Here is a 57671-nt window from a genome sequence, read left to right as displayed (position 1 = left end):
AGAAGCCTTCACTCCCATGTCAGGACCTACTGTTTTTCTCATCAAGGCAACATCCGCTACTGTAGCACCACCTGTAGAAAATCCTGTAGATGTTTTAACATAGTCCGCACCAGCTTCTTGAGATAATTGACAAGCCTTCACTTTCTCATCGTCAGTAAGGAGACATGCTTCAATGATAACTTTGACTAGTTTATCACCACTTGCTTCTACAACAGCTTTAATATCCTCCAAAACCAAATCGTAATTTCCAGTTTTCAGAGCACCGATATTGATAACCATGTCAATCTCATCTGCTCCATTTGAAATTGCGTCTTTTGTTTCGAATGCTTTTACAGCAGGTGTGTTTGCTCCGAGAGGGAAACCAATAACCGTACAAACTTTTACATCACTATCTTTCAAGCTTTCAGCTGCTAAAGCAACCCAAGTTGGGTTAACACAGACACTTGCAAAATCATATTCTTTTGCTTCTGCTAAAATTTTTTCAACCTGCTCTTGTGTTGTCTCAGGTTTCAAGATTGTGTGGTCAATATATTTATTCAATTTCATAGCTTTCTCCGTACATTAAGAAATAATCTCGATGATTTCTTTCGTTTTTACACTTTCTTTATCTATTTTAACATTTTTTTGGAAATTTGTAAGCATGTTTTCCGAAATATTTTCATTGGCATAAATCGTTGCGATTTGTTCGCCTTTAGAAACAGCTTCCCCCACTTTCTTATGGAAAACAATACCTGTTTCATAATCTAAATTGTCAGTCTTGACTGCACGACCTGCACCAAGTTTCATTGCAAAGAGACCAAATTCCAAAGCAGGAAGCCCCACAATATAGCCATCCTCTTCCGCAAGAACTGGAACTTGCTGTGTAACCTGAACTGGGCGATATAAATCTTCTAAGTCACCACCTTGAGCACGGACCATCTCTTCAAATTTCTTCAATGCTGCACCATTGTCAATATGTTGGCGTACTTCTTCAATGCTTTTCTCAACATTAGCAAGCCCCAACATAATTTGGGCTAGTTCACAGATAAATTCGGTAACATCTTCTCGACCTTTACCCTGTAAAATTTCAATAGCCTCTAAAATTTCCAAACGATTTCCAATCGAAGTTCCAACTGGTTGAGACATGTTAGTTAAAACAGCAACTGTCTTACGACCAACCGCCTTCCCAAGATCCACCATGGTTTGAGCTAGAACCCGTGCCTCTTCAACAGTCTTCATGAAGGCACCTTCTCCCACCGTGACATCTAGAAGAATCGCATCCGCACCTGCGGCAATTTTCTTAGACATTACCGAGCTGGCAATCAGCGGAATAATGTCAACGGTTGCTGTCACGTCACGAAGGGCATAGAGTAGTTTATCAGCTTTGACAAGATTATCTGACTGACCAATAACCGCAACACCAGTATCTTGAACTTGCTTGATGAAATCTGCTTGGCTAACTTCAATCTGGTATCCTTTGATTGACTCTAACTTATCCAAGGTTCCACCAGTATGACCAAGCCCACGACCGCTCATCTTTGCAACTGGAATATCAAAACTTGCTACCAATGGCGCTAAGATGAGTGTAACCTTATCTCCGACACCACCTGTAGAATGCTTATCTACCTTGATGCCTGGAATTGCAGACAAATCAATCTGTTCACCCGTTGCAACCATGGACATTGTCAAATCAGAAATCTCACGTGTTGACATCCCTTTAAAATAAATCGCCATCGCCAAGGCTGACATTTGATAATCCGGTACTGTCCCAGCTACATATCCATCAATCAACCATTTGATTTCTTCAGACGATAGTTCTAAGCCATCACGCTTTTTTTGAATTAAATCAACTGCTCTCATTCTTTCACACTTTCAAGGATGTAGTAACCCTTATCTTTCTTTATAATCTGGCAGTTGCCGAACACCTCTTCCATCTTAGCTTTAGCACTCGGAGCACCTTGTTTCTTTTGAATGACAATGGACAAGGTTCCGTGTGCCTCTAAGCGTTGAAAGGCCCCAGCAATTACTTCATGTACAACCGATTTTCCGGCTCGAATAGGTGGATTTGAAACAATATGATTGAATGTTTCGTCCACGTTTTCGTAGATATTGGATTGATAAATTTTAGCGATAACACCATTCCTCTCTGCATTTTTTGTAGCTAAATCCAAAGCTCTGCTATTAATATCAATCAGTGTTGTCTTGGTGCTAAACACCTTAGCAAGTGTCAAACCAATTGGTCCATAACCACAGCCAACATCCAACACTGATGCCCCTTTTTCAAAATAAAGGGTTTTTAAAAGCACTTGACTACCATAATCAACCATCTTCTTGCTAAAAACACCTGCATCTGTCATGAAAGACATTGGGGTGTCTAGTAAGTTTACGTGGATTTCATGAATATCATGTGCTATTGTAGGATTTTTTTCGTAATACATATTGGACATGTACTTATTATAACATTTCCTAAAAACGTTTTCAAGAGTTTTTCTTACATGAAAAATATGATAAAATGAAATCGATATTGAAACGCTTACCTATAGGAAGAATTATGTATGAAAAATGAATTTTTAAATTTTGAACAAATTGACCGAGCCACTTGGCAACAACTACATCGTAAAACTACCATTCCACTTAGTCAAAGCGAACTAAATTCTATTAAAAGTTTTAACGACCGCATCCAATTACATGAGGTTTCTGACATCTATCTTCCTTTGGTTAATCTTATCCATATCTATCGGAAAGCACGCAAAGACCTAAATTTTACGAAGAGTTTATTTCTACAGAAAACTATCAAGCCTCAACCATTTATCATTGGCGTTTCTGGAAGTGTTGCTGTCGGCAAATCAACAACTAGTAGATTGCTGCAAATTCTTATCGCTCGGACATTTAAACACGCCAAGGTTGAATTAGTGACAACGGATGGATTTCTCCATCCAAATGCGGTTTTAGAAGAACGGCAACTGTTAAATAAAAAGGGGTTTCCTGAGTCCTATGACATGGAGAAATTGATTGATTTCCTTGATAAGATAAAAAACGGCTACGACTGCCAAATTCCTGTCTATTCACATGAAATCTATGATATTGTCCCCAACAAAACTCAGGAGATTAAGTCTCCAGATTTCTTGATTGTTGAAGGAATCAATGTATTTCAAAATCCACAAAACCAGCGCCTCTATGTCAGTGACTATTTTGACCTATCTATATACGTTGACGCTGATGTGGAACATATTGAAACCTGGTACTTGGAGCGATTCCAAAAATTATTGACATTGGCAAAAAATGACCCTAACAACTATTACCATCGTTTTACCCAAATGACATACCCTGAGATTCTATCTATTGCCCAGAATACTTGGAAAAACATTAATCTAGCTAACTTAGAAAAATTCATTGAACCAACCAGAAACCGTGCTGATATTATTCTTCATAAGGCCGAAAACCATGAGATTGATAAAATTTATCTAAAAAAATAAATTTCACTTGTCAAAAATACTCTTTTCAGATATAATGGTATAGTTAGTACAAGAAAGGGTGGAGGTGAAACCATTGGCAAACATTAAGTCAGCTATCAAACGCGCTGAATTGAACGTTAAACAAAACGAGAAAAACTCAGCACAAAAATCAGCTATGCGTACTGCAATCAAAGCATTTGAAGCTAACCCATCTGAAGAGCTTTTCCGTGCTGCTAGTTCAGCAATCGATAAAGCAGAAACTAAAGGTTTGATTCACAAAAACAAAGCAAGCCGCGATAAAGCACGTCTTGCATCAAAACTTGCTTAATTAAAAAAGAAACCTTTGGGTTTCCTTTTTTTTTATTTTTTCCATCATAAGGAGGCGGGACAAAGTGGATTAGTTTTTCCCTCGATGAATAACATCATTAACTCGTCAACCACAAAGCCCTCACTAAGATTATACACCTAGTGAGGGCTTTGTGTTCGTTTTCATTATTCTGTGGGTGAAGGCGGAGCCATCATGGATGTCTTTCTCGCTCCCTATTTTTTTTATTATTAGGGAAGAACACGTTCCTTAAGATTCAAACTAATTCGTTAGAACCAATCTGCCAGTTCAAATGTATAGGTTTGATCATTATAATAGTACTGATACTCTCCTACATCGCCCAAAGCCTGAAAAATAGCATTATTTTCAGTAGAGACCAATGTAATCATTTGTTGCATTGCTTCTGCTGTTCCGAATTGCAAGACCACTTTATCCGTACCTTGTAGTCGCTGATCAGTGATAGACTGTAAAATTGCTGCTTCATCAAAGCTTGTGAAATAGACTCCCTTTTGAACATAGTAATTCAATGAATTATCTGTGCACTTTGGATAGGTCAATGCTCTAGGTTCGTAATATTGTTCTTCTCCCCAGTAGTCGAGGAGGTCGGTATCAGCAATTCTACTTCTCTCTAAGATTTCATCAGGCACACATAGATAATCGTATGAAATATCTGTATGCGCTTCTCCACTTATAGCTTGATCAAAAACTGGGTCTCCCCAAGTCGTATCAACACCATAGTATTGTCCATTTATCTTGACCAGATTCCAAGCATGCCCAAACTCACCGTTTTGCCCATTTTTTGCAATCCCTGTAACATAAATACAATCAATACCTGCTTTTTTACATAGATATTGGAAGGTGCGACTATAGCCGGCACAAACCGATTTCTTATCTAATAGCACGCTGGTAATTCCTTGACTTCTCCAGGTGACAGATTTGGTCTGCAGGGCTTCAAGGTCGTAATCCGTTTGCTTTATAATCACCTCGTAAAAATATTTAACCTTCTCATAGTCCGACCCTTTTGGTGTCTGAGCAAGTATCTTATTCACTTCATCTTCTATTTTATTTTGTGTCGGAGATAAATCACTCGGATACACCGGCTCTTCTAAATCCAATATATCAATTCCACCAGCCATTGCTGCTTCATCTGTTAGCCAGTAAAATTCTGGATAATCATGGGCGACAGAAAAATAGACGCGCGAATATATTTCATCATTAACAGAATCAATATCGATCACTTGCATCCGCTTGCTGAGTCCATTAACAAATTGGAGATAGACACGACGTTCCTTATCAGTATCCAATTGTTGGTAGTAAAAATTTCCTTGAACCTCTTCTTTTAATGCTGTTAATTCTGCTTCTAGTTGCTTTTTTTCTTTAGAAAATTCAATTTTAGCTGCTTCCAAACGTTCACTTAAATTTTTCCCTCCTCCTGAACAAGCAGAAAGGACTGTCGCCGATAATAATATTGTTAAAATGCCACGAGAAACTTTCCTCATATTTACCTCCATTCTTGTTTAAGTATAACATAATTAGGAGGCATCTGACAAACTACACAAAACAAAAAGGGAGTGGAAAGAATTCAATAGATCGAAAAAGAGTTCCCCGAACTGTTTCACTCCACTGAACTATTTTGACATAAACTTCGTTTGTTTTATTTCCTCACTCAAACAGTCACTACTCTGACTGTTTGACCTCCCACCCCCGTATAGCTCCAAAGGTTCCCCGAACCTTTGGAGGCTGGAGATAGAGCGAACAGAATTCGCTACAAAACTATCTGGGAGACAGTTGGAAGTTGGAAATAGAGCGAACTTTGAGAAGAAAGGCTGGACTTTTTACCCAGCCTCTAATCTTGATGAATGGTTAGTTATTTGGGTAAACGTACCTCAAAAATAGTTCCTTTCGGTTGGTTATCTCTCACAGAAATCTCACCATCTAAATTCTTAATAATTTGTTGAGCTAAAGATAAACCTAAACCAAATCCACCTTTTTGACGTGTTCTAGCCTTGTCAACTCGGTAAAATCGATCAAAGATTTTCTTTTTATCGGCATCGCTGATTCCCAAACCATTGTCAATAACTGTAAAACAAACTAATTTGTCCTTGATATTAGCTGCTATTTGAATTGTCCCATCATCATCGGTATACTTCATAGCGTTGTCAAACAAAATGGTGAGCAACTGTTTAATCAAAACCTTGTCTGTTCGAATTGGCTGATGAATCAAATTATTAACTGTTAGAGTTTTTCCATTTTCTTCGGCAATCATAAGGTAATTAGCAAAGATTTCATCAAAATAGTTGGGTTGGACATCGATCATATCGACTTTTAAGCCATCATCACGACGAGCCAAATTAAGTAAATTTGTTGTCAATAGTCGCATATTTCGCACTTCTTCTAAACTAGATCCGATGCTTTCACTACTTTCCAAAATAGTTGTCTCGGGATGACGAAATAGACTTTCCAGGCGATTTTGAAGAACTGCCAACGGTGTGCGTAACTCATGACTAGCATTTTCAACGAAGTCTTTTTGTTTTTGATAACTGATTAGGATTGGACGCATGCTAATATTCGATAGGTAAATACTTGCTAGTATAGAAATCAACCAAGCTGATACCATAACAATAGCAACTGTCGATTCATAGCTCTCAATAGAAGATTTAATTTGGCTGACATTCACCAAAATTGTCGCATATTTTATATCATAGGACGAATAATAACCTAGTTCATCTGTAGCCAGCCCAATCGTTATATAGCGATAATCTTCAGACATACCAAAACTTGATTCAACCGTAGTTTCCTTAATTTCACCCAATTTTTCCTTGTCTAATGATAGGTCGGCCAAACCAGTAAAAGTATCTGGATTAATCATCTCTCCGCTTTTACTATAGAGTAAAACATGAGTATTGGCACCTAATCTCAGCTGAGCTCCAGCTCTAGTATTTTTTTGATTTTTAGGAACAGACATGCTATCTGAACTAGAGCTCGTAGTTTCTTCACCAGTTGGACTATCTTGAAGGATAAATACAGAATTGGGCTCATAGGTTCTTGCGATTGCAAAACCAACAGCCAGCGCTGGTTCTTTCTTAATGCGTTTCAAGGTGTTATCTGAATTTTGGTACATAGTTGAACGCATTAATTGAAAAATGATGGCTGTCATTAAACCAAAAATCAGAGTAAATACTGCAAAATAACGGATAAAGAAAGAAAATTTATCCGTGTACATTAATTTTTTAAATCGCTTAGGCATTTTTTAGAATGTATCCGACACTACGCAGGGTTTGAAGATTTTCCCCAAAAGTCGTTCCTTTCAACTTTTTCCTAATTTTAGAAACATATACTTCTACTACTGAAATTGTAGTATCACTGTCAAAGCCCCAAATACGGTCAAAAATTTGTGTTTTTGGCAAAATAACATTTTGGTTTTGCAAGAAATAAACTAGTAGGTCAAATTCTTTTCCTAGCAGTTCAACTTCTTCGCCATTTACCATCGTCATATTTGTAGATAGGTCAACTGTCACATCTCCAAAGGTTAGTGTGTTTTCATTAAACTTACCCGCTCGTTTTAATAGAGCTTGAATTCGCATCTTCAATTCTTCTAAATAAAACGGTTTTGTCAAGTAGTCATCAGCTCCCAATTCAAAACCATGGCCTTTATCCTCTAGACTTTCCTTGGCTGTTGTAATCAGAACTGGTGTCGTAACCCCCTTTTCACGTAACTCTTTCAAGACTTGAAAGCCATCTTTGTCAGGCAACATCAAATCCAAAAGAATCAAATCATAAACGCCTGTTTCCGCCTCATAAACGCCCTCCTCACCATCAAAAACCTGCATAACATCTGCAAAATCATCTAAGAAATCGAAAACAGAATTTGATAGACTTAAATCATCTTCCACTAACAATATTTTAATCATCATACACTTCCTTACATTTCGGTTTAATAAATAAACCAAAGACCTGGGACAGGTCACGGTCTTTAAGAGAAATGGTTAGATAAAGTACTACTATGACCATCTGAAAAATGAATGATAAGGTAGTCTTTATCTAACTATTTATTGATACGAGTTCATTATATCATGGAATAAGTAAAAATCGAAATCTCAATATTTATTGATTAGAAGAACTACTATCTCCTGAAATTTGAGATTTAATTTCTTGATTCCTCTTTTTTAAAGCATTCACTTCATCAGAAGAAGTACTCGAGTTTGACTGGGTTGCTCCACTTGTTGCATCAGGAGGGGTTGTACCTTGGCTAGGGCCTCCTTGACCTGGTGGCATACCTTGAGGTGCTCCACCCTGTCCTGGTGGCATACCTTGGGTATTCGCAGATGCGGCTACCTGTCCATTCGTTGCTGCAGAATTATTTTGCGCCAAACTTGCCTGACTTTGTGTTGAAACTCCTGTTGAGCTTTTCGAAATACTCATTCCCCCTGCAAAGCCCAAGGTAGCAGCTGAAATAGCAACAGCAGCTAGTACTGTTTTTGACTGTGACTTAAATTGATTAATAAATGACATGAAATTCCCATTTTCAATAGAATATTATCAGAATGAGACCCGTTAAATAACTCCTCTTTACCTGATGATAATAGTATAGTATTGAAAACTTAAAACAAGCTAAAGAAATTCAGCATTTTTTATAAAAGTCCATTACACAAAAAGAAGCCCTCTCGGACTTCTGAATTACAACTCTGTAATATCACCTGTGCGTAGATAAACAACCCACTCACAAATATTTTTAGCATAATCACCGACACGTTCCAAGTAGGTTAAAACTTGGTAATAGTCGCGACCAGCAACCAAGGATTCTGGATTCTTCTTGATTTCTTCCGTTGTCAATTCTTGAATAGTTGAATAGAATTCATTGACAACCTCATCACGTGCTGCTACTTCATAAGCGCGCTCCATATCAGCATCACCTAAGTAGAGTTCCAAAGTTTCTTCTACTAATTGACGAACTTCACGTCCCATTTTCTTGATTTCTTCTTCAACTACTGGGATGCGAACTTCTCCCTTCATACGGATAGCTGCTTTAGCAACTGAGACTGCATGGTCTCCCATACGCTCCAAATCACTAGTTGCTTTCAAGACTGTAATAACGCGACGAAGATCTGTTGAGACGGGTTGTTGGAGAGCAATGATTTCAAGTGATTTTTTCTCTAATTTCACTTCGAAAGCATTGATTTTCTTATCTGCTTCAATGACTTCTTTTGCTAATTCACGGTCATGAGTTGTAAAGGCACGAACAGCATTATTAATCTGAGCCAATACTTCATTTCCCATGGCGTAAAATTGGTTATGAAGTTTTCCTAATTCCTCTTCAAATTGAGCTCTTAACATGTGAACCTCTTTCTTTTTCTTATAGGCCTTAGCCGAACTTACCTGTAATGTAGTCTTCTGTTTCTTTATTGGCAGGATTCAAGAACATTTCTTTTGTCAAATTGTATTCTATCAAATCGCCATCAAGGAAGAAACCTGTTCGATCTGAAATACGTGATGCCTGTTGCATAGAACGTGTTACTAGCACCATTGTATACTTATCTTTCAGACCATAAAGGGTGTCCTCAATTTTACCAGCCGAGATTGGGTCAAGGGCTGAAGTTGGCTCATCCAACAAAATAATTTTTGGGCTTGTCGCCAATACGCGGGCTACACATACACGTTGCTGCTGACCACCTGAAAGTCCAACTGCTGAGTCATGTAGACGATCTTTCACTTCATTCCAAATAGAAGCACCAATCAAGGAACGCTCAACTGCTTCGTCCAAGACCTGCTTGTCCTTGATACCATTGATACGTAGGCCATAAACGACATTCTCGTAGATAGACATCGGGAATGGGTTTGGTTGTTGGAAGACCATACCGATTTCCTTACGAAGATCAACAGTATCCGTACGAGGACTGTATATATTCTTTCCGTTGTAATCAATCGCACCTGTCAATGTTACCTCTGGGTTTAAATCTCCCATACGGTTAATAGAACGTAAGAGGGTTGACTTACCAGAACCAGATGGTCCAATCAAAGCAGTAATTTCATTTGGATAGAAATCGATTGACACATTATTCAAGGCTTTTTTCTTGTTATAGTAAACAGACAAATCTTTTACTTGTAAAATAGGTGATGTCATTTGTTTCCTTTCTATCCAAAATGTCCTGAAACGTAGTCACTAGTTGACTTGAGTTTTGCATTCTGGAAGACGTTTGCTGTCTTATCATATTCAATCAAGTCACCCAGATAGAAGAAAGCTGTGTAATCACTTGCACGAGCTGCTTGTTGCATATTGTGCGTAACAATGATAATGGTGTAGTCCTTCTTCAATTCAAACATAGTTTCTTCTAACTGCATAGTCGCAATCGGGTCCAAGGCTGATGCGGGCTCATCCATAAGCAAGATTTGTGGTTTTACAGAGATAGCTCGTGCAATACACAAACGCTGTTGCTGTCCACCTGATAAGGTAAAGGCTGACTTGTGCAAGTCATCTTTTACCTGATCCCAAAGTGCCGCTTGTTTCAGAGAAGTTTCAACAATCTCATCCAAAACCTGCTTATCTTTCACGCCTGCACGTTCATGTGCGAATGTGATGTTACGATAAATAGATTTTGCAAATGGGTTGGGACGTTGGAATACCATTCCGATATGCTTTCGAATTTCGTAAACGTTCATATCTGGTCTGTTAATATCGATTCCTTCATAAAGAATTTGACCGGTTACCTTAGCAATATCAATAGTATCATTCATACGATTAAGACTGCGAAGATAGGTTGATTTCCCACACCCCGATGGTCCAATCAAGGCTGTAATTTTATTTTTTTCGAACTGCATATCAATGCCCTTGATTGCTTCATTTTTACCATAGTAAACATGAACATCTTTTGTCGAAAGGGCGATATTCTCCTCTGGAAAAGTAATGATATGGCGTTCATTCCAGTTGTAATCTGCCATTTTTTCTCCTTATAAGTCAGACTTCTAGGCTGCTGAAGTCAGTTTCGCATGAAGTTTCTTACCGATATATCGTGCAGAAAGGTTGAAAATCAAGATGAAAACCAAGAGAATTGCTGCTGAACCAGCAGAAACTTGGGTTGCATCTGGGATTGTACCTTCGCTGTTTACCTTCCAGATATGAACCGCAAGGGTTTCTGATTGACGGAAGATAGAAATTGGACTAGTAACACTCAATGGATTCCAGTTTGACCAGTCAAGAGCTGGAGCTGACTGACCAGCCGTGTAGATAAGAGCTGCTGCCTCACCGAAGATACGACCAGATGCCAAGACGATACCTGTTACAATCCCTGGAAGTGCTTCTGGAATAACAACATGGAGAACAGTTTCCCAACGTGATAGACCAAGAGCCAATCCTGCTTCACGTTGTGTATGGTGAACGTGACGAAGGCTGTCCTCTACGTTACGCGTCATCTGTGGTAAGTTGAAGACTGTAAGAGCCAAGGCACCTGATAAGATAGAAAAACCGTACTCAAACTGAACAACGAAAATCAAGTAACCAAACAAACCAACGACAACGGACGGTAGGGATGACAAAATCTCAATACAGGTACGGATAAAGTTAGTCAATGGACCTTTTTTAGCATATTCAGCCAAATAAATACCTGCACCGGTTGACAAGGGAACAGAAATTAAGAGCGTTACCACCAATAGGAAGAATGAGTTGTAGAGCTGAATTCCAATACCACCGCCAGCTTTGTAAGATGAAGATTTACTTGTCAAAAAATCCCAGCTTACATGTGGCAGACCACGTAGCAAGATATAAAGAATCAGTGACGTCAAGATAACGACAATCACACCAGCGATTGAGTAAAGAATACCAGTCGCCAATTTATCAAATTTTTTAGCGTGCATAGTTTTTCTTACCCTCTCTTGTAATAAATTTCATAACCATGTTAAAGATAAGGCTCATCAAGAGCAAGACTAGGGCCAAGGACCATAGGACGTTGTTCTGAACAGTTCCCATAACCGTATTACCGATACCCATTGTCAAAACAGAAGTCAAAGTCGCTGCTGGCGTTGTCAAGGAAGTCGGGATAACCGCTGAGTTACCAACTACCATCTGAATAGCCAAGGCTTCACCAAAGGCACGCGCCATACCAAAGATAACGGCCGTAAAAATACCTGGCTTAGCCGCGTTCAAAATAACACGCCAAATCGTCTGCCAGCGGGTAGCTCCCATAGCCAAACTTGCTTCGCGGTAGTGACGAGGTACTGCACGCAAACTGTCAACCGTCATAAAGGTTACTGTTGGCAAAATCATAACGAAAAGTACAAATACACCCGACAAGATACCGAAACCTGTTCCACCGAAGATTGAACGTACAAATGGCACAACTACTTGCAAACCAATGAAACCATATACAACCGATGGAATACCAACCAAAAGTTCGATAACAGGTTGTAAGATTTTTGCACCACGTTTTGGTGATATTTCTGTCATGAAGACCGCTGCACCGATTGCGATAGGGGTCGCAACAACAGCTGACAGAATCGTAACAATGAAAGAACCTGAAATCATTGGCAGGGCACCAAATATTTTCGAGCTTGGTTCCCACTTGCTTCCAAATAAGAAATCAGTGATGCTCACACCGTCAACAAAGAAAGTCGATAATCCACGCTGCGCAACGAAAATCAAAATCATTGCAACAATAAAGACAATCAATGATAGACAAAGGAATGTAATTACCTTACCAAACTTCTCTAATCGAGAATTTTTAGATGGAGACGATAACTCTTTTGCTAGTTGTTCGTTTTTCATGCTTACTCCTTCTCAGACACCGTGCCATCAGCACTTTTCACAACTTTCATATCGTTGATAGAAATGTATCCCATACTTTCAACGATACCATTTTGAACTTCATCTGACATCATGTAATCTAAAAATTCTTCTGTCAAATCAGTCGCTTTTCCCATCGTATACATATGCTCATAGGACCAAATTGGCCAATCATTTGTTGCTACATTTTCAGCGGTTGGTTCAAAACCGTTTAGCTTAATTGTTTTAACGGAATCATCTAGATAAGCAAATGATAGGTAGGAAATTGCACCTGGTGTCTGAGCAACAATAGATTTTACCATACCGTTAGAATCTTGTTCTTGACTCTGAGCTGCGGTTTTTCCATCCATGATAACACTATCAAAGGTCGCACGTGAACCTGAACTAGCTGCACGGTTAATGATTGAAATTTCCAAATCCTTACCACCCAGTTCTTTCCAGTTGGTAATCTCACCAGTAAAAATTTTACGCAGATCTTCTGTAGTAATATCTTTAACCGATACTTGCTCATTTACAATAACGGCCAAACCAGCTACTGCTACTTGATGGTCAACAAGTTTACTTGCATCAATACCATCTTTTTCCTCAGCAAATACGTCAGAGTTACCAATCTGAACAGCTCCAGACTGAACTTGTGACAAGCCAGTACCTGACCCTCCACCCTGAACGTTGATGGATTTACCGATATTGACACTACCAAATTCATCTGCTGCTGCCTCAACAAGTGGTTGAAGCGCTGTCGAACCTACGGCTGTAATAGACTCTCCTCGATCGATCCAAGAAGAACAACCTGAAAGAGCCATACTACTCAAAAGAAACAAAGCTGCAATTCCAAGCTTCTGCTTTTTTTTCATTTCGTTTTTTCCTTTACATTTTTCAGTGGAATCTCCTAAAATTAACTCTGTATTTTACATAGAATTTACAAGATATTTCCACTCATCCACTATATCATATAAAAAGACAAGTTGCAAAAAAAATTTGCTGATTTATTTTAAAATCTCAGCCCTTTTGGAAAGCCATTTTTAAGCGTTCCAGATACAATTTTTGCGAAACCAAGACCGTTCCCCTGGACTGCTACCTGATACCAGCCATTAGCTAAATCCTTGGACACAGCTATTGTATGTCCAGCAGTATAGGACGAGAATTCTTCTGAGCTGATTTCCACTCGATTTTTAACCTCCGAACTATGGAGTGCTAGACCTAAAGCAAAACTTGGTTCAAATCTTTTTTTCTTAAACGTCCCCAAGTGAAGGCCATTTCGAGCAATCTTTACTTTTGACAAATCAGGAAGGCCGTGTGGCAGTAGATAGAGATTGTCGCCAAAAACCTGCAGTAAACCATCCAATTGAACCCTTAAATGCTTCTGTTCAAATTCTTTCCAGAGAGATTGCTGTTCTCTATTCAAATTGGATTTCCCTGGTTTTAATTTTTTCTGACTAACTTCCCCTAGAAATCTAAATTTGGCAACGAACTGACCTTCTCCTGCAAAATGGTGGGGATACATACGAGCAACTTCTGTATAACCGATTCCTTCTACCATTCCATTGATTTTAGGAATGTCTATTAGTTCCAAATCATACTGTTCTAAGAGCCACGTCACTACTTCTTCATTTTCCTCTGGTGACCAAGTGCAAGTAGAATAAATCAATTGACCACCTGGAGCCAACATGTTCAAGGCCGATTCTAAAATCTCTCTTTGTAAGCTTGCACATTGTGCTGGATAATGTTTGGACCAATATTGAATCGCATCAGGGTCTTTTCGAAACATCCCTTCACCTGAACAGGGAGCATCTAGGACAATCATATCGAAATATCCTGGAAAGATCTTTTCCAAGCGGTCTGCTGATTCATTTGTTACAACAACATTTCTCGCTCCGAAACGCTCAATATTTTCAGCCAAGATTTTTGCTCGTTTGTTGGAAATTTCATTACTAACCAAGAGCCCCGTATTTTCTAAGTATGAAAGCAAGTGAGTAGACTTTCCTCCTGGTGCTGCTGCCAAGTCCAACACTTTCATCCCTTTTTCCGGAGCTGCAATCTGACCGACAACCTGTGCAGCCGGCTCTTGTGAGTAGACTAAGCCAGTTACATGTTCTGGAGACTTTCCTGAGACCTTACCATAGTATGACCAAGTCATATTAGGGATTGGTTGCTCAAAGTCCAATTGGCTTTCTTTAAGAGGATTTGTGCGAAATCCTGAGATTGGGTCTTGTTCGAAACTCTCAAAAAATGCTTGGGCTTCACTACCAAGCAAATGATTATATTTATCTATAAAATCCTGTGGCAATTGCATTAGAATATATACCCCTTCACTTCCTCAAGATGGGATTCTGATACTAGCATGACAAACTCTCGTTTATCATAGGCCAGACTCGGACCATCAAAACTTAACATGACTAAACCTAAAGAGGAACCAATAATACTGGCTGCTGCGTAGTCCCATGGACACAGATAAGAAGCATAGGCAAATAATCTTCCTTCCAGAACGTGGGCGAAACCAATTCCCGCACTTCCTACAGATCTTGTACCTAAACTTTGATTTGCTAATTCTGCCACTCCATGTGCATTGGCTGCATACAACTGTGCATTGACTCCTATCAAACTCTGGCGAAGAGGGCGCAGCTCTGGTTTCTTTAAGCGTTCTTGATTGCAATAAACAGGGAATGAGTCTCCTCCATGGAAAAGTTTGTCTCGCATAACATCATAAATGATCCCGAACTTTCCTACTCCATTTTCAAAATAGGCAATCATAATGGCAAAATCAGTTTTCTGAGCAATAAAATTTGTGGTGCCATCAATTGGATCAATAACCCAAACATTTCCCTCATGAATAGAAGAAACGTCTCCACCTTCCTCACCTAAAATCCCATCACCTTGATAGCGAGATTGAATCTGTTGAGTCAGCATTTCTTGCACTTGTTTATCAAGGTGCGTTACCAAGTCTGTAAAGTCACCTTTTTCTTCAATCTGAAGATCATCATGTAGATGCTGTCGGAGAAAATTTCCAGCCTCCAGGACAATCGTTTGGGCAAAGTGATACTTAGTTTCCAAAACGAATAACTCCTTTCCCCTTATCTCGAGCAGCCTTAACAACTCGATAGGTTGAATAACCAGAAACTGCTTCAAAGTCACGATCAATTTGACGTTCCTGTCCCTTACTTTTAACAACATCTTTAAAGCTTTTATAACTAGCTAATATAGCTACCGCATCTGCTCCTTTTTCATAAGCCGCCTCCACCTGATTCAAAAAAGAAAGCACGGAGGAAATCTCCTCTGTGCTCCACGAAAAATCAAGTGGATATGAATAATTTTTGTTCATATCTTTTATCTTTCTTATCCTATTTCTGCTCTCAATGTAGCATTTTTTAGTTCTTGTTTGCGGTACTTCCGCGGAAGAAATGCACGAATTTCATCTTCGTTAAAACCAATCTGCATCCGCTTCTCATCCAAAATAATCGGACGCCGTAAGAGACTCGGATAGGTTTCGATTAACCCAATAAGCTGCTTCACAGAAAGCTCATCAACATCAATATCTAGTTTCTGAAAAACTTTTGAACGGGTAGAAATCAAGTCATCTGTCCCATTTTCTGTCAATGCTAAAATGTTCTTTAATTCCTCAGCAGTTAGAGGGCTAGTCATAATATTGTGCTCAATAAAAGGGACTTCGTGACTTGTCAGCCAAGCACGAGCTTTACGACAACTGGTACAACTCGGTGACAAAAATAAAGTAATCATGTCTTCCATCCCCTCTAAAAACATTTTTCTTCTTACTTATTATACTCTAACTTAAAAGAGTTTTCAATAGTAAATCTAATCTCTTCCCTGTAATTCACCTAATTTTTCTAAAGATTCTATTTTTTTCTCTAAGCGTAATAATGTTTCGTTTTGTTCATCAATTTTCGCCATCAAGATATCCAACTTCGTTTCTCGCTCTGTTTCAGAGAAAAAACGAGTTATTGTGGAGGTAACCATACCAAAAGTACAAATACCAACCAACATCAAGAGGATGGCTATAATTTTAGAAATCGTATCTTGGGGGACAATATCTCCATACCCTACAGTTGTCATCGTTACAATGGACCACCAAAGTGCATCGAAGAATGATTTTCCTTCAATCACTGATAATAAGACACTTGAAACTAGCACTGCTGAGCTATTTAGCATCAATACCTTGGATAAACTGTTGGTATGCAAAAGCTTGTTGATTGTATCCCAGAATCGATTAGACAGGGCAAATATTCTCGTTACTTTGACCAATCTGAAGAGTCGTGCAAGTCTTCCCAAGCGAAGAAAACTGAAGAATGAATCAAATGGAATAATGGCAATTAATTCCAAGATATGCCCCTGTACATATTCAAGTATGTCATCCGCATAATAAAGCTGAGCAAAATAATCGCAGACAAAAATAAACCACAGGAGCCAATCCAGTACCCGATAGCCACTAGAATTGGCAATACTAGCATCCATTAATTCAAGTACGATAAGAAATACATAGACTACAGCTATGTAGGTCATAGCCTTCTCATAAAAAGGATGACGAATTAATCGTTTAAGCATGTTTTCCCCATTGCAAGGCAAATTCCTCATCAGATTTCATCTGCTCCATCAAACCTTCAATCCCATCAAATTTGACCATATCTCGAATTTTTTCAAGCCAAAAAATAGTTATTTTTTCTCCGTAGATAAAGCGGTCAAACCCAAAAATATGGGCTTCTATCCGCATCTCAGTTCCATCAAAGGTCACATTTTTCCCAACGCTTGTCATAGCTCGATAGCGTTTCCCATCTACTTCGACATCAGCGACGTAGACTCCCTCAAATGGTAAATGGACACGGTCAAAAGGAGCCAGATTTGCAGTCGGATAACCAATAGTGCGCCCTCTGGCATCTCCATGAACAACAATTCCCTCCGTCATAAATGGATAACCTAAAAGTTGATTAGCTAGAGAGACATCCCCTGACTGGATAGCCTGACGAATGCGAGTTGAAGAAACTTTCTCTCCGCCCAGGCTCACTTCACTTACAATTTCTACCTGTCCATCAAATAGCTCTGTCAAATCTTTGACATCTGCTCTGCAATTCCCAAAATGATAATCAAATCCAGCAACTAAGACTTGTGCATTCAACCCCTTAACATACCGCTCAATAAATTCTTCTGGAGTATTACTGGCAAATTCGCTAGTAAAATCAGTCAAAATAAGATTATCAACACCATATTTTTTCAATAAGAGGTAACGTTGCTCTTGACTAGTCAAATGCAGTAAAAGTTCTGGGCTAAAGCGAGAAAAAGCCAACCGAGGTGACTCTGGAAAGGTCAGAACAGTTACTATCAAACCTTGCTCATCTGCTACTTTCCTTGCTCGATCAAGTAAAGCTTTGTGCCCAAGATGAATCCCATCAAAGTAGCCTAGTACTAAAACCGTCGGCTCCTCTTGATTCAATTCACTATAATGTTTAAGTGTTCTAATGTTCATGTTTTCTATTTTATCACAGTTATTGAGAAATTTCTTAGACCAAAACCTTGCTCGGTTTATACAGCTGGTCGCGTTTTTCAAAAATAGCAATCAACTGACCATCATGAAAGCCTGCTAAGCGCTCTGCTTCTGCATCCAATTCTACAAATCGACCAAATGTAGCATCTTGCACCTGCTCTTCTTTCAATTCTACAACAGGTAAATCCCCGATACCACGTTCAATAGGTTGGAGAAATGAAAAATCATTTTCAGCTACCAGCGAAGAAATTTCTTCCAAAGTTAAGGCATCCGCTAGGTCCATTCCTGCTGAACCAGTTCGTTCCAACTTAGACATGTGACTGGCGTAGCCTAACTTAGCCCCTAAGTCAACAGAAAGAGTACGGACATAGGTGCCCTTTCCACAACGAACTCGGAAGGTAAATCGTGCACAATCATCTGCCAACTCAATTGGACTGGTACGTTCAAAACTATATATGTCAATTTGGCGTTGGGGACGTTCGACTTCTTCACCCGCTCGTGCGTACTCATAGAGCTTGCGGCCATTTACTTTGACGGCGGAATACATAGGCGGAATCTGGGTAATAGTACCGACAAAACTAGCCATAGCCTCATCAACTACCTGCTCTGCTATGTCCAAAACCGGTGTCCGCTCAACAAGGTCGCCCGATGCATCTTCTGTCGTGGTCGAGTAGCCAATGGTAATCTCCCCCTCGTAGATTTTCCCCTCATCCTGCATGAACTCAATCATACGAGTAGCCTTGCCGACTGCAATTGGCAGAACCCCTGTCACATCTGGATCTAGCGTCCCACCGTGTCCAATCTTCTTCTCCTGCAGAATCTTTCGGAGTTTAAAAACTGTATCATGCGAGGTCATGCCCGCTTCTTTTTTGACGTTAATAATTCCTGAAATCATGTTCTCATTATAACACAAAGGACCGCACTTGTGGGCGGTCTGGTGTTAATTACTCATCATAAAAACGGTAGCTTCCAAAGGTCGTACCTATCAAATTCTCAAGTTCCTTATGAACACGTCGCATGGTTTCAGAAGGCACCGCACCAAAGGGAACAGCTTCGTCAATTCCGACTTCTTCCTCTTCGTCATAGCCGTAAGAAAATGTCAACGGGGCATCATAATATCCTTTATCTCCTAATTTTAGGGTAGGCCACTCCAATAATTTGATTTCTTTCAAAAATTCTCTGAATTTTTTTGCCTTGCTGATACGAATAGAAGTATAATCTAGTTCATTTTCAACTAAGCCTTTTTTATCAACATGCTGTATCAAATAATAGTAATCATTCAAACTAACCACAACTTCTACACTTTTTCCTTCGATATAGTCAGCCTTGAAAATAATTAAGTCCAAATTCTCATAAATGCGTTCAAATTGTTTCATCTTTTTTCCTCTCACAATTACATACAAGATTTTCTAAATTTCCCGATGAAAATCGCTGTCAATTTCAAAAAATGGTTGGATATTTTGGACGTATTCCAAGACGCCTTGAAACTCTCCCTGGTCATCACGCACGGCCTTATAGACCACATAGACAAACTTGCCCATGCTCTCGGACTTGAACCACATGGTCACCTGGTCTTTTTGCCCAGTGCGGAGCAATTCAAAAATCTTCTTGACCTTGTCTAAGATTTTGGGTGGATGGCAGAGCTCCACATGACGTCCAATCTGACTCGGAGTACGTTTGAAAATCATGTCTTCAACAGGGTGGCTGTCATTATAATATTGGAAAATGCCATCATGTTCATTGCTATCTTCCTAGTAATCCATCCAATATTTCAATCAATTTTTCTTTTTCCTGACTCTCATTTGTTTTAAACCTGATTAGGGGGATGTCGCATTTTTTCAAAATGTTATCCTTCATAATATCACGTTCAAACTGCTTAGAATTACCTTTGTGGAATGCATATCCATCTACTTCTACAGCTAGTACAGGTGCTTTGGTAAGTCTATTGATTATCAAAAAATCAAGGTGCGTATTTCCATGCCTTGCATACTTCGCTTCCACTTCTGTTAGTCGAGTAAAATCCTTCACAAGATTATGCAGTTTATAGTCATGTATAACATCTAGACTATTATATTTTTCATCGCTCATAAATACTTCCTTAATCCGATGATACATTAAATTCTCAGAATCATATCGCGATATCCGTTTTCGTTTTCTAAAATATTCCTCCTTTTCTTGCTCATACTGTTTGTATAAGTAATCGAAGATGGAATATACAGGGCTCTCTCTTACTTCAAAATTATTATATTGTATATATCCCAATAAATCACTAATATTTTTATCTAATGATTGCTCATTCCCAGTCATGACAAGAAATAATTTATTTTTAGCTCTTGATATCGCCACATTTAGTAAGTACGGATCATCCGTAAAACGTGTTATGCTGTTATCAACCGTGGAGATGATTATCGTATCTTTTTCTTTTCCCTGAAACTTATGGACTGTATCGCTTTCCAAATCATCAATTTGCTCTTGCAACTTCTCTTTCTGCTTTCGATAAGGCGTGACAACTCCTGTCCGCTCCCGATAGATTTCATAATTTGGAATAACATCTTTCAGAATTATATCAATCTCTCTCTGACTATAGTGATCACGAGCGTGATTTCCCTTAGGTGTTCTAATAGCCTGAAGAACATCTTTTTCCCCTTTATCACCTGTCATAATCACTAAGTCACCATCATAAAACTTTTGATTGCAGAAATTGATAATTTTGGGATGACATCTATAATGCTCTCGTAATAGCGTTTCTGGAATATTCGGAATCACTTTTAGTACCGATTGAAGAAAACTGTTTGTGTATTCATAACCACTATGAACACCATATTTATGGAAAAGCTGAGCACTACTTTCTTTGAAATCTTTTGTGACAATATGCGGTAGCTGTTTACTATCTCCAACAACTACAACATTTTTAGCACAGGATAATGCTAGTGCCCCAGTTGTAATATCCACTTGTGAGGCTTCATCTATGATTAAATAATCATAGGTAATATTCTTTCCTAAACTTGTTGTTGATGAAAATGTTGTACTAAGAACAATAGGATATTCTAGAAGAACTCGTTTCGATTGTTCCCTTAAATCTTCCTTTGTAAACTGTACTCTATTTCTTCCATTCCCATACTTACTAACTAGAAAATTTTTGAAAATCTTTAATGAATCACTGGTCAAATTGTTTAAAACTTCCGTACCATTTAAGTGAACCAATTCTTCTTGAAGAGTTTCTAATTTATTCCTTATTTCTGTTTGTTTATGCTGGTAAAATAGGTTCTGAAATTGTATTGTCAAATCAGATAATTCTTGTTTATAAAGTTCCCAGTTTTTAACACCATATAATAAAAAGTTTTTTATCTTAAAAATTAAACCTAACCTTTTATTCTTTTTATAGAATTCCTCAAATTCATTCCAAAGCTTAAATAACTTCTTAGCAGAATATAGGTTTAATTCTATAGGCGATATATCTATGTGCTCAAAAAAATCCTTGAAATGATGATATTCCGTTTCTAGTTCTGAGAGTTCTTGTCTCAGATTAGCCACTTCTTCCTGAATTTCAAAAATACGAGGAAGCCTACGAATCTTTTCATTTAATTCCTTATCAAGACTTTCCATACCATTATCTTTTAATCTCCACGAAGAAAAATCAGGGTACATACTATACTGATTGAGAATAAAATTATTTTTATTTTTTTCACTTCCAAGGTAAGCCACGGGAAAGTCAAGACCATAGTTCTTCAGTTTTTCGTAAATATTATCAATGGCTGCATTATTATTAGAAACAATTAGAACCGTCTTATTCCGTATCACTATATTAGCTATAATATTCAGAATCGTTTGTGTCTTACCAGTTCCAGGAGGTCCTTGAATGACACTAAATTGATTTATTAAGGCATTTTTTGTTGCTTTATATTGACTATTATTGCAACCAAAAGGGAAAATCAGTTCCCCATGAAGCGGCAAGTTATTCTTCTTACTGGGACTTAGATAGCTCGCTAAAGCAACTGTTTTGTCTACGTAATCCAATTCCTCATACCTTTTTAACAAGAGCAATTGATCAGTCCCAGAGTTTCTCAGAGGATTCAGCTTAGATAGTTCTGTCAAATAACTAAAAACATGACGACTATTTGAATGTGTCAACTCATTTTGCCGTATTTCTAGGTCTCTCCCCATATATAATTTTCCAGTGCCATTTTTGTAGCGGATGATATAAGCTCGTGAGTGCGTTCCATTGAATTCAACAATTGACTCAATATTATTTAATAAAACCCCATCTTGCCTTCTATAAACTCCTATCTCTGAAGGATTCAACTGTTTGGAAAACTTCAGCACCTCAACTCTCTGCATATTGTAGCGATAAGGTTGGACATTATTTTTAAAATAAATTTCAAAGTAGAGCTTCCCTTTGTAACGAATCGATTGAAGCGATTCGATATTTTCTGACTTGTCCTCTCCATCAATCAAAATTATTTTTCTATCTTTCACCATATCTCCACTCTCACTTTCAATCTTAATCTTCCTCCTCCCTCAACGCCTCAAACTTGGCTTTCATAGTTGGGTTATTGCGGGTTAGTTTTTTGACGGAGACATCATCTAGTTTATTATTGGCTAGGCGAAGCTGGTTTTCGCTGGTGGTCAGGGCTGCCTTGACAGCTTCCATTCGCTTGATTGCCTTGTCGATTTCATCAATAGCCTTTTGGAAATTGTTGCTGGCCGATTGATAGTTTTTGGCAAAAGCATTCTTGAAAATTTCCAAATCTTCTTCAAAATGAGTAATATCGATATTCTGCTCCTTAACCAAGGCTAACTCCTGCTTGTATTGCAGACTATTAAGCGCAGCATTTCGTAAAATTCCGATTAATTGGATAAAGAACTGTGGTCGGATAACATACATCTTCTCATACTCATGACCAACATCCACAATCCCTGTATTGTAATAGTCATTGTCCGCCTCTAGCATGCTAACTAATACAGCATATTCGCATTTTTTCTCCCGACGGTCCTTGTCCAACTCCCTAAAGAAATCAGCGTTTTTATGCTTGGTCTTGGTCGTATCTGCCTCGTTTTTCATTTCGAACATGATGGAAATAAATTCCAAGCCCGACTCGTCAAAATCACGGAAGATGAAATCTCCTTTTGAACCGGACGCTGATACTTCGTTGTCCTTCGCAAATTTGGCACGTGGAAAAGCATAGGAGCGAACCTTGTTAAACTCCGCCTCAGCAAACTGCTCCAAGCTCTCACCAATTGCCTTAGTAGACTGCTGGGCCTTGAAATTTTTGTAAAATTCCACCTGCTCATCCGCCGCCTTGAGCCGCACCTCGTACTCCTGACGAGTGGTCGCCAACGCTAACTCTTGCTTTTGTTCCTGCAAAACCAAAGCATTTTGTGCCGCATCCCGCTCTTTTTCCACCTGAGCTACCGCCTGCTGCAACTCCAAGTCCTTGGCAAGACCGATTTGCCCCAACTGAGCCTTAAGCTCTTGGATTTCTTGGTCTTTTTGGGAAATAGCAGAGCTGATCTCCAGTTCCGTCTGACTAGCAAATTTATCAAGTTTTGCGGTCAGTTCCAGAATCTCCTTATCCTTATCACTCAATCTAGCCTGCAAATCATTTTCAGCCTTCTGGCTTAATAATTCTCGTTCCCGCTCCAATCGTTCATGGATTTCCTTGTCAAACTCCGCACCACGCACCTGGGCTAAAAGCTGACTATATTCTGTTTCATTGACCTGAAAGGCCGTCCCACAATGTGGGCAAGTAATTTGATGCATATGCTCTCACTTTCTTCTTTTCAAATAAGATATTAATTTATGTAAAACCGTAGCTACTCCCAGCGCCAATAAAAAATAAAAGAAACGAACCGCATTTCTAGCATCTGGAAGTGATAGAGCCCAAAGGACAAAAATCGTTATGGCAGTCGGCCATCTCCATCCCCAGGTCATCTTCCGCTTGATAAACCATTCCATCCAATCTTCATTAGAATCAAACCGTGTTTCATAATATTCTTCTTTCAGTTGTTCCCACCACTTTTTCATAGTAGCCTCCTTTCAAATCACAGACCTTCTAATTCAAGCTCCAGAAAAGTCCTCCACTTTTCCTGCAAGGGTTGACGTACAGGCGACTCCTGACCTTCTAAGACTTTTTTGATACATTCATTTTGCACCAACCAGCCTGTCATGTCTTTTTGAGCATTCGCAAATTCATTACCAAAATCTTCTGGAATTCGTTCTTCAAAAGTAATCAAGGTCTGATTTTCTAGCTGAGACAGTGTAAATGAAACTATTGCTGAATCCCATGTGTAGGCAATTTTCTCATTTTTTCGGTATTCCAGTAAATCCATAACTTCACGGAATCCTTCCATTTCAAAAACCAGCGTATTTCCTACAATGTTTAACTGTGGAAACCAGCGGGCAAAACCACTATCTGTCGCCAACAAGTCCCAAGCTTCTGCCAAACTAGCTGGAACAGTGTAGGAAATAGTTAACAGGTACATCTCGGACTCTTTCTGAACACTAATCTTCATACATAACTCCTCTTCTATTCCCCTATTATACCAAAAAATACTGGTCCATAACCGATATTTCCATTGTCTCTATTCTTTAATCATGATCAAGCATGGGTGCTATTCACTCCAGGGAATCGAACAACGGTATCTTGAAATCTGAATTATTTTTTATAACATCTTTCATAGACAGTCCTTACCTTTGTTTATATGGCTCATACTCCATGTTTTATATCCCCTAGCAATGTTAGACTTTCCTGCCACATAATGAACATTGTCATTTTTGAAACACTTCTATTTTTTACACTTTCATTTCATCTATCCGCCACCCAATTTATTTTACAATATAGAACAGAGTTTAGTATTTCAATCATTCCTTTCTCATTTTATGCTATACTAGATGTATTGAAAACAAGGAGGTTTATATGGTTAAACTAATCGCTCTTGATATGGACGGAACCCTCTTAAACGAGAAAAAAGAGCTGATGCAGCCACAGATTGATGCCATTCATCAGGCTGTTGAAGCGGGCGTCAAGATTGTTCTCTGTACTGGTCGACCCTTGGCTGGTGTGAAGCCTTTCGTAGAGCAGCTCGGCTTTGACACCGAGGAAGAATTTATCATTGTCAATAACGGCTGTTCAACCCATTCGACAAAGGATTGGAGCCTGATTGACTGGGAAGAACTATCTATCTCTGATATTGATTATCTTTCCACTTTTATTGAAAATGATGATGTGCAAATTTCTCTCTTTGACGAGGAAGACTACTTCGTTCTTGCAGAAAAAGCCAATGCACGCGTTAATTTGGACGCAGGTTTGGTAGGAATGACTCCTCAACCAATTGATTTAAAAGAAGCCAAGTCAGGTCAGCATCGCTTCTTTGAAGCCATGTTCGTCGGTGAAAAAGAGCATATTGATGCCTTTGAAAATCAACACAATCCTGTACTCAGCCAAGGCTATTCCACCGTTCGTTCACAGGACTATCTCTTGGAAATTTTACCAAACGGTGCAAGCAAGGCCACTGGTTTGAAAAAACTGGCAGACCGCCTCGGTATCCTCCCAGAAGAAATCATGGCTATGGGAGATGCCAACAACGATCTGGAAATGATTGAATTTGCTGGACTTGGTATTGCCATGGGCAACGCTAACGAGCAGGTCAAGGCGATCGCCCAGGACATCACAGACACCAATGAAAACAACGGCGTTGCCAAAGCCATTGAAAAACATATTTTGAACAAATAAGGAGACAATATGAAATACCCAACACTCTTAGACCGTTTCTTGGTCTATGTCAAAGAAAATACTCGCTCAGATGAAAATTCGACAACCACTCCTTCTACCCAAAACCAAGTCGAGTTTGCACAGAATATCCTTCTTCCTGAAATGAAACGCATCGGCTTACAGAATGTCCACTACCTACCAAATGGTTTTGCTGTGGGAACACTGCCTGCCAACGACCCAAGTTTGACGCGTAAGATTGGCTTCATCGCCCACATGGATACGGCGGATTTCAACGCAGAAGGTGTCAACCCGCAGATCATCGAAAACTACGACGGCAACCCAATTGCCCTGGGAACTTCTGGCTACGAATTGCATCTAAAAGACTTCCCACAACTTGCCAACTACCACGGTCAAACACTGATTACCACAGACGGTACCACCTTGCTAGGCTCTGATGACAAGTCAGGAATTGCAGAAATCATGACAGCGGTGGAATTCCTAGTCCAAAACCCTGACATCAAGCACTGTGAAATCCGTGTCGGCTTTGGTCCTGACGAAGAAATCGGTGTCGGAGCAGACAAGTTTGATGTAGAAGACTTTGATGTGGACTTTGCCTACACTATGGACGGTGGACCGCTGGGCGAACTCCAGTACGAAACCTTCTCAGCAGCAGGTGCCAAGATTGATTTTCTAGGACGCAATGTCCACCCAGGTTCAGCAAAAGACCAGATGATCAATGCCTTCCAGATGGCTATTGATTTCCACAATGCCCTTCCTGAAGCAGACCGTCCTGAAAAAACTGAAGGTTATGAAGGCTTCTTCCACTTGATGAACATAGAAGGTAGTGTTGATACTGCTTCTACCACCTACATCATCCGTGACTTCGAGGAAGAGGATTTCCTTGCCCGCAAACAGCTCATGTTGGACATCGCTGAAAAGATGAATGCCAACTTTGACACTCCACGTGTCATTGTCAACCTACATGACCAATACTACAACATGAAGAAAATCATCGAAAAAGACATGACCCCAATCAACATTGCTAAAGACGTCATGGAAAATCTAGGTATCAAGCCACTAATTGAACCTGTTCGCGGAGGAACAGACGGCTCTAAGATTTCCTTCATGGGCATTCCAACGCCAAATATCTTCGCAGGTGGTGAAAACATGCATGGTCGCTTCGAGTTCGTCAGCCTCGAAACCATGGAAAAAGCTGTCGATGTCATTCTCGGAATCGTCTCTTACAAATAAAATTTCAAACGGCTTTCAATAGAAAGTCGTTTTTTCTGAAAATTTTTAAAAAAATGCAATTTTATATTGTGTTATTGAACTAATACTGATATGATGTAACTATAAAAAAGAAACGGAGTTTTATTATGACAGAAGAAACATTAGCACAGGTAATTCTCATTGGCATTTGGGGTACAACACTACTATTTTCATTTATTTGGTATATTCTTGTTGCTATTTCCAACTACATCCTCTTCAAAAAAGCAGGCTACGCTGGTTGGAAATCATTGATTCCAATCTACAATCTCTATATCCAACAATGCATCGCCTTTGGCTATGAAAAAAGATGGTTCATTCTATTCTTACTGATTCCACTAGCAGGACCATTATATGGCATCTATCTCGTTTACAATTTTGGTCGTAGCTTCGGTTTGTCAGCTGTACAAGCTATCTTCTATGTTCTTCTTACACCTATCTTTAACCTCTACATCGCTTTTAATGATGGAAGTCGTTACCAAGGTCCACAAGAATTCTTTATTGATTAATATATAATCAAGCCCTCGCACACGCGGAGGCTTTTTTAAACGAATAGAAAAATAAGAAGAACCATCATGACTAGACTGACCAAAATAGATAAGGAGTTAACATTGGCAGGTTCAGCTGAGCGACTACCTAACTTTAATGCATATATTGGGGACATGACTGAAATCGGAGAGACTAGACAGATCAGCAACATGATTTTCATCGTTTTATCAATAGGTAGAAGAAAATAAATGACCCCTGCTATTAGAATATTCGCACCTAGCCTCAAAGAGAGAAGATAGGCCAATCGACTAATTTCTTTCCAATTCAATTTTAAATCAAGCAAGATTCCCAACATGAGCATGGCTAAAAAAGGATTGGCGTTACTGGCTATCGTCAGCGCAGAGATAAGTTCGCGTGGAAGTTTGATAGAACAGGCTGCTAACGATAGGCTAACTAGATAGACTACTAGTGGAACTGAGCGTGAAAGATTCTTTATAAAAGTTGCAATGGTCATTCTTTCCTGCTCTTCATCCACACCAGCTGCGATACTGTAATTCCCACCTAGAACCATGATTGCATTCCCCGCATCAAATACGATGACGCTTAGTAGACTAGATAGCGGAAAAAAAGATTGCACAAATGGGAGTGTAAAGGTTCCGATATTATAGCCTGATAACTGCATAAGACCGACGGAAGGCTGTTGACCAGACTTCTTTGCCTCCCAGTATCCCACCATATCCAAAAAAAGATTACAAAGAATCCCTAATATGAAGGGAACGTATAAATCTATAGATACTTGGGCTGTCGCTGAAGCTACAAGGAGAGAAGCTGGTAGCGTAATATTCATCACTAAGCAAGAAAAGATTGTCGCATCCTCCCTTCGAACAATCCCTTTGGCTTTTAATGTATAACCTAAACCGATAACAAAGATAAAACCAAGAGCACGAGCTAATAATTCAAGTTCATTCATGAAACTAGTATAGCACATAGAAAAGAATTTTGATGATATATAAAAATTTTATATAATCGCTTGATTTTGCCAAATAATAGGTATATAATTTATATATAAAATAATTATACATAGCCTTTCAGTTTACTTTTAATACGAGGCAACTAGCTGTAGGCTGTACTAGCGTACGGCAAAGCAAGTTAACGAAGTAGTAAAAGATAAACTGGATGGCTATAAAGATAAAGAGGTGAGTTCATGTATTACCCCGTATCCTCTATCTTGATTGAATTTCTAGTCTTAGCCATTGTGGAAAAACAAGATTCCTATGGCTACGAAATCAGTCAGACTATCAAGATAGTTGCTGACATAAAGGAGTCCACGCTCTACCCTATCTTGAAAAAATTGGAAAAGGCTGGCTACGTTACAACCTATACCCAAGAATTTCAAGGGAGAAAGCGGAAATACTATACCATCACACCTGCTGGACGTGAGCACATCCCCTTCCTGCAGGGTGAATGGAATAGCTACAAAGACCATATTGACGGAATTATAGAAGGGAGCTTACGAAAATGACACGCGCAGATTATTTGAACCAACTGGAACAAGCATTATTTCAACTTCATCCAAGTGCCAGACAGGAGGCTTTAGACTACTTCAATGAATATTTTGACGAAAAGGATAACGATGAGGAAGCTATTATAGAGCTAGGAACACCTGATGAAGCAGCAAAAGAAATCATTGCCAATCTACCTGAAGATGCCCTAATCACCGAGAAAGACCAAGCAAGTCCACATTCATCTAAACCATTTGATTTCAACTTTGATTTTGACTTTCAATTTGACTGGGAGAATTTTTTCAACAATTTCAAACATTCAGCCTATCAAGCTAGAGAAAGGATTGAATTGAAGGCAAAGATTGAAGAATTACCTGATTTTTCAAATCTACAGATTGTTCTCGAAAATCAGGCTCTTAGTGTTCAAAGTTACGACGGAGAAGCTGTCTTATTGCACAATCCTGTTTCAGACGATGGCAGCTACCAGGCTTTTGACTATCAACTGGTTCAGGATAGTTTGTACCTATCTAGCAAGCCACTCCCAGACCACCCCTACTTTTCCAACCAGCAAACCAGCTCTGCTATTCTCAAAATCCCTAAAAAACTACTGCCCCTTACCAATCTCAATCTGAAAACAACAGATAGCAGTCTGACGATGGCGGCTGTGCAGGCGAGCGAACAGCTAGTCATCAATGCAGATGATAGCAGCATCAGCATGACGAAAGTGAACTGTCCAAGCTCTGCTCTACGGTTAGAAGACTCTACACTAACTATCTCAGATGGACAGCTGAGCGAGTTAAAATTGGAAGCCAGCGATGCCGTTATTACTCTCTCAAGCATGAGCCTTTTAGATGCAAGGATAACATTAGAAGACTGTGTCTGGAAGTTGAAGGATTTTGTCCTAACCTTTAAACCAAGTACGAACATCAGTTTGGACATCTGGGAGGAAGATTCTAGCCTCAAACTTCCAAAGGATAAGGCGTTTACCATGATGAAAGAGGATAACACCACTCATCTCAGCTACAAGCAAGAAAATAGCCCTGCTCAGCTGGTTATTCATTGTCAAGACTGCCAGCTACATGTGGGATAAAATAAAAGAAACTCAGATAGTTTAATCATACATACAAACCTAAAAAGCCCTCCTCAACGGAAGGCTTTTTAACTTATTTAAACAATAAAATGGAAATCAGTGCCAAGATGGCTGGTCCACCTTGGGTCAAGATAATTTTTGGACTAGATGTCACAGCTCCATAACCTGCTGCTACAATAACAAACAAGACAAAAATAGTTGTAATTTCAAGGTTTCCTGTGAAAATTCCATACAAGAGAAAGACAGCCAACAAACCATTGTAAATACCTTGGTTTTTGAAAAGTGTCGTCACAGACTTACGTTGCAATTCATCCTTTGTCATATTAAAGACACGACTAGTAGAATCTGAATGGGTCGCAAAGGTTTCCAAGTACATGATATATAGGTGCTCAATAGCTACGATACTAGCTAGAATAGTGGTAAAAATAGACATAATGTCTCCTCTCAAAAATTATATAGGTAGATTTTGCAAGCCAATCAACAGTTTATCAAGAGTGGCTAGGAATTGCTCGCTCTCCTCAACAGTTAGAATCTGATTCATCGAAGCTTTAATAGCTAGGTGGTGAGCAGAAGGACTCGTGACTAGCGCTTCCCTAGCCTGCTCAGTTGGCCAGACAAGTACTTCTCTCTGATTGTCAGGATTTCGCTTGCGAATGATATAGCCGCTCTCTTCCAACAATTTGAGATGACGTGTAACCGCTGCGCGGTCTATCTGAAGCTTCTCCTGCAAAGCCAACTGATGCAGGGGTGCATCTTTTAATAATGCTTGCAATATTGAATAGCGTGTCAAACTGATTCCCAACTGCTTTTCAAAAAGATTGGAAATCGTCTCATCTGCCACTTTCAGTCTGTATAACAAATCTTCCATTTCTTGCATTATCTACCTCTTTTGATTGACTAATCAATCATTGATAAGTCAATTATACTACAATCCGAACAATTTTCAACTATTTTGCCTAACTATTAAAAAAATATGTTGTCTACACCTATATTTTGTTATAATTAAAAAAATAACTAGCAGAGGGATGGGACTTACTTATGGAAAATACTCCTAGACTAAACTTGGTCATAGATGTGCTCATGCTCGCTGGTGCCATTTTGGCACAAAGCGGTGCAGAAATTCACCGAGTTGAAGATACCATGATTCGGATTGCACATTCACAAGGAATTGAACAGGCCAATGTCCTTGCCATCCCTGCTGCTATCTTTTTCTCCATCGACCATACGAATATTTCGCGTATGAAACGCATCGTAAATTCAAATTACGACATGCAGAAAGTTTGTGACGTCAACCAAATCTCCCGTTCCCTAGCCAATGAAGAAATCAGCCTGGAAGACGCTTGGAGCCAATTAAATGCAATCAAACAACAAAAGCCACCTTATAACAATATCCAAATAACCTTAGCTGCCGTAGTAGCCGCACCATTTTTTACCATTATGTTCGGAGGTTCTCTTTTAGATGCAGCAGGTGCTGTCCTCGCAACGGCTTTGGCTTTCCCTATCTCACTGATTGTCGAGCGCTACGTTGGAATTGATTTTGTTACCACCTTCGTTGGCGCCTTTGTCTTCTCACTTACCTCCTACTTATTAAGCGCAACCACTACTCTCCCCATTAATCCCAACTTAATTAACGCAGGGGCAGTCATGCCTTTTGTACCAGGGATTGCTTTTACAAATGCTGTAAGAGACCTTATGACCAATCATATCAATACAGGGATGACCAAATTTTTCCAAACAGCGCTTATTATTTTATCGCTCGGTGCAGGTACAACTGTGGCCTTTATGCTTGTGAGGTAATCTATGACACCAGTTAACTTCTTATTACAGGCACTAGCCTCTTATATCGCTATCGCAGCCTTCTTAATTGTTCTCAATGTTCAAAGAAAAATGCTAGTCCCCGGTGGACTCCTAGGCATGCTAGTCTGGCTCATCTATCTTTCATTATTAGGACCAACTAATGTACTGATTGCAACCTTCCTTGCAGCAATTATCGGATCTTGCATTAGTCAAATCATGAGTATTTTGCTTAAAACACCATCTGTTATTTTTTCACTTGCTATCCTAGCACCGCTTGTTCCAGGCTATCGAGCCTACATGACCACGACTTATTTCGTTTCTGGTGACCACGCTCAAGCCCTAACCAATATCACTACCGTCTTAACTTTAGCCTTAGTCATTCCCATCGGTATGGCCAGCGGAACAATATTATTACGCCTTTATAAGGTTCTTCGAACAGGCAAAAAAACAGCCTAACCCCTTGAAAATAAGGGGCCTTTTTGTTAAAATGAAAACTTATCAAAGGAGATGCTATGAACCAAAACGTAACCAATTTAAAACTTGCTGAACGTGGTGCCTTGCTATCTATCGGTGCCTATATTATCCTATCAGGTATCAAACTCGTTGCAGGACAGCTCTTTCATTCAGATGCCTTACGAGCAGATGCCTTCAATAATATTTCTGATATTATCGGTAATATCGCTGTACTTATTGGACTAAAAATGGCACAGAAACCAGCTGATACCGATCATAAATTTGGACACTGGAAAATGGAAGATTTAGCAAGCTTGATTACATCCTTCATCATGTTTGTCGTTGGTTTCCAAGTACTCTATGATACCCTCCAAAAACTAATCAGCAATTCTTCTATCGAAGTAGACATTATGGGGGCCATTGTCGGAATTTTTTCTGCACTAGTTATGTTAGCTGTTTATTTATATAATAACCGCTTGGCAAAAAAAGTACGTTCCAAGGCCTTAGAAGCAGCTGCCAAGGATAATCTATCCGATGCAGTCACTTCCATAGGAACTTCTATCGCAATCTTTGCTGCAGCTTTCAACTTCCCTATTGTCGATAAAATTGCAGCCATCATCATCACCTTCTTTATCCTAAAAACAGCCTACGATATTTTTATGGAAAGCTTCTTTACCCTATCTGATGGATTTGATGAAAATTTATTGAAAAAGTACGAGGAAGATATTCTCAAACTCCCAAAAATCGTTTCTGTCAAATCACAACGTGGTCGGACTTATGGAGCCAATATCTATCTTGATGTTGTTTTAGAAATGAATCCAGACTTATCCGTTTATGAAAGTCATGAAGTGACTGAGCAGGTTGAGCAACTCCTAACACTCAAACATGGAGTTTTTGATGTGGATATTCACGTAGAACCATCTGAAATTCCACACGATGAGATGTATGAGCATGTGTACGATAAACTCTTCCGTTTTGAAACAGAGATACAAGCGCATGCTAATGGGTATGAAGAATTGATTGACGACCAGTATCTCTTAATTGATGCCAAAGGCCACTACCGAAATAAAACTCAGATGCTTGCCGACCACCCCATCCAAACGACGTATTTATCAAATTACCAAATGACATCTATTAGCCATAAATCAAAATTAGTTACGTTTGAAATTGGTGATTATGTTCATACATCACTTTGGCGCCGTCATGAAAATTGGACTGTTATTTTCCATCAAATTTCAAAGAAGCAAGCCTCTCAGAACGAATCTACTGAAAAAATCTCTGATTTGCATAATCCATAATAAAAAATAGGAATTTTCCCTGAATTATAGGGAGAATTCCTACTTTTTTAACCTTCCTTTTGAGCTATTATAGTCTTTTATACTCAATTTGTAGTTATTTAGTTTTTGTTTAGTATATGATAAAAGCTAAATAACTATAGAAGATTAGAGCTTACTGTTTTTGGATTTCGTTGATTATTATATTATAAAGAAAAAGCCTCTACCCGAATAAATATTGGAGTAGAGGTTTTAACTGAATGATATTGCCCATTGGCAGGGCTTTTATTTGTTTGTTAATCAATCCTAATATAGCAAAGGCGCCAACAGTAAAATCACAAGTAAGGCTAACAAATGCCCAACTGTCACTAGGATAAACGAATACTTGAGGCCACGTTTCATACTTAATTTCGAAAGATTGTGGAAGGTAATCATCACACCAGACTGAGGCATAACTGTCAAGATAGCCGATGCAACAACTACTACACGATGCAACAACTCCGGATTAATCCCCATTTCCAAATAGGCAGGAAGGAAATTACTTGAAGCAATACCTACCGCACCAGAAGATGAACCGATAATGCCACTAATCAATGCTGTCGAAACAGATAAACTAATCAGTGGTGATCCTGGTATTTGTTGAATCCATTCTTGAATGACTGCAAAACCTGCTGACAAGGTTAACACCGTCCCAAATGCTACGGTACTAGAAGTTGCAAAAGCAGGCACTATAGATGCTGTTGTCGCAGCATTCAAAATTTCTTTTTGATTTGGCAGATATGGATAAAAAATCAAGGCTGATAGAAGGATAGAGACCAACAATCCGATTGCCAGGACATTCGGAGTTTTACTCATTAGGAAAATCGTCCCAATAAGACTGAATAGAGGCAAGACTGATAAAAATAGATTTGGTGTCTTATCAGCTACCACTACTGCAGTTTCATCCTCTTCTTCCGTATACGTCTCTCCATTTGCTAGACTTTTCTTGAGGCAGTAGGCCATGTAGAGCAAGCCAAATATTAATAGCGTCAAGCTGGCTGCCAAACTGATAACGGGTGCCGCGGTCAAGCTAGTTCCCAAAACTTTTGTCGGAATGACATTCTGGATGGAAGGTGCCCCAGGAAGAGTTGTCATCGTATAAGTACCTGCTCCCAAAAAGACAGGAATCGGAAAAAGTGCCCAGTTGATATTCAACTCTTTAAAGAGTGGGCGTGAAAGGGGAAGCAAGGTAAAAATGACTACAAAAATACTCACACCACCATAGGTCAGAATGGAAGCAATCAAAGTGATGGCTAACAAGCCCTTATAGGGACTATCTTTTCCCATTACTTTCAAAATGCTATTGGCAATCGTCTGCGTAGCTCCACTTGCCTCCATATAACGTGCCAATATAGACCCCAACATAAAGATGGCAAAATTATTAATCAAAAAAACTGCTAAGCCCGCCATATAAGACTGCTCTTTGCCCAACATAACTTCCAAAACATTCATCTGATTGGTCAGAATGATGATTAAACTAGCTAGTGGTGCAGCAATGATAACATGTAAATTTTTTGATGTCCAATAAATAATGGCTACAATAGCCAATAAAACTCCTAAAGTTGCTAAAATTGTCATAAAACTCCTTTATCTATTCTATCCTCTAATAAACCTAGTATCAGAGGTAACTATTTGAAAATTTTTATATCTTTTTGTTCCCCTAGTTCTGCAAGTAAGTCCGATACCACTTTTTTCAAAATTGGGTGACGGTAATCAGAAGCAATCTCAGCAAGAGGTTTGAGAACAAATGCTCTTTCATGGGCGTAGGGATGGGGAACAATCAGATTCTCTTCTTGAATCTTCTCCTCATCCCAAAAAATAATATCCAAATCAATGGTCCGTTGTCCCCATTTTTCAATCCGTACTCGGTCCAACTCTTGTTCGATGTTCTGGCAAACGCTTAGAAAATCCTGAGCAGACAAATCAGTATACACTTGACAGGCTAGATTGAGGAAATTAGCCTGATCTGTCTTGCCCCAAGCTGGAGTTTCATAAATATTGGAAGCTAAGCCAAGCTGGCAACCTGGATGCCTGGCTAATTTGTCTAGGGCTGCCTGTAAATAGGCTTGCCGATTGCCCATGTTCCCTCCGATACTGAGATAGGCTAGATGCTTCATGGTCGTTCACGCTCCAATTCAATTCCGACAGAATCATAGTGTCCAGCAATGGGCGGATTTTCCTTGTAAATGGCCAAGCGAATCTTCTCCACCTTTGGAAATTGATCAAAAATCTCCTGACAAATAACACCTGCTACCTTTTCTATAAGGATGTAGGGCTTGCCTTCCACAACTGCTTTAATGGTATCAAAGACCATACCGTAGTGAACTGTGTCTTCTAAATTGTCAGTTTGTGAAGCTGCTGTCAGGTCAACAAACAAATCACAGTCAACTGTGAAAATTTGACCAAGAACTTGTTCTTCTTTGAAGGCACCATGGTAGCCGTAAAAGCGACATTTATTAAGAGAAATCTTATCCATGTTGACCTCCAGAAGTCAATTGGTCCCAAACTTTAACGATGTCACGGTTGGCAGCGACATTGTGAACACGGACTATTTTACAGCCTTTTTGGACTGCCCAGGCAGACAAGGCTGCCGTTGCTTGATCGCGGTCAGTCGGTAAGCTATTTCCACCAAGCAGATAATCTACCACGCGCTTACGAGATATTCCAAATAGAACGGGATAACCAAGAGCAGTAATCTGTTCCAGACCTTGCAAGAGGTCCAGATTATGTTGGACATTTTTTGAAAAACCAAATCCTGGGTCTAACCAAATCCGGTCTGCAGAAACACCAGCATCAAGTGCTGCTTGGGCACGCTCGGCTAGAAAGTTTTTGACCTCTCCAACAACATCCGCATAGCTTTCTTCTTTCTGGTTGTGCATGAGAATAATTGGTACCTTGTACTCCGCAGCCAAGGCTAACATATCTCCATCATAAAGTCCTGCCCAGACATCATTTAAAATATCTGCTCCTGCTTCCAAGGCTGCACGTGCTGTGCCTGTTTTATAGGTATCGATGCTGACCAAACAATCGTAGTTTTCTTTTATTGCACGAATAATTGGAACCACGCGAGCAATCTCGTCTTCTTCAGACACAAATGTTGCACCTGGACGAGTGGACTCCCCACCAACATCAATGACGGTAGCACCCTCAGCCAACAACTTTTCTACTTGTACCAAGGCAGACTCCACCTCATTATAGTGACCACCATCTGAAAATGAATCTGGCGTCACATTGAGAATCCCCATAATGGTTACTTGATTCGCTAACTGTTCGATTGACATAGAACCTCCTATTTATTGTGAATCATTGACAAGAGTTCACGGCGCAAGATGGCATCTTCCTTGTATTTGCCAAGGGCAACTGTGGTCACTGTCTTACTACCTGGCTTGCGAATACCACGCATACTCATGCACATATGCTCTGCTTCGACCATGACAAAAACGCCTTCTGGTTCAAGGGCATCTTGAAGTGCATGAGCCACTTGATGAGTTAAGCGCTCCTGCAATTGAGGGCGACGACTTGCCACCTCTACTGCACGCGCCAATTTACTAAGACCTGTCACACGCCCTTTACTCGGAATATAGGCTACATGTGCAATACCATAAAATGGGACAAGATGGTGTTCACACATAGAATGAAAAGGAATATCCTTTACCAAAACAACCTCTTCATGTCCCTCTGAAAAGACAGCTGTAAATTGGTCTTTGGGATCCTCTTCTAGGCCGTTAAACATTTCTAAATACATCTTAGCGACCCGTTTAGGCGTATCTAATAAACCTTCACGATTCGGGTCCTCACCCAATAATTCCAATAATTGATAAATTGTTTGTTCGATTTGTTCTTGTTTTGACATAGTGCATCCTAAATAGTTTGATGTTCTTATTATACCTCAAAAACTGTTTTCAGAAAAGGGCTTTCAGTATTCTAATCCCAAAACTGTCCCCTACCAGAGCACCAAGCAGGTGTCCCTACTACCACCTTTGTGGTATAATAGGATAAATCAACTACAAGGAGCCTTTATGACCAAAAAAACCATCCAACTCGCTACGATTTGCTACATTGATAATGGTAAGGAATTTCTTCTCCTTCATCGAAACAAGAAAGAAAACGATGTCCATCAAGGAAAATGGATTGGAGTTGGTGGTAAACTAGAACCTGGCGAAACACCACAGGCTTGTGCCATCCGCGAGGTCTTCGAAGAAACAGGCCTGACCGTTACCAAGCATGCCCTCAAAGGAGTCATCACCTTTCCAGACTTTACTCCAAACACTGACTGGTACACCTATGTCTTTAAGATAACTGGTTTTGAAGGAAGTTTGATTGATTGCAACGAAGGCGATTTAGAATGGGTTCCTTATGACCAAGTGCTCTCCAAACCAACTTGGGAAGGCGATCGCCATTTTCAAGCATGGCTATTAGAGAACAAACCCTTCTTTTCCGCTTGCTTCCGCTATGACGGGGATAGCTTGCTGGATTACAGCGTTGATTTTTATGAGGAATAATTCTATAAATTGAAAAAGCCTTGGTTTTCAAGGCTTACTTTCGTTATAAGAATTTTTTCTTAGGCATTTGCTTGTTCAATACGACATCCAAGGGACCGGCTGACAATACTGTATCTACCAAACGTTTATTTGTAATTTTTTTATCGAGGAGAACTTGATATTCTAAGATCAGCGCTTCTTTTTTCTTCTTGTATTTGAGGGAAATCAAGTCGGCTTGCTTGCAAGATTTACCAAATTGATTTTCAAAAAATTGATCATAATCAAAATTCATTGGCACTGTCACCAAGAGATGACGACGATTTTGATTGACTTGAGCAAAGCTGATGTTCTCAAAAATCAAGATACAAGCAGATAGGATGACCGTCATAAAGACAGCCAAACCTAGGAAGCCCATTCCTGTCGCTAGACCGATAGCCATCGCTAAGAGGACTGCAAGCATTTCCTTCGAAGAACCTGCTGCTGAGCGGAATTTAATTAGACTGAAAGTCCCTGCTACCGCAACACCCGCTCCCAAGTTACCATTAACTAATGCAATGATAACAGCAATCAAAGCTGGCATTAAACTTAGTGTGATGACAAATTCCTTTGTATAATTAGATTTATATTTATAAACAGCCGCTAAGAGTACCCCCATGGATAGACTAACTCCAAAAACCATGGACATCTGCGCTAAGGTAATATTGCTATTGGCCGTTGAAAAAATGCTATTAAACAGCTGCATGTTGGCTTACTTCCTCTCCAGTGATGTTGTGGGCAAGCTTATAGGCATTGCCATATTTTGAAAATGATTGTTTTTCGATCTGGTATTTTTCAAGCAAGGCTACTAACCATTCTGGTCGCTCTTCTGGAACTTTTACTTCCATGATTACTTTGGTTGGGTCTAATAGGTTCTTACCAAATTTACCTTCCATTGCATCCACATCGTAGTCTCGATACAGTAAGTTCTTATCAATTGTGAGACGAACTTTTTTGTCTTCGATTCCTTTATAGGATACGCGATCGTAGTAGATATACATCTTCGGCTTAATAGTCCCGTAGCGTTCTCTCAACATTTCGAGTTCTGATGTTACCTTATCATCCTTGATTGTAGAATCAATCACTCCATTTTCGATATAATTTGTTACAGAAACAGGGTTTGAAGTTAAACGGTATTTATAGCCAATTTTATTTTCTTTTTTCTTGATTTCAAGAAAGGCTTGACTCGATTCAGATGGTGTCGCATCATAGACACGCATACGAATTTTCTCACGTCCATTCTTTTTGGCAAGTGAATCTTGAATCATATCAAAATCTTCATTATCAAAGTAGATATTGGTAATCGTTGATGTCGCAAATTCATCTGCCATCATGTACTGACGAAGTTCCTTTTCTAAAAGTTCAAAAGTTTTTTTATCAACGATATATTTAGTCTCTTTACGCTTAAACTGCTTTTGTACGATTCTTGTTTTCATTATTGTGCCTCTTCTATCCTAAATTTTGACAGGTCCCTGTCTTGTTTACAAGATATAGTTTACCGACCAAGCTTTAAATGAAACTGAAAATAAAATTAAACAAAACTTAAACTACAATAAAGTTGAAATTCTTTTGTCACATTCTAATCTATGCTACAATAGTCCTATCAATAGTAAGGCAAGGAGAAACCCATGTACGAATTTGTCCTAGAATACGGCTCTTTCCCCGTAAAACTCATCGACGGTTTTGTCAACAATCGCTCAGAAATTCCTGATTTTCTCAAAGAGGATGAAGAAATGATTGCCCGATTGAATGAGATTAACGAACTCTTCCACCAACTTTTCTTAACCATCGAATGCAAGTTTGACTACATCGGCAAGCAATTCCCTGACAAGATTGAACAACTACGAGCACTCTATCATCCCCTGGCAGACGATTTACTAGCCAAGTATAGCAACCAGATAGAGTTGAAGATTGAACCTTTTATTTTGTAAGACAAAAGAGATGACCGCAATCATCTCTTTTCTTCTATTCTGTATTCCAAACCATACTGATCACGCGATAAGTAGCCATAGTCTACCAAGTAGCGTCTTAAAATTGCATAGTCATCATAAAACTCAGCTAGAAAGGCATTAACCTCTTTTTCAGTGAATGTTAAGCCTTTCTTAGCCAATTCTTCTTGTAAATAGGCAAACAAGACCTGCTTACTTTTCAGCTTTTTCGGAATGACAAGTAACTTCCCTTCTCGGAAAAATTTTTCTTGAATATCTTGGTGTGACATATTATCAATCTCCTCCTAAAAATATCATAACCTTTCGCCAAAACGAAAATTTTGCTTTATATTCAATCATATCTTGAAAACCATTGAAACCATTATAATGAAACGTATGCTCACCAATTTCACCAGTTGAAGTTTGCCAACTTACACGTAAATTAGGTATCCCACATGGTACCAAGGTATCAATAATAATCCCTGTACCAGATTGAATATTTTCTTTCTTTAGTATTCTCTTCTTTTTAAAGATATTCTTTTTTTCATTATAACTAAGCTCATAGAATTCAATTTTCTTCAAATCTACTCCTCTAGGAATTATTAAAAATTTTTCTCCACTTAGATTTCCTATTTTACACGTTTCATAATATCTAAGTTTTATTTCTTCTATTTGCTCATGTGTATGTAGCTGTAAGATATTAACGTTATCTACAATATTTGATTTGTTAAAACTAATTTTTATTATCAAAATAAAGATTGATAGAATTTGTAAAATTCTAAGTACCCAATCAATATAAACTTCAACGTTCTGAAAATTATCCATTATTACACCTATCCCAAAAATCCTAGCCCACAGGCTAGGATTTCACAATATTTACAAATTAACGAATTTCAGCACCAAGCTCAACCAAAGCCTTACTGATTTTCTCCATGTACTTAGCCACTTCTTCATCCGTCAGGCTATCCGCAGGATTTTGGAAGGTCAGGTTGTAAGCCATAGACTTCTTACCAGCCTCAATATTGCTGCCAGCATAGACGTCAAAGAGGGTCACCTTAGTCAAGCGTTTCACGCCAGCACCGGCAATAGCACCCAGAACATCCTGATGTTTGACATCGCTGCTCAAAAGCAGGGCAATATCGCGGCTAACCGCTGGGAATTTGGAGATTTCCGTAAATGGCTGAGCAGGCTGGAGAGCTTCTTCAATCGCATCCAGATTGATTTCAGCCATATAAGTTTCAGGAATACCGTAGTCCTTAGCCGTTTGAGGATGTACCTGACCGACAAAGCCGATTACCGCCCCATTCAAATGAATTTCAGCTGTACGACCTGGGTGCAGAGCAGCAATTTCACTAGTCGCCACAAAGTCAACTGCCAACTTGTAGTGACCAAAGATAGCTTCCAAGATACCTTTGGCATGGAAGAAATCAATGGGTACTGCTGGTGTCTGGAAGTCTTTCTCAGCCACCAAACCTGTCAAGACAAGGGCAAATTTATTGATTTCTTGCGGCAGGTCTTCTTTTGGATTGCCTGACTGTTCAAAGATTTTACCGATTTCGTAGAGGGCCAAGTTCTTGTTCTTACGGGCCACGTTGTAGGCTACCGTTTCCAGCATACCAGACACCATATTCTGACGAAGGGCAGAGCGGTCAACGGTCATCGGCCACATGAGTTCGGTGACTGTGGTTGGACGAGCCGCAAACTCCACTGCCTTTTCAGGTGTTGTCAGGGCATAAGAAATAATTTCTGTCAGTCCTGCACCTTCTGCCAGGCTACGCACTTGACGACGGATGTTCTGGGTCAGGGTCAACTCACCTGCTGTTCCGTCCTCTTTTGGAAGAGTGGTCGGCAGATTATTATAGCCATAGATACGAGCGATTTCCTCTACCAAGTCTGCTGGGATGCGAATGTCCCAACGACGACGCGGTACTGCTACTGTAAACTGACTTGCATCGCCAGTTGTTTCCATACCTAAACGACGGAAAATGTCTGCGATTTGGGCATAGTCAAGGTTGGTACCAAGCGAGCGGTTAACGTAATCAATGGTCGCTGTGACTGGGACATCCGAAGTGTCCACGCTACCCGCAGAAACGATACCAGACAAGACCTGACCACCAGCCAGTTCTGCAATCATAGCAGCTGCTGTGTCCATGGCCTCCGTCAAGGTTGCCACGTTGATGCCTTTTTCAAAGCGAGAAGAGGACTCTGAGCGAAGGTTGAGGCGACCTGAGGTCTTGCGGATAGACTTGCCGTCAAAAAGGGCAGCTTCCAGCACAACCGTTTTAGAACGATTATCAATCTCTGTGTTGGCACCACCCATGACACCTCCGAGGGCAACTGCCTTGTCCGCAACGGAAATGACGATGTCATCAGTAATCAAGTCACGCTCTTCGCCGTCAAGAGTTACCAAGTTTTCACCCTCTTTTGCCTGACGAGCTACGATTTTCTTACCGCCAAACTTGTCAAAGTCAAAGGCGTGCATGGGCTGACCGAAATAGAGCAAGATGTAGTTAGTGATGTCCACCACGTTGTTGAGCGGGCGGATACCTGCGTTCATGAGCAGGTTTTGCAACCACTGTGGGCTCGGTGCGATGGTCACATTTTCAATGACACGGGCCGTGTAGGCAGCCACCTTGTCTGACTCAATGGCCACTTCAATCACATCGCTGGCCTTCTTGTCGCTTTCCTCCAAGGCTACAGGCTTGAAGTTGACCTTGCTGTCATAGATAGCCGCCACTTCGTGAGCCACACCACGCATAGAGAGGGCGTCGGCACGGTTTGGCGTGATAGACAGCTCGATAATCTCGTCGTCGAGGTCAAGGTATGAAAAGACTGGCTCACCCACGACTGCATCTTCAGGCAGGTGGTAGATTCCATCCGCATATACTTTTGGCACCACAGAGTCGGACACGCCGATTTCGCTCAATGAGCAGAGCATCCCCAAGGACTCAACGCCGCGGATTTTGCCTTTCTTAATCTTGTAGTTTCCAGCGATACGAGCTCCTGGCAGAGCGACGATCACCTTGATGCCTGGCTTGACATTTGGAGCACCGCAAACGATTTGCGTAACTTCCTCACCGACATTGATCTGGCAGATGTTAAGGTGAGTATCAGGAATTGGCTCAGCAGACACAACCTGACCCACAACCAACTTAGAAAGGCCAGCACTCTTTTGCTCAACTCCTTCTACCTCAATCCCTGTAGTTGACATTTTTTCAGACAAGTCATGGCTTGTCGCATCAAAGTCAACGAGTTCTTTTAACCATTTGTAACTTACTAACATAACTTTTCTTTCTTTATTTTTTTAGAAAACACTACTTTTTCAGCTGTAAACCTAGTGAGAGGAGTAGGTAGACCACTATAGCAGCTACCGCTTCTCTCAATCAACAATCTAATAACTTTATCGGATTACGACGTTCTAAGGTTGACATTTTTTCAACCTTAGAACTAGTGAGACGATTAGACAGTTCGCCATAGCGACTGTCGTCTCATAAATAGGTGCTTCAGCACCATTTATGAGTATCTGAGTCCGACGGATTTCAAGCAAAACGATATTTTTTGCTTGAAATCCTAGTAAGGTAACTAGGAAAGTCGCTTAATACGATTTCCTTCTACTCACTCCTGCGGAGTTACGACGTTCTAAGGTTGAAAACGATACTTTTTCAACCTTAGAACTAGTGAGGGGAGTAGGTAGACCGCTATAGCGGCTACCGTCCTGTTTCTAGATACTTTCAGTATCAGAAACAGGGCTCACATCAAAATTGCTCCGAGAATCGTACATCGCCTTGATAGAATCCACGAATATCGTTGATACCGTAGCGGAGCATGGCAATGCGTTCCTGACCAAGACCGAAGGCAAAGCCAGAGTACTTGGTTGAGTCAATGCCGCTCATTTCCAATACTTGTGGGTGGACCATGCCGGCACCGAGGATTTCAATCCAACCTGTTTTCTTACATACGTTACAGCCGTCACCACCACACTTGAAGCAGGAAACATCCACCTCAACTGAAGGCTCAGTGAATGGGAAGTATGATGGACGGAGACGAATTTGACGCTCTTCACCAAACATTTTCTTGATAATCATTTCAAGCGTACCTTTGAGATCGCCCATGGATACATTTTCACCGACAACCAAGCCTTCAATCTGGTGGAACTGGTGGCTGTGGGTCGCATCGTCCGTATCACGACGGAAAACACGGCCTGGCGAAATCATCTTCAAGGCACCTTTTGAGAAATCATGCTGGTCCATGGTCCGTGCCTGAACAGGCGACGTATGGGTCCGCATAAGGATTTCTTCTGTGATGTAGAAGGTATCCTGCATATCACGTGCTGGGTGGTCTTTTGGCAAATTCATGCGCTCAAAGTTGTAGTAATCTTTTTCCACTTCAAATCCGTCAACGATTTGGAAGCCCATGCCCAAGAAAATATCTTCGATTTCTTCAGAAGTCTGGGTCAAGACATGACGTTTTCCGACCTTGACCTGACGACCTGGCAAGGTCACATCAATAGTTTCTGACGCTAATTGCTGTTGAATTTTTGCGGCTGCAACCTTCTGAGCGGTTTCTTCAAAGGCAGCCGTCAGCACATCACGCACCTCATTGACCTGCTTACCAACGATTGGTTTCATGTCGTTAGATAGGTCTTTCAGACCTTTCAACAAGTCAGTCAAGGACCCTTTTTTACCCAAAACCGCAACACGCAGGTCTTGTAGTTCTTTTTCTCCTTGGTGCTGGATTTCTTTTAACTTTTCAAGTGTAGTTTGGCTTAATTCAGCTAACTGTTGTTCAATGTTTGACATAATTCCTCCAATAAAAAAACGCATGACACCACTCGTATCGGAGCGTTGTCACGCGGTACCATCCGTTTTCATCTGCTAGGCAGACCTTAGTTCCATGAACCAGTATTCACAAGTGAAGTGTCGCACGGTGAATAAAGGTTCTAAGTCCTTGCGTGAGTGAATTCGACCAACTTTCACTGATTGAGCTTACAGTCACGGCTCAACTCCCTGGGCAGTTTCCATAGGTGTACTAGTCTCACAGACTTCTATTCAATTAAGAATATTCTATCAAAAATAAGAAAGTTTGGCAAGAAATCTTCCTAGAAAACTCCCTCTATCTAGGATAGAAAGGAGTTTACATTTAGAACATGTACTTACAAGCGAAGTATTTTAAATAAGAACTAGTTTTTTGAAGGAATTCTGACTGTATTTTGAAAAAACTAGCCTTAGATGAAAGTACTGAACTGTGAATACAGGTTCTTATAGTTTTGCCTGCCATTTATTGGTCCAAACATTCTCATTTGGCACACCATAGAATGCATCTTTTCCTTCTAATTTATCAAGGAGGGATTCAATCGTGTTTTTATTATGATGGTAGGCATTGATAGCAGTTTTGACCATGGTAACATCGTGAAGGTGAGTTGTATAGTTTAGTGAAACGAAAATGGTTGGAACTTCATGTACATACCAAGGAACTTCATTGGACATGGCTGTTTTCCACTGGATGCGGTAATTATTCTGCGCTCCATATCCAATAACATTGGCAACAGTCAAGGCTAGATCAACTTCTTCTCGGTATTGCAACGTTTTTCCTTTGATTCGAGTCGTACCATCATTGACGGTCACTTCATAACCACGCGCTTCCAAGGCAGATTTAAGGTTATCAACCACTTCTGTACTTGCCGCCATAATCCCTTCTTTTTCGCCTTCTAGGTAATACAAACGGATTCTGCGATGGGTTTCTGGACTGATTGGAAGATTTTTCTGTGTATCTTTCAACAGCGTAATTGCTTTGTCTGCTGCTTCACGTTGCCAAGCCAAGTGTTCTTCACAGCCGATAATAGCCAATTCATCAGCTGATTTTAGTAAGTTTCCTTCTGCTTGCTTGATATGCAGATTGAGTTTGGCTTTCAGACCTAAAATGCGACGGAGAGCATCATGAAGGCGTTCTTCAGTAATCACTCCCTTGCGGTAGCCATTGAGCATAAATTCAAAATCTTCTTCTAAGTTATTGAAGAATAAGAACATATCGCAACCCGCAGCAACGGCTGCAGGTACGTAGTCTTCACGACGCATCGCTGCTGTCATCCCCAACATGTGGCTGGCATCTGTTATGACCAAGCCATTGAATTCCAGTTTTTCTTTCAATAAATCTTGAATCAATTCGGGAGCCAGCGTTGCAGGCAAAATATCTTCATCTTTCAAACTTGGATTCAATGTTTGTTGATAGTAGGGCAAGGCTATATGACCCGCCATAATCATCTCAACACCAGCTTCAATATGATGACGATAGACACGACCAAAACTCTTGTCCCATTCTTCTGGAGAGAGCTCATTGACACCGAGGACTAGGTGCTGATCACGTTCTTCTGTACCATCTCCTGGGAAATGCTTGATACATTGAATTACATCTCTTTCAGCAGTCAATCCTTCCAAATAGGCACTGGTATAGGCAATAACATCATCAGCATTGGTGCCGTAGGCTCTGGTATTGACGATAGTATTGCGCCAATTCTGAACAATGTCCACGCAAGGGTCAAAGTTGACATTTACACCTAATGCAGTCTCCTCTCGCGCAGATACGAGACCTGCTAGGTAGGGGATACGAGGATCCCGACTGGCTTCCGATTGAGCGCCTGAGGAAATATAGGTTCCTCCTTTCACAGCTCCATCTCCACCTGAGTCGCAGTTCGCTGCAACCAAGAGAGGTACTTTTGAATAGCTTTGCAACTCGTTAATCAGTCCTTGTACCTGTTCTGGACTACCATTCATATAGCGGGCGCCACCTATGTGGTATCGATTCATCAATTCCTGATTACTCAGATTATTTCCGCTAAAAGCGTCTCCTCCGAAGAAGAATAAATTAACAAACAATTGACCGATTTTTTCTTCATCAGTCAGTTGAGCCAAGGTATTTTCCACCCAAGCAATCTGCTCTTCATCCAAACAATAGGGTTTCTTCCGCAAATCAACCAATCTAGGCATTACTTCCTCCTTATTTTCCTCGCCAAATACGTGTATCTACCAAACCACAGTAGGCATCAACAGGCGTTACTCCTGTAAAGGCTGATTCTCCTGCTAGTTTGGCAACCAAGGCTTCTAAAGTGACAGGCAAGCCATCATAGGCATTGATATAGGTTGCAACCTGTGGCATATCTGCAAGTGCAAATGGGTGCTGAACAGAGACAACAATGGTTGGAATTTCGTGGACATAGAAAGGCTGGTCTGGTGTTCCTTTGGCAGCTGGCCAAATAATCCGCTGAGTTGTCCCGCCAGAATTTACATCCACCAAATTGATAATCAAATCATAGTTATCTGTGATTTCGGCAATAGGACGCTTGGAAGCATAGACATTTGCAATCGCTGCTGGTCTTTCTTCTTCTGGCAATTTGGCAATCCGTGCTTCTGTATTTTCCCAGATAGATACTTGGTGACCTCGAGCTTCTAATAGTTCTTTCAGCGTATCGGCTGCTCTCTTCTTGCCAGCATTGATCATGGCGCCAAAACCACCCTTATAGCCATCTACTTCTACCAACAAAATACGTTCGTAGCGTTCTGGATTGACAGGGAAAATTCCTTCTTGTTTGGCTTTTACCAAGGTAATCGCCTTGTCAGCTACTTCTTTTGCAAGCTGTTTCGCCTCATCTCTACCAATCAAATCCAGCGCTTCTTCTTTTGGCAACATGATTTCCTGACGACGACCTTCAAACAAGTGAAGACCGAGTTTAGCTTTCAAGCCCAGGGTACGACGAAGGGCATCATGGAGGCGTTCCTCAGAAAGCAGACCATTTTCCAATCCTTCTTTCATCCATTGCAAATCTTCTTCTGGATCATTGAAAAAAAGGAAAAGATCACATCCTGCCTCAATAGCTGTAGGCAATAGCTCACGACGCGGCATAGAGGCTGTCATACCAATCATGTGACTGGCATCCGTGACGATGGCACCATTGTAACCTAACTCGCCACGAAGCAATTCATCCAAGAGGGTTTTATTCAGCGAAGCTGGCAACATGTCATCCAATTCACGTTCTGGATGCATTTCTTTCTCAACATTTGGCAAATGAATGTGTCCCGCCATAATACCTGGAAGACCTGCGTCAGCCATTTCACCGTAAATCCGTCCAAAAGTCTCCATCCATTCAGACTTGGTCATGGGATTCGAAGCAAAAGAGAGATGATGGTCACGTTCATCAATGCCATCGCCTGGGAAATGCTTAGCAAACGGCACAATGCCGTGTTCCATAATGCCACGCATGTATTCTTTGGATAATTCAATGACTTGGTCTACATTAGCTCCCCAAGTTCGGTTTGCAATGATTGGATTGCGCCAATTACGGCTGAGGTCCATAATCGGTGCAAAGGAGGCATTGCAGCCTACCGCAGCTGCTTCAAGTCCTGCAACTTTCCCCATTTCATAAGCATAGCGGGGATCGGCTGTCGCAGCAATCTTGATTTCATCCCCAATTTTCGTTCCATCCGTAACAGCACCATTCCCACCAGATTCGGTATTGGCTGCAATCAAGAGAGGAATCTTAGACTTGGTCTGCAAAATATAGTTTTGCTCCCAAATATCTGCAGCAGGTCCAGGATTGTAACGAACAGCAGCAATCTTATAATCATTTAATACTCCAGTCAGATATTCTTCTGTCCGCTGGCTCCCCATGTTGACAAAGAGATGACCAATTTTTTCATCCAAGGTCATCTGAGCAATGGTTTCTTCAATCCAAGAAATAGCCTCTTCATCAAGGCTGTAAGGTTTCTTCCGTAAATCTACTAAATGTGTCATATTTGCCTCCAAAAAAGAAACTGAGTAAAAAGTCCTAACACTACTTCTCAAAGTTAGTGTCAACATCTCAGCGCAGTGGTTGATTGGCTTTAACAGTCCAGTGGACTGTTAAAGGTTGGAGATAAGATTTGCGAAGCAAATCTCAGCAATTCGTATATTACACTCCAAATCTGACCATTACGACAGTTGCGAACAAAGTTCGCTCCATTTCCAACCTCCAACAGTCACTACTCTGACTTAACGATTGATGCGAACTTTGTTCGCTCTATCTCCAACCTCCAAAGGTTCCCCGAACCTTTGGAGCTATACGGGGGAGGGAGTTCAAAAGGTCTGGGAGACCTTTTGAAGTAGGAAATACAAGCTGACGGTAGTCAGCTCACATTATTCAAAGTCTGGGGATAGACTGTTTCAGCTCAACAACTAGAAATAAAGACTTGTTGACGAACTCTTCTTTGAATGGTCGAGTTCTTTCCTGCTCCCCCTTCTCTCTAGTCGTCTAAATTATTCCAAAATGCCTGTATCAATTCTGTTTCTTTCTCACCTGTTAATGCTTGATGAGCAAATTCATCTGCAATCGTTTCTGTCAAATCTGTCCAAGATTGCATCTCTCGTCCTACTAAAATAGGACAGAAATGGACACCGTTCAATTCCGCCGCCTTCAAATCACCAGGCGAGTCACCAATCATCATAATCTTATCAGGACAATACCCTTCCTCTATTAATAGTTTGATGACATCTTCTTTCTTACCACGGTCTTGACAGTACAATTCTGTAACATAGTCCATCAAACCTTGGTCTGTCCACTCTTCTTCTACTGCTTCCTTATTAGCAGAAGAAACCACGTAGACTTTTCCTAACTGGCTCAATTTTTCCAAGCCCTTGTGAACACCGATGAAGGCTAAAACAGGGCCGCTATACTGCTTAATGGCTTGATTGACCTGGTTGGACCATTTTAAAGCGAGTTCCAAATCTTTAGACGGCTGCTCCTCTAACAATCTTTCCAGAGAAGCATTTGACAAAGAATCTGTGGTCGCGACCCAATTTTTCAAGTTGTCTATACCAGTCACACCTGCAAATTCTAGGCCTTTAACTAAGCCTACAAAACGGTTAATGCCACGTTCTCGTGAGTAGAGATTGACTCGATTCCATTCAGCTAAAAACGGTTCTTTATCTTTGACATCAAAAACATCTGCAGCCAAGGGGCCGAAAAAAAGTTTATGTTTGTAGGTCATGGTGTCCATGGCGCAGCCATCAGAGTCCACACAAAATACGTATTCCATCTTCATCATCAGACTCCTGAATAGGCCGAGAAGCCACCGTCAATCGGTAAAACAACACCGTTGACAAAACTTGCCAAATTCTCATCTGCCAAGAAGAAGACTCCTCCGACCAACTCTTCGGCTTCACCAAAGCGTCCCATTGGTGTATTGGTCAAAATCTTGTTGGCACGTGCGGTCGGTTGACCTGACTCGTCAAATAGCAAACCACGGTTTTGGTTGGTAACCAAGAATCCAGGCGCAATCGCATTACAACGAATGCCAACTTTTGAAAAATGGACTGCTAACCATTGGGTAAAATTACTAATAGCAGCCTTGGCACCTGAATAGGCTGGAATTTTTGTCAAAGGAGTAAAGGCATTCATGCTGGAAATATTGATAATATTTGCTCCCGAGCGACCGATCATATCCTGTGCAAAGACCTGTGTTGGCAATAAGGTTCCCAAATAGTTCAAATTGAATACAAAATTGATACCTGCCTCATCCAAGTCGAAGAAAGTTTTGGTATCAGCTGGCAACCCAATCTCATGGAATTCATTGTCCGTTGTCGCTTTGGGATTATTGCCTCCTGCACCATTGATTAATATGTCTACAGGACCAAAATCTGCTAGGACTTGCTGGCGAACTTCTTCCAAATTTTCCTTAGAAAGAACGTTAGATTTATAGGCTTTTGCAACGCCTCCTGCTGCTGCAATCTCATCAACGAAGACCTGAGCCGCAGCCTCATTCAAGTCCAAAAGTGCAACCTTTGCACCTGCCTTAGCAAATTCTTTTGCCAAATAGCCACAAAGAACGCCTCCTGCACCTGTAATAACAACAACCTTATCCTTAAACTCAATAACACGTGACATATTAGCTCTCCTTATTTCCAACTGTTTTGACTGTAATTCCAAAATCTGGTGTCTTGCCTGCTGCTAGCATATTGGCTTCATAGAGACCGTTAAAGTAGGTTGCTCCAAGGGCTCGGTCATACAGACCATAACCAGGTGTCTTGGTTTGGTCTCCCCAGATACGACGACCGTGGTCTGGACGCAAGGCACCCGTCCAGTCATAGTCTACCAATAATTTAACAACAGCGTTCATGTCAATGTCACCAGCCTGTGACAAATGTGCAGTTTCTTGGAAGCCCCAAGTACCTGCCGTCACATTGCGCGTATGCATAAAATTGATGCGATTGCGTTTGAGAGCATATTCTGTCATGGCAAGGACATCATTTTTCGGATCAGAAGCATAGGATCCGACACACATGGTAATTCCATTGTGCTCTGAATCATAGAGATTCAAAAATCGTTCAACGGCTTCTTGACCAGTGATGATGCGAGGTAAACCAAAGATTCCGTAGGGAGGATCATCAGGGTGAATGGCCATTTTGACGCCAGCCTCCTCAGCCGTTGGCATAATCGCCTTGATGAAATATTCCAAATTCGCCCATAAATCTTCTTCAGAAATATTCTGACGATAATTTTCGATAATAGCCTTCATTTCTTCCTTGGAATAGGATGAATCCCAACCTGGTAAGTTCAAATCATCCGCCACAGGATCAACACCTGCCAAATCAGATTTAAGGAAAGCTAAAGAAGTTGAACCATCTGGAAGTGGATGGTGCAAGTCTGAACGGGTCCAGTCAAACACAGGCATGAAATTGTAGCATACAACTGGAATACCCGCAGCCCCGACATTACGGATGGACGTTTTATAGTTTTCGATTAACACATCACGATTTGGCTTCCCTTGTTTGATGTCTTCATGAACAGGAATGGATTCAATAACAGTAATTTCAAGTCCTGCTTCTTCTACCATTTTTTTCAGCTCTAGGATGTTTTCAAGGGGCCAAGCTTGACCAACTGGCACATCATAGACAGCAGTCACAATCCCCTGCATACCAGGAATCGCCTTAATCTCTTCAAGTGTTACAGGATCCTTTTTCCCATACCATCGAAATGACATTTTCATGATTTACTCTCCTTTATTGTTCAAAAAATTCTTTGGCATTGTAATAGGATATGGCTTCTACAAACCGCCCTAAACGATTGTAATCTTCAGGCACTTCTTCATCAACAATCCATTGGCCGACATAAGTCGCTAAAATGCGTCTGAAATAATCATGCCGTTGATAAGATAAAAAGCTACGCGAATCGGTTAACATCCCAACAAAATTAGCAAGCATACCCTGTTCTGCATAGGCATTCATCTGGTCAATCATACCCAACTTGGTGTCATTGAACCACCAACCAGCACCAAATTGTAGCTGGCTACGAAGCCCTTCCTCATTGGACTGGAAATTCGCCAAAGTATTGGCCAGAGCAATGTTGTAACTTGGATTGAGATTGTACCAAATCATTTTTGGAAGGGCATTTTCCTTGACCAAGTTATCTAACAAACGATTCAAATTCACAGTCAGACATGTCTGGTCTCCAATCGAATCCACACCTACATCTGCTCCAAGTTTTTCAAACAGTCCTGTATGGTTGTTCCGTAAGGCACCAAAATGAACTTGTGTCACAAAACCATGTTTCTTGTACAGTCGGCACAGTTCTCTAAAGATGGCAGTCTGCCATTTATTGATACTGGATTGGCCAGCCTCTTTACCTGCAAGTCTTGCTAGTAAAATATCATCAAGCTCTTCAAGGCTTGCTTCTTCGTATGAAATAGCCGTAAAACTGATGTCACTTGCTCGGCAACCGTGTTGAGAAAAATAGGAAACGCGCTGACCAAGTGCCTCTACAAAACTTGCAAAGTCTCTTACTGCTACCCCTGTTACTTCCTCCAAGCGTTTAATAAATGGATTGAAATTTCGATGTTCTATAAAGGCTTCATCTGGGCGGAAAGTTGGTGCCACTACAGTATCTATAGTTGGGTCCTCAGCCAAACGCTTATGCCATTCCAAACTATCTAGTGGATGGTCAGTTGTCCCAATAAAGGTCACCCTAGCATCCGCAATCAGCTTCCGTGGACTCATTCGATGTTCTTGCAAATAGCCATTGAGCTGATGATAGAGTCGCTCTGCATTTTCTTCGGTCAACAATTCCTCAACACCGAAAACCTGTCGCAATTCCAAATGACTCCAATGATAGAGAGGATTTCCGAAAGCCCGTTCCAAGGTTCTTGCCCAGGCCTTAAACTTATCTAGTTTACTTGCTGAACCTGTGATTTCTTCTTCTGAGATACCATTAGCCCGCATCAAGCGCCACTTATAATGGTCACCCCCCAGCCACAGATCAACAATATCTTCATAAACCTTATCTTCAAAAATTTCCTTAGGATCCAAGTGGCAATGGAAATCATAGATAGGAAGCTCTGCTATTTTCCCATAAAGCTCCTTAGCAGGCTCATTTTTTAGCATAAAGTTTGTATCATTAAAACTCATTTCATCCCTCCAAGGCTGCTACAAAACTGCGAGCAATCGTCGTTACACTTTCATAGCCTTCAGCCTGCACTCGACTTGCCAGAGCCGAACCGACTCCAACAGCACAAGCACCTGCCTTTTTCCAATCTGCAACATTTTCAACCGAAACTCCTCCAGAAGGCATCAAATCTACTTGGGGCACAGGGCCGTGAATATCCTTGATAAATCCAGGCCCCAGTACGCCACCAGGGAAAAGCTTGATAATAGGACATCCCGCCTGACTAGCTGTGACAATCTCTGTTGCAGTTGCACAGCCTGGGAAGTAGAGTACCTCAGTCTCCTGCGCCAAGTCTTGAATTTCTTTATCAAAATGAGGACTAACCAGGAAACTAGCACCTGCATCAATGGCCGCTTGTGCCAGCTTAAGATTCATTACTGTTCCCGCCCCGATGACCACGGAAGAATCATCTGAGAACTCCTCTTGTAATTCCTTGATCACTGTCGCTGCATTTGGAGTCGAAAATGTAATTTCAATATTTCGAATACCTCCCAAAATCGCATGGCGAGCGATTTCTTTCGCATCTTCTTCATCTTTTCCGCGAATCACTGCGAAAAAGTAATTTTCTTTTAATTGCTTTAACATCTTGACCTCCAATTAGAAAGCGTTGTCATTTATAGTTATAGTATACAATTCATCAGATGATTTGTCAATGAAAAAAGCAAAAAAATACCCAGAAGAATTCTTCTGGGCTATCTATTTTGTATTTCTATTTATGATCGTTGAGACCATGCAAGGTCATATCTTTATCGAACCATTCGCTTAAAACAACCTGTCTTACTGATATAATATGTGCTAACATGCTATCATATGCTGCAACAGGGTGGCGTTGCTTGATAGCCATTAAGATGTTCCTGTGGGCCTGTAAACTATCCGATTTCATCTGACGATTTGAATAGTTTTCATTGATCAGATGAATAGATTGATTAATGACAGGCATCAGACTAGTCATTGCCAGATTCCCACTCATCTCAGCCAGCATACAGTGGAATTTTACATCCAACTCCAGATGCTTCGTGTCTCCAGCAGCAACGGCCTCTTCAATAGCAAGGACAATTTCTTCTAGTCGAGCAATGTCTTCGTCCGAAGCAAACTGAGCGACACGCTCCGCAATTCTCGGTTCAAGCAAATACCGCACTTCAAACAAATCTGTCGTCAACTTCACACGGTCTCTTACCAAAGAAAAACCTAGGGGATCCTCTGATACTCCTTTTTTAGAGCTGATATAGGTTCCCGACCCTTGGCGCACCTCCAGAATATTTCGAGTAGCTAAACTTCTAACAGCTTCTCGAACAGTCGAACGTCCAACTTCTAAATCTTGGGCCAATTCATACTCATTTGGAAGCTTGTCACCAACTTCATATCCTCTTTCCAAAATCAATTCCAATAAGCGTTCCGATGCTTTTTCTACCAAGGGTTTCGCCATGTGCTTGGTCCTCCAATACAACTTTCTATTTGCTACTATTATAGCTCATTTCCTCTTATAATGGTAGTTTGGAATGGCAGTCCAACGTTTCTTTATTTCTCTAACAATTTGCTTCGGTTGACGATTCCGTGAGAATAACCCCTTATGATTTCCTTGAATCCGAATGATACCAACCGTGGTTTCAAAATCAGCAAAATTCCAGACCTGCTCACCAACTAAATTAGGAATAGAATCAAAGACTCGATGGTTCATCTCATAGTAATCCACCTGAAATTCCTCTGTATAAGGAATATCCCACATCGAATGCAAACCTGGAAGAGTATCTGCACCATATTCCGTAATCAAAATCGGCTTGTCAGGATAAAGTTTTTGCCAAGTCTCCAACTCTTGACGGAGCCCTTTCTCTGCCGCTTTCAAGTCACCATGAGCAACATACCAACCATAGTAACGATTGAGACAGACAACATCGACCAAATCCATAACCTCATCCTTATCAGGCGTTGCTGTCATAATATTGACCAAGGTCACAGGACGCCCAGAAGGATCTCTGTCCCTCATGCGCTGAATCAGAGGTTCAAAGTAAGCACGTGCTCCCTTTTCATGCCCTGCCGGTTCATTGGCAACAACCCACATCACTACAGAAGGATGATTCTTATCACGCGCTATCAATTCATCAATCACCAGCTCATGAGCCTCCTTGGTTTGCATAACTTCCCAAGTATTTTTTACTTCTTCAGAATTACCTGTCAAATTCAAGGCTGCATTGAAAAGCTGGAACAGGCCAACTGCTGGCACTTCATCAAGGACAACGATTCCCAAACGATCTGCCAGCCGCATCATTTCCTCAGAATAGGGATAATGAGATGTCCTAAAAGAATTGGCTCCAATATCCTTCAGTAAATTCAAATCCATCAGATTGGCTGCTTCATTGAAACCACGACCATTAATAAAGGTATCTTCATGTTTACCAAATCCCTTGAAATAGAACGGTTTTCCATTGATAAAAAATTGCCCATTTTCAACCGCAACACTACGAATGCCGAATTGTTCTGAGTAGGTATCTAGCAAGTTTTCTCCGTCAAATAATTCAACTTTAGCAGTATAGAGATAGGCATCCAAGACCTCCCAAAGGCGTGGATGTTCAATGACCATTTGTCCATTTTCAAGAAGACCTACTTCCTGTCCCTCTTGATCTAAAATAGACACACGGATGGAATCGTACTGCCCAACCGTCTTCACATCAACCTTTACTACCGCCTGAGTCAAATCTTGATTTAGCTCCGTCCGAATAACAATATCTTCAATCCTATTTTTTGGACGTTTATAGAGATGGACTGTCCGCTGGATACCAGCATAGTTGAAAAAGTCAAAATTTTCCTTGACGGTCTTCACAATTTGACCATTCTCATCCACTTCTTCGCTATAATTCCCTACTGGAAGGGTTGTGTAATTTAGTTCATTATTGGCACAGACTGTCAAACGGAATTGGTCAACGTCGTATAAGTTTGATGGAATCAAGCATTCAAAAGGTGTGAAACCACCCTTGTGCTCCCCGATTAGCTGACCATCTGCATAGACTTTGGCCTGATGCGTTACCGAACCAAAACGCACAACCAACTCCTCATCAGCTGATACGACAGGGAGAGCCACCATGAGTTCATACCAATTATCTCCGACAAAACGACGCTTTGCTTTATCGACAACAACATCATTAAAGGAACTCGGTACAACCATTACTTCATCTGTATCTAACAGAGTATGAACATCATTGTTCCCTTGCTTAAAAGCCCATATTCCATTTAAAGAATAAACTGAGCGTGTTTTTGTTTGTATAGGATACAACATACTTTTTCCTTCTTTCTATCGTTTTATTTCACGTGAACCCTTTTTCAATAGCAAATCAATATCTGATTGACTGATGACATTAATGTCCCCTTCAATGGTGTGCTTGAATTGAAAACTAGCCATCCCTAAGTCGACTATTTCCTGTGGCATTTTTTCCTGCAAATAACCCAAAATAATTCCTGCTGTAAAGGCATCCCCTGTCCCAACTCGGTCCAAAACTTGAATGGATTCTTTTTCTGTTTCATAAAGAATACCATCTTGATACAAGTATGCCTTCAGCAAATATTCATTATTGTAGGTCATTTCCCTCTGGGTAAAAGCAAGACTTTGCAAAGAATAAGTCTCCGCCAAACCCTTAACCACCGCCAACAAAACTTCTTTATTTTCATAAGGGCGCTTCAACCCCAATTCATCCTTCACATCTTTACCAGATTCATTGAAGAGTTGAATAGGCTCTAGACCAAAGCAAATATCTGCTAAACCTACAAAAGGAGATAATTTCTCCCTCGCTTCTTCAAAAGAAGACCACAAACTTTCTCGATAATTCAAGTCAAAGGAAACCTTAACACCCTGACCCTTTTCCATTTCCATCAAACGAAAGGCCAGTCGATAAATATTTGGATTCAAAGCGACCGTTATACCACTGACATGAAACCAATCGACACCGTCAAACATACCTTCCAAATCATAATCTTCTTCCTTGGATAAGCTGAAAGCAGAATAATCACGGTCGTAGGTCACCTGGCTAGGTCTAAGAGAGAAGCCCTTTTGATAATAATAAAGCCCCAGCCTTCCTTTTTTTCGAATCAGATGCTTCTGTCCAATCTACCGTGCAAAGAGAAAGT

General features: G+C 40.5%; 60 protein-coding genes and 2 pseudogenes (2 of these 62 cut by a window edge). 12 read left to right on the top strand and 50 right to left on the bottom strand.

The genetic code is table 11. The features are described from left to right. The 3 genes in view from deoC to K5Q29_RS01415 are tightly spaced (at most 15 nt apart) and all read right to left on the bottom strand, a layout consistent with a single transcriptional unit that may run on beyond the window. Positions 1 to 546, bottom strand: partial view of a deoxyribose-phosphate aldolase gene (gene deoC, locus K5Q29_RS01425; protein ID WP_024418109.1) — the 5' portion only. Its footprint begins 117 nt before the window's first position; the window shows 546 of its 663 coding nt (coding positions 1–546); its start codon is at positions 544 to 546; its stop codon lies off the left edge, out of view. A 15-nt stretch (positions 547 to 561) separates the two neighbouring features. Next, the gene (locus K5Q29_RS01420) at positions 562 to 1839 is read right to left on the bottom strand and encodes a pyrimidine-nucleoside phosphorylase (protein ID WP_044755075.1); all 1278 of its coding nucleotides are present in this window, start codon (positions 1837 to 1839) and stop codon (positions 562 to 564) included. Continuing rightward, on the bottom strand, positions 1836 to 2426 hold the full coding sequence (locus tag K5Q29_RS01415; RefSeq protein WP_024405804.1) for a class I SAM-dependent methyltransferase: 591 nt from the start codon (positions 2424 to 2426) through the stop codon (positions 1836 to 1838). The genes K5Q29_RS01420 and K5Q29_RS01415 overlap by 4 nt, the downstream gene beginning before the upstream one ends. 108 nt (positions 2427 to 2534) lie before the next feature. On the opposite strand from K5Q29_RS01415, the gene coaA reads away from it, so the two are divergent. Together coaA and rpsT are read left to right on the top strand one after the other, a co-directional pair. Next, positions 2535 to 3455: a type I pantothenate kinase gene (gene coaA / locus K5Q29_RS01410; protein ID WP_002935283.1), complete on the top strand. Its 921-nt coding sequence runs from the start codon at positions 2535 to 2537 to the stop codon at positions 3453 to 3455. Between the two features lie 58 nt (positions 3456 to 3513). After that, entirely contained in the window at positions 3514 to 3762 is a 249-nt protein-coding gene (gene rpsT / locus K5Q29_RS01405; protein WP_012027069.1) for a 30S ribosomal protein S20, read from the top strand. Positions 3763 to 4028: 266 nt separating this feature from the next. Here rpsT and K5Q29_RS01400 read toward each other — a convergent pair whose 3' ends face one another. The 23 genes and pseudogenes from K5Q29_RS01400 to K5Q29_RS01285 all read right to left on the bottom strand — a co-directional run bounded on the left by K5Q29_RS01400 (position 4029) and on the right by K5Q29_RS01285 (position 24536). Beyond that, positions 4029 to 5258, bottom strand: a complete 1230-nt coding sequence (locus K5Q29_RS01400; RefSeq protein ID WP_105139912.1) for a transglutaminase domain-containing protein — start codon at positions 5256 to 5258, stop codon at positions 4029 to 4031. A gap of 368 nt (positions 5259 to 5626) precedes the next feature. Further along, complete coding sequence (locus K5Q29_RS01395; protein ID WP_105139913.1) at positions 5627 to 7006, bottom strand: cell wall metabolism sensor histidine kinase WalK; 1380 nt, start codon at positions 7004 to 7006, stop codon at positions 5627 to 5629. After that, positions 6999 to 7670: a response regulator transcription factor gene (locus tag K5Q29_RS01390; protein WP_024400692.1), complete on the bottom strand. Its 672-nt coding sequence runs from the start codon at positions 7668 to 7670 to the stop codon at positions 6999 to 7001. The genes K5Q29_RS01395 and K5Q29_RS01390 overlap by 8 nt, the downstream gene beginning before the upstream one ends. Before the next feature lie 193 nt (positions 7671 to 7863). After that, a complete protein-coding gene (locus K5Q29_RS01385; protein WP_105139914.1) occupies positions 7864 to 8271 on the bottom strand; it encodes a hypothetical protein in 408 nt (135 codons plus the stop codon). A gap of 165 nt (positions 8272 to 8436) precedes the next feature. Further along, positions 8437 to 9093: a phosphate signaling complex protein PhoU gene (phoU, locus tag K5Q29_RS01380; RefSeq protein WP_002937611.1), complete on the bottom strand. Its 657-nt coding sequence runs from the start codon at positions 9091 to 9093 to the stop codon at positions 8437 to 8439. A 28-nt stretch (positions 9094 to 9121) separates the two neighbouring features. Further along, complete coding sequence (pstB, locus tag K5Q29_RS01375) at positions 9122 to 9880, bottom strand: phosphate ABC transporter ATP-binding protein PstB (protein ID WP_002937614.1); 759 nt, start codon at positions 9878 to 9880, stop codon at positions 9122 to 9124. Positions 9881 to 9891: 11 nt separating this feature from the next. Then, complete coding sequence (gene pstB / locus K5Q29_RS01370; protein ID WP_002940866.1) at positions 9892 to 10695, bottom strand: phosphate ABC transporter ATP-binding protein PstB; 804 nt, start codon at positions 10693 to 10695, stop codon at positions 9892 to 9894. Between the two features lie 24 nt (positions 10696 to 10719). Then, a complete protein-coding gene (pstA, locus tag K5Q29_RS01365) occupies positions 10720 to 11607 on the bottom strand; it encodes a phosphate ABC transporter permease PstA (RefSeq protein ID WP_002937616.1) in 888 nt (295 codons plus the stop codon). Beyond that, the gene (gene pstC, locus K5Q29_RS01360; RefSeq protein WP_044678150.1) at positions 11597 to 12514 is read right to left on the bottom strand and encodes a phosphate ABC transporter permease subunit PstC; all 918 of its coding nucleotides are present in this window, start codon (positions 12512 to 12514) and stop codon (positions 11597 to 11599) included. The genes pstA and pstC overlap by 11 nt, the downstream gene beginning before the upstream one ends. A gap of 2 nt (positions 12515 to 12516) precedes the next feature. After that, on the bottom strand, positions 12517 to 13386 hold the full coding sequence (locus tag K5Q29_RS01355) for a phosphate ABC transporter substrate-binding protein PstS family protein (RefSeq protein ID WP_024389000.1): 870 nt from the start codon (positions 13384 to 13386) through the stop codon (positions 12517 to 12519). Between the two features lie 137 nt (positions 13387 to 13523). Continuing rightward, the gene (locus K5Q29_RS01350; protein ID WP_221876863.1) at positions 13524 to 14825 is read right to left on the bottom strand and encodes an RsmF rRNA methyltransferase first C-terminal domain-containing protein; all 1302 of its coding nucleotides are present in this window, start codon (positions 14823 to 14825) and stop codon (positions 13524 to 13526) included. After that, positions 14825 to 15583: an inositol monophosphatase family protein gene (locus tag K5Q29_RS01345; protein ID WP_105139916.1), complete on the bottom strand. Its 759-nt coding sequence runs from the start codon at positions 15581 to 15583 to the stop codon at positions 14825 to 14827. Before K5Q29_RS01345 ends, K5Q29_RS01350 begins: the two co-directional genes overlap by 1 nt. Then, the gene (locus K5Q29_RS01340; RefSeq protein ID WP_024379624.1) at positions 15573 to 15851 is read right to left on the bottom strand and encodes a UPF0223 family protein; all 279 of its coding nucleotides are present in this window, start codon (positions 15849 to 15851) and stop codon (positions 15573 to 15575) included. The genes K5Q29_RS01345 and K5Q29_RS01340 overlap by 11 nt, the downstream gene beginning before the upstream one ends. Positions 15852 to 15865: 14 nt before the next feature. Continuing rightward, the gene (locus K5Q29_RS01335; protein WP_009909989.1) at positions 15866 to 16267 is read right to left on the bottom strand and encodes a Spx/MgsR family RNA polymerase-binding regulatory protein; all 402 of its coding nucleotides are present in this window, start codon (positions 16265 to 16267) and stop codon (positions 15866 to 15868) included. 75 nt (positions 16268 to 16342) lie between these two features. Next, positions 16343 to 17089, bottom strand: a complete 747-nt coding sequence (locus K5Q29_RS01330; RefSeq protein WP_029176613.1) for a potassium channel family protein — start codon at positions 17087 to 17089, stop codon at positions 16343 to 16345. Next, positions 17082 to 18005 carry a bifunctional riboflavin kinase/FAD synthetase gene (locus K5Q29_RS01325; RefSeq protein WP_105139917.1) on the bottom strand — a complete coding sequence of 308 codons (924 nt, stop codon included), beginning with the start codon at positions 18003 to 18005 and terminating at the stop codon, positions 17082 to 17084. Before K5Q29_RS01325 ends, K5Q29_RS01330 begins: the two co-directional genes overlap by 8 nt. 34 nt (positions 18006 to 18039) lie before the next feature. Next, positions 18040 to 18915: a tRNA pseudouridine(55) synthase TruB gene (gene truB / locus K5Q29_RS01320; protein WP_172699876.1), complete on the bottom strand. Its 876-nt coding sequence runs from the start codon at positions 18913 to 18915 to the stop codon at positions 18040 to 18042. 52 nt (positions 18916 to 18967) lie between these two features. Continuing rightward, the gene (locus K5Q29_RS10600; protein ID WP_238600793.1) at positions 18968 to 19399 is read right to left on the bottom strand and encodes a hypothetical protein; all 432 of its coding nucleotides are present in this window, start codon (positions 19397 to 19399) and stop codon (positions 18968 to 18970) included. A 33-nt stretch (positions 19400 to 19432) separates the two neighbouring features. After that, a pseudogene (locus tag K5Q29_RS01305) lies at positions 19433 to 19756 on the bottom strand (PAS domain-containing protein); the annotation flags it as partial. Between the two features lie 10 nt (positions 19757 to 19766). Further along, positions 19767 to 22502, bottom strand: a complete 2736-nt coding sequence (locus K5Q29_RS01300) for an AAA domain-containing protein (RefSeq protein WP_239515159.1) — start codon at positions 22500 to 22502, stop codon at positions 19767 to 19769. A gap of 22 nt (positions 22503 to 22524) precedes the next feature. Further along, the gene (locus K5Q29_RS01295) at positions 22525 to 23784 is read right to left on the bottom strand and encodes a DUF2130 domain-containing protein (protein WP_105139919.1); all 1260 of its coding nucleotides are present in this window, start codon (positions 23782 to 23784) and stop codon (positions 22525 to 22527) included. A gap of 6 nt (positions 23785 to 23790) precedes the next feature. After that, positions 23791 to 24048, bottom strand: coding sequence for a hypothetical protein (locus K5Q29_RS01290; RefSeq protein ID WP_002940881.1), 258 nt, complete (start codon positions 24046 to 24048; stop codon positions 23791 to 23793). Positions 24049 to 24065: 17 nt separating this feature from the next. Beyond that, positions 24066 to 24536 (bottom strand): ATPase, encoded by a 471-nt coding sequence (locus K5Q29_RS01285; RefSeq protein ID WP_105139920.1) that lies wholly within the window; start codon positions 24534 to 24536, stop codon positions 24066 to 24068. Positions 24537 to 24940: 404 nt separating this feature from the next. On the opposite strand from K5Q29_RS01285, the gene K5Q29_RS01280 reads away from it, so the two are divergent. The 3 genes from K5Q29_RS01280 to K5Q29_RS01270 all read left to right on the top strand — a co-directional run bounded on the left by K5Q29_RS01280 (position 24941) and on the right by K5Q29_RS01270 (position 27510). Next, a complete protein-coding gene (locus K5Q29_RS01280) occupies positions 24941 to 25756 on the top strand; it encodes a Cof-type HAD-IIB family hydrolase (RefSeq protein ID WP_024406942.1) in 816 nt (271 codons plus the stop codon). 9 nt (positions 25757 to 25765) lie between these two features. Then, positions 25766 to 26986 carry a peptidase T gene (gene pepT / locus K5Q29_RS01275; RefSeq protein WP_105139921.1) on the top strand — a complete coding sequence of 407 codons (1221 nt, stop codon included), beginning with the start codon at positions 25766 to 25768 and terminating at the stop codon, positions 26984 to 26986. Positions 26987 to 27111: 125 nt separating this feature from the next. Next, a complete protein-coding gene (locus tag K5Q29_RS01270; RefSeq protein ID WP_044761849.1) occupies positions 27112 to 27510 on the top strand; it encodes a DUF5684 domain-containing protein in 399 nt (132 codons plus the stop codon). Between the two features lie 35 nt (positions 27511 to 27545). Here K5Q29_RS01270 and K5Q29_RS01265 read toward each other — a convergent pair whose 3' ends face one another. Continuing rightward, a complete protein-coding gene (locus K5Q29_RS01265; protein ID WP_205032507.1) occupies positions 27546 to 28460 on the bottom strand; it encodes an AEC family transporter in 915 nt (304 codons plus the stop codon). A 234-nt stretch (positions 28461 to 28694) separates the two neighbouring features. Between K5Q29_RS01265 and K5Q29_RS01260 the strand changes: the two genes are divergently transcribed. Together K5Q29_RS01260 and K5Q29_RS01255 are read left to right on the top strand one after the other, a co-directional pair. Beyond that, complete coding sequence (locus tag K5Q29_RS01260; RefSeq protein ID WP_002940906.1) at positions 28695 to 29012, top strand: PadR family transcriptional regulator; 318 nt, start codon at positions 28695 to 28697, stop codon at positions 29010 to 29012. Continuing rightward, a complete protein-coding gene (locus tag K5Q29_RS01255) occupies positions 29009 to 30082 on the top strand; it encodes an HAAS signaling domain-containing protein (RefSeq protein ID WP_205032508.1) in 1074 nt (357 codons plus the stop codon). The genes K5Q29_RS01260 and K5Q29_RS01255 overlap by 4 nt, the downstream gene beginning before the upstream one ends. Positions 30083 to 30155: 73 nt before the next feature. Here the strand turns inward: K5Q29_RS01255 and K5Q29_RS01250 are convergent, their stop codons facing one another. Both K5Q29_RS01250 and K5Q29_RS01245 read right to left on the bottom strand, forming a co-directional pair. Next, a complete protein-coding gene (locus tag K5Q29_RS01250) occupies positions 30156 to 30515 on the bottom strand; it encodes a DUF1304 domain-containing protein (protein WP_105139822.1) in 360 nt (119 codons plus the stop codon). 18 nt (positions 30516 to 30533) lie between these two features. Further along, a complete protein-coding gene (locus K5Q29_RS01245; protein ID WP_024416660.1) occupies positions 30534 to 30959 on the bottom strand; it encodes a MarR family winged helix-turn-helix transcriptional regulator in 426 nt (141 codons plus the stop codon). A gap of 161 nt (positions 30960 to 31120) precedes the next feature. On the opposite strand from K5Q29_RS01245, the gene K5Q29_RS01240 reads away from it, so the two are divergent. From K5Q29_RS01240 to K5Q29_RS01230, 3 genes are read left to right on the top strand one after another with little or no spacing between them, the layout of a single operon-like run. After that, positions 31121 to 31879, top strand: coding sequence for a threonine/serine exporter family protein (locus K5Q29_RS01240; RefSeq protein WP_099776105.1), 759 nt, complete (start codon positions 31121 to 31123; stop codon positions 31877 to 31879). Between the two features lie 3 nt (positions 31880 to 31882). Then, positions 31883 to 32335 carry a threonine/serine exporter family protein gene (locus K5Q29_RS01235; RefSeq protein ID WP_024400719.1) on the top strand — a complete coding sequence of 151 codons (453 nt, stop codon included), beginning with the start codon at positions 31883 to 31885 and terminating at the stop codon, positions 32333 to 32335. Between the two features lie 56 nt (positions 32336 to 32391). Further along, positions 32392 to 33630, top strand: coding sequence for a cation diffusion facilitator family transporter (locus K5Q29_RS01230; protein ID WP_105139823.1), 1239 nt, complete (start codon positions 32392 to 32394; stop codon positions 33628 to 33630). 282 nt (positions 33631 to 33912) lie between these two features. Here K5Q29_RS01230 and K5Q29_RS01225 read toward each other — a convergent pair whose 3' ends face one another. The 5 genes from K5Q29_RS01225 to folE are packed head-to-tail and all read right to left on the bottom strand — an operon-like array spanning position 33913 to position 37498. Beyond that, the gene (locus K5Q29_RS01225; protein ID WP_105139824.1) at positions 33913 to 35223 is read right to left on the bottom strand and encodes a GntP family permease; all 1311 of its coding nucleotides are present in this window, start codon (positions 35221 to 35223) and stop codon (positions 33913 to 33915) included. Positions 35224 to 35273: 50 nt separating this feature from the next. Beyond that, complete coding sequence (folK, locus tag K5Q29_RS01220) at positions 35274 to 35762, bottom strand: 2-amino-4-hydroxy-6-hydroxymethyldihydropteridine diphosphokinase (RefSeq protein WP_105139825.1); 489 nt, start codon at positions 35760 to 35762, stop codon at positions 35274 to 35276. Continuing rightward, positions 35759 to 36121: a dihydroneopterin aldolase gene (gene folB / locus K5Q29_RS01215; RefSeq protein WP_024400723.1), complete on the bottom strand. Its 363-nt coding sequence runs from the start codon at positions 36119 to 36121 to the stop codon at positions 35759 to 35761. Before folB ends, folK begins: the two co-directional genes overlap by 4 nt. Continuing rightward, the gene (gene folP, locus K5Q29_RS01210) at positions 36114 to 36926 is read right to left on the bottom strand and encodes a dihydropteroate synthase (protein ID WP_105139826.1); all 813 of its coding nucleotides are present in this window, start codon (positions 36924 to 36926) and stop codon (positions 36114 to 36116) included. Before folP ends, folB begins: the two co-directional genes overlap by 8 nt. A gap of 8 nt (positions 36927 to 36934) precedes the next feature. Then, on the bottom strand, positions 36935 to 37498 hold the full coding sequence (gene folE / locus K5Q29_RS01205) for a GTP cyclohydrolase I FolE (RefSeq protein WP_002938082.1): 564 nt from the start codon (positions 37496 to 37498) through the stop codon (positions 36935 to 36937). 166 nt (positions 37499 to 37664) lie between these two features. Here folE and K5Q29_RS01200 point away from each other — a divergent pair, with 166 nt between their 5' ends. Further along, on the top strand, positions 37665 to 38147 hold the full coding sequence (locus K5Q29_RS01200) for an 8-oxo-dGTP diphosphatase (RefSeq protein WP_105139827.1): 483 nt from the start codon (positions 37665 to 37667) through the stop codon (positions 38145 to 38147). 43 nt (positions 38148 to 38190) lie between these two features. On the opposite strand, the gene K5Q29_RS01195 is transcribed toward K5Q29_RS01200, so the two are convergent. Together K5Q29_RS01195 and K5Q29_RS01190 are read right to left on the bottom strand one after the other, a co-directional pair. Next, a complete protein-coding gene (locus K5Q29_RS01195) occupies positions 38191 to 38868 on the bottom strand; it encodes a DUF4956 domain-containing protein (RefSeq protein WP_105139828.1) in 678 nt (225 codons plus the stop codon). Further along, a complete protein-coding gene (locus K5Q29_RS01190) occupies positions 38855 to 39598 on the bottom strand; it encodes a polyphosphate polymerase domain-containing protein (RefSeq protein ID WP_024384806.1) in 744 nt (247 codons plus the stop codon). Before K5Q29_RS01190 ends, K5Q29_RS01195 begins: the two co-directional genes overlap by 14 nt. 192 nt (positions 39599 to 39790) lie before the next feature. On the opposite strand from K5Q29_RS01190, the gene K5Q29_RS01185 reads away from it, so the two are divergent. Further along, a complete protein-coding gene (locus K5Q29_RS01185) occupies positions 39791 to 40093 on the top strand; it encodes a hypothetical protein (protein ID WP_105139829.1) in 303 nt (100 codons plus the stop codon). 20 nt (positions 40094 to 40113) lie between these two features. Here the strand turns inward: K5Q29_RS01185 and K5Q29_RS01180 are convergent, their stop codons facing one another. The 14 genes and pseudogenes from K5Q29_RS01180 to K5Q29_RS01115 form a co-directional block, all read right to left on the bottom strand. After that, a complete protein-coding gene (locus tag K5Q29_RS01180; RefSeq protein ID WP_105139830.1) occupies positions 40114 to 40380 on the bottom strand; it encodes a DUF2087 domain-containing protein in 267 nt (88 codons plus the stop codon). Between the two features lie 4 nt (positions 40381 to 40384). After that, positions 40385 to 40915 carry a hypothetical protein gene (locus K5Q29_RS01175; protein ID WP_105139831.1) on the bottom strand — a complete coding sequence of 177 codons (531 nt, stop codon included), beginning with the start codon at positions 40913 to 40915 and terminating at the stop codon, positions 40385 to 40387. Positions 40916 to 40973: 58 nt separating this feature from the next. Continuing rightward, positions 40974 to 43373 carry a phenylalanine--tRNA ligase subunit beta gene (pheT, locus tag K5Q29_RS01170; RefSeq protein ID WP_105139832.1) on the bottom strand — a complete coding sequence of 800 codons (2400 nt, stop codon included), beginning with the start codon at positions 43371 to 43373 and terminating at the stop codon, positions 40974 to 40976. Between the two features lie 472 nt (positions 43374 to 43845). Beyond that, positions 43846 to 44889, bottom strand: a complete 1044-nt coding sequence (gene pheS / locus K5Q29_RS01165) for a phenylalanine--tRNA ligase subunit alpha (RefSeq protein ID WP_002939760.1) — start codon at positions 44887 to 44889, stop codon at positions 43846 to 43848. Positions 44890 to 45348: 459 nt separating this feature from the next. Beyond that, entirely contained in the window at positions 45349 to 47073 is a 1725-nt protein-coding gene (locus K5Q29_RS01160; RefSeq protein ID WP_105139833.1) for a glycoside hydrolase family 3 protein, read from the bottom strand. A 10-nt stretch (positions 47074 to 47083) separates the two neighbouring features. Then, on the bottom strand, positions 47084 to 48874 hold the full coding sequence (locus K5Q29_RS01155; RefSeq protein ID WP_105139834.1) for a glycoside hydrolase family 3 protein: 1791 nt from the start codon (positions 48872 to 48874) through the stop codon (positions 47084 to 47086). Between the two features lie 488 nt (positions 48875 to 49362). Beyond that, the gene (locus tag K5Q29_RS01150; protein ID WP_105139835.1) at positions 49363 to 50163 is read right to left on the bottom strand and encodes an HAD family hydrolase; all 801 of its coding nucleotides are present in this window, start codon (positions 50161 to 50163) and stop codon (positions 49363 to 49365) included. After that, the gene (locus K5Q29_RS01145) at positions 50163 to 51002 is read right to left on the bottom strand and encodes an SDR family oxidoreductase (RefSeq protein WP_044668754.1); all 840 of its coding nucleotides are present in this window, start codon (positions 51000 to 51002) and stop codon (positions 50163 to 50165) included. Before K5Q29_RS01145 ends, K5Q29_RS01150 begins: the two co-directional genes overlap by 1 nt. 1 nt (position 51003) lies before the next feature. Next, entirely contained in the window at positions 51004 to 52104 is a 1101-nt protein-coding gene (locus K5Q29_RS01140) for a mannonate dehydratase (protein WP_221876860.1), read from the bottom strand. A gap of 13 nt (positions 52105 to 52117) precedes the next feature. Further along, positions 52118 to 53518: a glucuronate isomerase gene (uxaC, locus tag K5Q29_RS01135; protein ID WP_105139837.1), complete on the bottom strand. Its 1401-nt coding sequence runs from the start codon at positions 53516 to 53518 to the stop codon at positions 52118 to 52120. 1 nt (position 53519) lies between these two features. Then, positions 53520 to 54140: a bifunctional 4-hydroxy-2-oxoglutarate aldolase/2-dehydro-3-deoxy-phosphogluconate aldolase gene (locus tag K5Q29_RS01130; protein WP_044768279.1), complete on the bottom strand. Its 621-nt coding sequence runs from the start codon at positions 54138 to 54140 to the stop codon at positions 53520 to 53522. A gap of 124 nt (positions 54141 to 54264) precedes the next feature. Then, positions 54265 to 54981 carry a FadR/GntR family transcriptional regulator gene (locus K5Q29_RS01125; protein ID WP_002938037.1) on the bottom strand — a complete coding sequence of 239 codons (717 nt, stop codon included), beginning with the start codon at positions 54979 to 54981 and terminating at the stop codon, positions 54265 to 54267. 45 nt (positions 54982 to 55026) lie between these two features. Continuing rightward, a complete protein-coding gene (gene uidA, locus K5Q29_RS01120; protein ID WP_105139838.1) occupies positions 55027 to 56826 on the bottom strand; it encodes a beta-glucuronidase in 1800 nt (599 codons plus the stop codon). A 15-nt stretch (positions 56827 to 56841) separates the two neighbouring features. Beyond that, a pseudogene (locus K5Q29_RS01115) lies at positions 56842 to 57671 on the bottom strand (PfkB family carbohydrate kinase); it runs 199 nt beyond the window's last position.

This window comes from Streptococcus sp. 2018037 (genome assembly GCF_019754195.1).
GTDB lineage: Bacteria > Bacillota > Bacilli > Lactobacillales > Streptococcaceae > Streptococcus > Streptococcus hashimotonensis.
This window is presented reverse-complemented; position numbering and strand designations above follow the sequence as displayed.

Coding starts and splice junctions, on each gene's coding strand:
- K5Q29_RS01420 (WP_044755075.1), bottom strand. CDS start 1,839: ATGAGAGCAGTTGATTTAATTCAAAAAAAGCGTGATGGCTTAGAACTA.
- K5Q29_RS01415 (WP_024405804.1), bottom strand. CDS start 2,426: ATGTCCAATATGTATTACGAAAAAAATCCTACAATAGCACATGATATT.
- coaA (WP_002935283.1), top strand. CDS start 2,535: ATGAAAAATGAATTTTTAAATTTTGAACAAATTGACCGAGCCACTTGG.
- K5Q29_RS01400 (WP_105139912.1), bottom strand. CDS start 5,258: ATGAGGAAAGTTTCTCGTGGCATTTTAACAATATTATTATCGGCGACA.
- K5Q29_RS01395 (WP_105139913.1), bottom strand. CDS start 7,006: ATGCCTAAGCGATTTAAAAAATTAATGTACACGGATAAATTTTCTTTC.
- K5Q29_RS01390 (WP_024400692.1), bottom strand. CDS start 7,670: ATGATTAAAATATTGTTAGTGGAAGATGATTTAAGTCTATCAAATTCT.
- K5Q29_RS01385 (WP_105139914.1), bottom strand. CDS start 8,271: ATGTCATTTATTAATCAATTTAAGTCACAGTCAAAAACAGTACTAGCT.
- phoU (WP_002937611.1), bottom strand. CDS start 9,093: ATGTTAAGAGCTCAATTTGAAGAGGAATTAGGAAAACTTCATAACCAA.
- pstB (WP_002937614.1), bottom strand. CDS start 9,880: ATGACATCACCTATTTTACAAGTAAAAGATTTGTCTGTTTACTATAAC.
- pstB (WP_002940866.1), bottom strand. CDS start 10,695: ATGGCAGATTACAACTGGAATGAACGCCATATCATTACTTTTCCAGAG.
- pstA (WP_002937616.1), bottom strand. CDS start 11,607: ATGCACGCTAAAAAATTTGATAAATTGGCGACTGGTATTCTTTACTCA.
- pstC (WP_044678150.1), bottom strand. CDS start 12,514: ATGAAAAACGAACAACTAGCAAAAGAGTTATCGTCTCCATCTAAAAAT.
- K5Q29_RS01355 (WP_024389000.1), bottom strand. CDS start 13,386: ATGAAAAAAAAGCAGAAGCTTGGAATTGCAGCTTTGTTTCTTTTGAGT.
- K5Q29_RS01350 (WP_221876863.1), bottom strand. CDS start 14,825: ATGCAATTGCCACAGGATTTTATAGATAAATATAATCATTTGCTTGGT.
- K5Q29_RS01340 (WP_024379624.1), bottom strand. CDS start 15,851: ATGAACAAAAATTATTCATATCCACTTGATTTTTCGTGGAGCACAGAG.
- K5Q29_RS01335 (WP_009909989.1), bottom strand. CDS start 16,267: ATGATTACTTTATTTTTGTCACCGAGTTGTACCAGTTGTCGTAAAGCT.
- K5Q29_RS01330 (WP_029176613.1), bottom strand. CDS start 17,089: ATGCTTAAACGATTAATTCGTCATCCTTTTTATGAGAAGGCTATGACC.
- K5Q29_RS01325 (WP_105139917.1), bottom strand. CDS start 18,005: ATGAACATTAGAACACTTAAACATTATAGTGAATTGAATCAAGAGGAG.
- K5Q29_RS10600 (WP_238600793.1), bottom strand. CDS start 19,399: ATGAAACAATTTGAACGCATTTATGAGAATTTGGACTTAATTATTTTC.
- K5Q29_RS01300 (WP_239515159.1), bottom strand. CDS start 22,502: ATGGTGAAAGATAGAAAAATAATTTTGATTGATGGAGAGGACAAGTCA.
- K5Q29_RS01295 (WP_105139919.1), bottom strand. CDS start 23,784: ATGCATCAAATTACTTGCCCACATTGTGGGACGGCCTTTCAGGTCAAT.
- K5Q29_RS01290 (WP_002940881.1), bottom strand. CDS start 24,048: ATGAAAAAGTGGTGGGAACAACTGAAAGAAGAATATTATGAAACACGG.
- K5Q29_RS01285 (WP_105139920.1), bottom strand. CDS start 24,536: ATGAAGATTAGTGTTCAGAAAGAGTCCGAGATGTACCTGTTAACTATT.
- K5Q29_RS01280 (WP_024406942.1), top strand. CDS start 24,941: ATGGTTAAACTAATCGCTCTTGATATGGACGGAACCCTCTTAAACGAG.
- pepT (WP_105139921.1), top strand. CDS start 25,766: ATGAAATACCCAACACTCTTAGACCGTTTCTTGGTCTATGTCAAAGAA.
- K5Q29_RS01270 (WP_044761849.1), top strand. CDS start 27,112: ATGACAGAAGAAACATTAGCACAGGTAATTCTCATTGGCATTTGGGGT.
- K5Q29_RS01265 (WP_205032507.1), bottom strand. CDS start 28,460: ATGAATGAACTTGAATTATTAGCTCGTGCTCTTGGTTTTATCTTTGTT.
- K5Q29_RS01260 (WP_002940906.1), top strand. CDS start 28,695: ATGTATTACCCCGTATCCTCTATCTTGATTGAATTTCTAGTCTTAGCC.
- K5Q29_RS01255 (WP_205032508.1), top strand. CDS start 29,009: ATGACACGCGCAGATTATTTGAACCAACTGGAACAAGCATTATTTCAA.
- K5Q29_RS01250 (WP_105139822.1), bottom strand. CDS start 30,515: ATGTCTATTTTTACCACTATTCTAGCTAGTATCGTAGCTATTGAGCAC.
- K5Q29_RS01245 (WP_024416660.1), bottom strand. CDS start 30,959: ATGCAAGAAATGGAAGATTTGTTATACAGACTGAAAGTGGCAGATGAG.
- K5Q29_RS01240 (WP_099776105.1), top strand. CDS start 31,121: ATGGAAAATACTCCTAGACTAAACTTGGTCATAGATGTGCTCATGCTC.
- K5Q29_RS01235 (WP_024400719.1), top strand. CDS start 31,883: ATGACACCAGTTAACTTCTTATTACAGGCACTAGCCTCTTATATCGCT.
- K5Q29_RS01230 (WP_105139823.1), top strand. CDS start 32,392: ATGAACCAAAACGTAACCAATTTAAAACTTGCTGAACGTGGTGCCTTG.
- K5Q29_RS01225 (WP_105139824.1), bottom strand. CDS start 35,223: ATGACAATTTTAGCAACTTTAGGAGTTTTATTGGCTATTGTAGCCATT.
- folK (WP_105139825.1), bottom strand. CDS start 35,762: ATGAAGCATCTAGCCTATCTCAGTATCGGAGGGAACATGGGCAATCGG.
- folB (WP_024400723.1), bottom strand. CDS start 36,121: ATGGATAAGATTTCTCTTAATAAATGTCGCTTTTACGGCTACCATGGT.
- folP (WP_105139826.1), bottom strand. CDS start 36,926: ATGTCAATCGAACAGTTAGCGAATCAAGTAACCATTATGGGGATTCTC.
- folE (WP_002938082.1), bottom strand. CDS start 37,498: ATGTCAAAACAAGAACAAATCGAACAAACAATTTATCAATTATTGGAA.
- K5Q29_RS01200 (WP_105139827.1), top strand. CDS start 37,665: ATGACCAAAAAAACCATCCAACTCGCTACGATTTGCTACATTGATAAT.
- K5Q29_RS01195 (WP_105139828.1), bottom strand. CDS start 38,868: ATGCAGCTGTTTAATAGCATTTTTTCAACGGCCAATAGCAATATTACC.
- K5Q29_RS01190 (WP_024384806.1), bottom strand. CDS start 39,598: ATGAAAACAAGAATCGTACAAAAGCAGTTTAAGCGTAAAGAGACTAAA.
- K5Q29_RS01185 (WP_105139829.1), top strand. CDS start 39,791: ATGTACGAATTTGTCCTAGAATACGGCTCTTTCCCCGTAAAACTCATC.
- K5Q29_RS01180 (WP_105139830.1), bottom strand. CDS start 40,380: ATGTCACACCAAGATATTCAAGAAAAATTTTTCCGAGAAGGGAAGTTA.
- K5Q29_RS01175 (WP_105139831.1), bottom strand. CDS start 40,915: ATGGATAATTTTCAGAACGTTGAAGTTTATATTGATTGGGTACTTAGA.
- pheT (WP_105139832.1), bottom strand. CDS start 43,373: ATGTTAGTAAGTTACAAATGGTTAAAAGAACTCGTTGACTTTGATGCG.
- pheS (WP_002939760.1), bottom strand. CDS start 44,889: ATGTCAAACATTGAACAACAGTTAGCTGAATTAAGCCAAACTACACTT.
- K5Q29_RS01160 (WP_105139833.1), bottom strand. CDS start 47,073: ATGCCTAGATTGGTTGATTTGCGGAAGAAACCCTATTGTTTGGATGAA.
- K5Q29_RS01155 (WP_105139834.1), bottom strand. CDS start 48,874: ATGACACATTTAGTAGATTTACGGAAGAAACCTTACAGCCTTGATGAA.
- K5Q29_RS01150 (WP_105139835.1), bottom strand. CDS start 50,163: ATGATGAAGATGGAATACGTATTTTGTGTGGACTCTGATGGCTGCGCC.
- K5Q29_RS01145 (WP_044668754.1), bottom strand. CDS start 51,002: ATGTCACGTGTTATTGAGTTTAAGGATAAGGTTGTTGTTATTACAGGT.
- K5Q29_RS01140 (WP_221876860.1), bottom strand. CDS start 52,104: ATGAAAATGTCATTTCGATGGTATGGGAAAAAGGATCCTGTAACACTT.
- uxaC (WP_105139837.1), bottom strand. CDS start 53,518: ATGAGTTTTAATGATACAAACTTTATGCTAAAAAATGAGCCTGCTAAG.
- K5Q29_RS01130 (WP_044768279.1), bottom strand. CDS start 54,140: ATGTTAAAGCAATTAAAAGAAAATTACTTTTTCGCAGTGATTCGCGGA.
- K5Q29_RS01125 (WP_002938037.1), bottom strand. CDS start 54,981: ATGGCGAAACCCTTGGTAGAAAAAGCATCGGAACGCTTATTGGAATTG.
- uidA (WP_105139838.1), bottom strand. CDS start 56,826: ATGTTGTATCCTATACAAACAAAAACACGCTCAGTTTATTCTTTAAAT.